This window comes from Planococcus faecalis, from assembly GCF_002009235.1.
Lineage (GTDB): Bacteria > Bacillota > Bacilli > Bacillales_A > Planococcaceae > Planococcus > Planococcus kocurii.
This window is the reverse complement of the sequence record NZ_CP019401.1, coordinates 768,187-825,857: the sequence shown is the minus strand read 5'-3', so window position 1 is coordinate 825,857 and position 57,671 is coordinate 768,187. Positions and strand designations below refer to the sequence as shown.

At 40.6% G+C, this 57,671-nt stretch carries 53 protein-coding genes (1 of these 53 running past the window's edge); 17 read left to right on the top strand and 36 right to left on the bottom strand.

Going from position 1 to position 57,671, the window contains the following annotated elements; genetic code table 11:
• Window positions 1-211, bottom strand: partial view of an NADP-specific glutamate dehydrogenase gene (gdhA, locus tag AJGP001_RS04100; protein WP_071154520.1) — the 5' end (the start) only. The gene continues 1,178 nt to the left of window position 1, outside the view; only the first 211 of its 1,389 coding nucleotides appear in the window; the start codon lies at window positions 209-211; the stop codon falls past the left edge of the window.
• A gap of 369 nt (window positions 212-580) precedes the next feature.
• Here gdhA and AJGP001_RS04095 point away from each other — a divergent pair, with 369 nt between their 5' ends.
• Complete coding sequence (locus tag AJGP001_RS04095) at window positions 581-1,660, top strand: S-layer homology domain-containing protein (RefSeq protein WP_071154521.1); 1,080 nt, start codon at window positions 581-583, stop codon at window positions 1,658-1,660.
• 235 nt (window positions 1,661-1,895) lie between these two features.
• On the opposite strand, the gene AJGP001_RS04090 is transcribed toward AJGP001_RS04095, so the two are convergent.
• Both AJGP001_RS04090 and AJGP001_RS04085 read right to left on the bottom strand, forming a co-directional pair.
• Window positions 1,896-3,259 (bottom strand): IS1182 family transposase gene (locus tag AJGP001_RS04090; RefSeq protein ID WP_425439670.1). Its coding sequence is split into 2 segments (ribosomal slippage): window positions 1,896-2,687 and window positions 2,690-3,259, totalling 1,362 coding nucleotides; the frame shifts between segments, so codons are not numbered across the junction.
• A 144-nt stretch (window positions 3,260-3,403) separates the two neighbouring features.
• Window positions 3,404-3,904: a pyridoxamine 5'-phosphate oxidase family protein gene (locus tag AJGP001_RS04085; RefSeq protein ID WP_071154522.1), complete on the bottom strand. Its 501-nt coding sequence runs from the start codon at window positions 3,902-3,904 to the stop codon at window positions 3,404-3,406.
• Window positions 3,905-4,225: 321 nt separating this feature from the next.
• Between AJGP001_RS04085 and AJGP001_RS04080 the strand changes: the two genes are divergently transcribed.
• From AJGP001_RS04080 to AJGP001_RS04065, 4 genes are all read left to right on the top strand, one after another.
• Entirely contained in the window at window positions 4,226-5,539 is a 1,314-nt protein-coding gene (locus tag AJGP001_RS04080) for a sigma 54-interacting transcriptional regulator (protein WP_071154523.1), read from the top strand.
• A 12-nt stretch (window positions 5,540-5,551) separates the two neighbouring features.
• Window positions 5,552-6,916, top strand: a complete 1,365-nt coding sequence (locus tag AJGP001_RS04075; protein ID WP_071154524.1) for a YjiH family protein — start codon at window positions 5,552-5,554, stop codon at window positions 6,914-6,916.
• A 378-nt stretch (window positions 6,917-7,294) separates the two neighbouring features.
• Window positions 7,295-7,624, top strand: coding sequence for a PadR family transcriptional regulator (locus AJGP001_RS04070; RefSeq protein WP_071154525.1), 330 nt, complete (start codon window positions 7,295-7,297; stop codon window positions 7,622-7,624).
• Window positions 7,621-8,802, top strand: a complete 1,182-nt coding sequence (locus AJGP001_RS04065; protein WP_071154526.1) for a DUF2812 domain-containing protein — start codon at window positions 7,621-7,623, stop codon at window positions 8,800-8,802. Before AJGP001_RS04070 ends, AJGP001_RS04065 begins: the two co-directional genes overlap by 4 nt.
• A 112-nt stretch (window positions 8,803-8,914) precedes the next feature.
• On the opposite strand, the gene AJGP001_RS04060 is transcribed toward AJGP001_RS04065, so the two are convergent.
• The 11 genes from AJGP001_RS04060 to AJGP001_RS04010 form a co-directional block, all read right to left on the bottom strand.
• Window positions 8,915-10,225, bottom strand: a complete 1,311-nt coding sequence (locus tag AJGP001_RS04060) for a 2-hydroxycarboxylate transporter family protein (RefSeq protein WP_071154527.1) — start codon at window positions 10,223-10,225, stop codon at window positions 8,915-8,917.
• 200 nt (window positions 10,226-10,425) lie between these two features.
• Window positions 10,426-11,139, bottom strand: coding sequence for a response regulator (locus AJGP001_RS04055; protein WP_078080182.1), 714 nt, complete (start codon window positions 11,137-11,139; stop codon window positions 10,426-10,428).
• Entirely contained in the window at window positions 11,132-12,739 is a 1,608-nt protein-coding gene (gene dcuS, locus AJGP001_RS04050) for a DcuS/MalK family sensor histidine kinase (RefSeq protein ID WP_071154528.1), read from the bottom strand. Before dcuS ends, AJGP001_RS04055 begins: the two co-directional genes overlap by 8 nt.
• Window positions 12,740-13,062: 323 nt before the next feature.
• Entirely contained in the window at window positions 13,063-14,064 is a 1,002-nt protein-coding gene (locus AJGP001_RS04045) for an SPFH domain-containing protein (RefSeq protein WP_071154529.1), read from the bottom strand.
• Window positions 14,065-14,097: 33 nt separating this feature from the next.
• Window positions 14,098-14,883, bottom strand: coding sequence for a TPM domain-containing protein (locus AJGP001_RS04040; RefSeq protein ID WP_071154530.1), 786 nt, complete (start codon window positions 14,881-14,883; stop codon window positions 14,098-14,100).
• Complete coding sequence (locus tag AJGP001_RS04035; RefSeq protein WP_071154531.1) at window positions 14,877-15,905, bottom strand: TFIIB-type zinc ribbon-containing protein; 1,029 nt, start codon at window positions 15,903-15,905, stop codon at window positions 14,877-14,879. Before AJGP001_RS04035 ends, AJGP001_RS04040 begins: the two co-directional genes overlap by 7 nt.
• Window positions 15,906-15,951: 46 nt before the next feature.
• The gene (locus AJGP001_RS04030; protein WP_071154532.1) at window positions 15,952-16,668 is read right to left on the bottom strand and encodes a PspA/IM30 family protein; all 717 of its coding nucleotides are present in this window, start codon (window positions 16,666-16,668) and stop codon (window positions 15,952-15,954) included.
• A gap of 243 nt (window positions 16,669-16,911) precedes the next feature.
• On the bottom strand, window positions 16,912-18,126 hold the full coding sequence (locus AJGP001_RS04025) for an acyl-CoA dehydrogenase family protein (protein ID WP_058386155.1): 1,215 nt from the start codon (window positions 18,124-18,126) through the stop codon (window positions 16,912-16,914).
• A 29-nt stretch (window positions 18,127-18,155) separates the two neighbouring features.
• The gene (locus AJGP001_RS04020; RefSeq protein ID WP_143039559.1) at window positions 18,156-19,304 is read right to left on the bottom strand and encodes a CaiB/BaiF CoA transferase family protein; all 1,149 of its coding nucleotides are present in this window, start codon (window positions 19,302-19,304) and stop codon (window positions 18,156-18,158) included.
• Window positions 19,305-19,587: 283 nt separating this feature from the next.
• Window positions 19,588-19,800 carry a hypothetical protein gene (locus AJGP001_RS04015; RefSeq protein ID WP_058386157.1) on the bottom strand — a complete coding sequence of 71 codons (213 nt, stop codon included), beginning with the start codon at window positions 19,798-19,800 and terminating at the stop codon, window positions 19,588-19,590.
• 112 nt (window positions 19,801-19,912) lie between these two features.
• Window positions 19,913-20,236 carry a DUF3870 domain-containing protein gene (locus AJGP001_RS04010; RefSeq protein WP_071154534.1) on the bottom strand — a complete coding sequence of 108 codons (324 nt, stop codon included), beginning with the start codon at window positions 20,234-20,236 and terminating at the stop codon, window positions 19,913-19,915.
• Window positions 20,237-20,417: 181 nt separating this feature from the next.
• Here AJGP001_RS04010 and AJGP001_RS04005 point away from each other — a divergent pair, with 181 nt between their 5' ends.
• The 5 genes from AJGP001_RS04005 (at window position 20,418) to AJGP001_RS03985 (ending at window position 24,497) form a co-directional block, all read left to right on the top strand.
• Window positions 20,418-21,911 (top strand): MDR family MFS transporter, encoded by a 1,494-nt coding sequence (locus tag AJGP001_RS04005; RefSeq protein WP_071154535.1) that lies wholly within the window; start codon window positions 20,418-20,420, stop codon window positions 21,909-21,911.
• Between the two features lie 178 nt (window positions 21,912-22,089).
• Window positions 22,090-22,464, top strand: coding sequence for a GntR family transcriptional regulator (locus AJGP001_RS04000; protein WP_049694831.1), 375 nt, complete (start codon window positions 22,090-22,092; stop codon window positions 22,462-22,464).
• Complete coding sequence (locus AJGP001_RS03995) at window positions 22,464-23,336, top strand: ABC transporter ATP-binding protein (protein ID WP_078080181.1); 873 nt, start codon at window positions 22,464-22,466, stop codon at window positions 23,334-23,336. The genes AJGP001_RS04000 and AJGP001_RS03995 overlap by 1 nt, the downstream gene beginning before the upstream one ends.
• A 1-nt stretch (window position 23,337) precedes the next feature.
• Window positions 23,338-24,048, top strand: a complete 711-nt coding sequence (locus tag AJGP001_RS03990) for a hypothetical protein (protein WP_071154536.1) — start codon at window positions 23,338-23,340, stop codon at window positions 24,046-24,048.
• A gap of 59 nt (window positions 24,049-24,107) precedes the next feature.
• Complete coding sequence (locus AJGP001_RS03985; RefSeq protein WP_078080180.1) at window positions 24,108-24,497, top strand: hypothetical protein; 390 nt, start codon at window positions 24,108-24,110, stop codon at window positions 24,495-24,497.
• 57 nt (window positions 24,498-24,554) lie between these two features.
• Here the strand turns inward: AJGP001_RS03985 and AJGP001_RS03980 are convergent, their stop codons facing one another.
• From AJGP001_RS03980 to efeO, 4 genes are all read right to left on the bottom strand, one after another.
• Window positions 24,555-24,977, bottom strand: a complete 423-nt coding sequence (locus tag AJGP001_RS03980) for a YybH family protein (protein ID WP_071154537.1) — start codon at window positions 24,975-24,977, stop codon at window positions 24,555-24,557.
• A 158-nt stretch (window positions 24,978-25,135) separates the two neighbouring features.
• Window positions 25,136-26,890 carry an FTR1 family iron permease gene (locus AJGP001_RS03975; RefSeq protein WP_078080179.1) on the bottom strand — a complete coding sequence of 585 codons (1,755 nt, stop codon included), beginning with the start codon at window positions 26,888-26,890 and terminating at the stop codon, window positions 25,136-25,138.
• Entirely contained in the window at window positions 26,865-28,139 is a 1,275-nt protein-coding gene (gene efeB / locus AJGP001_RS03970) for an iron uptake transporter deferrochelatase/peroxidase subunit (RefSeq protein ID WP_078080178.1), read from the bottom strand. Before efeB ends, AJGP001_RS03975 begins: the two co-directional genes overlap by 26 nt.
• A 5-nt stretch (window positions 28,140-28,144) precedes the next feature.
• Window positions 28,145-28,990, bottom strand: a complete 846-nt coding sequence (efeO, locus tag AJGP001_RS03965) for an iron uptake system protein EfeO (RefSeq protein ID WP_071154538.1) — start codon at window positions 28,988-28,990, stop codon at window positions 28,145-28,147.
• Window positions 28,991-29,222: 232 nt separating this feature from the next.
• Here efeO and AJGP001_RS03960 point away from each other — a divergent pair, with 232 nt between their 5' ends.
• Window positions 29,223-29,786, top strand: a complete 564-nt coding sequence (locus AJGP001_RS03960; protein ID WP_071154539.1) for a DUF4256 domain-containing protein — start codon at window positions 29,223-29,225, stop codon at window positions 29,784-29,786.
• 62 nt (window positions 29,787-29,848) lie between these two features.
• Here AJGP001_RS03960 and ltaS read toward each other — a convergent pair whose 3' ends face one another.
• The 11 genes from ltaS to AJGP001_RS03905 form a co-directional block, all read right to left on the bottom strand.
• Window positions 29,849-31,801 carry a lipoteichoic acid synthase gene (ltaS, locus tag AJGP001_RS03955; protein WP_071154540.1) on the bottom strand — a complete coding sequence of 651 codons (1,953 nt, stop codon included), beginning with the start codon at window positions 31,799-31,801 and terminating at the stop codon, window positions 29,849-29,851.
• Between the two features lie 259 nt (window positions 31,802-32,060).
• Window positions 32,061-32,822 carry a hypothetical protein gene (locus AJGP001_RS03950; RefSeq protein ID WP_071154541.1) on the bottom strand — a complete coding sequence of 254 codons (762 nt, stop codon included), beginning with the start codon at window positions 32,820-32,822 and terminating at the stop codon, window positions 32,061-32,063.
• Between the two features lie 4 nt (window positions 32,823-32,826).
• The gene (locus tag AJGP001_RS03945) at window positions 32,827-36,663 is read right to left on the bottom strand and encodes an AAA domain-containing protein (RefSeq protein ID WP_078080177.1); all 3,837 of its coding nucleotides are present in this window, start codon (window positions 36,661-36,663) and stop codon (window positions 32,827-32,829) included.
• Window positions 36,664-36,965: 302 nt separating this feature from the next.
• Complete coding sequence (locus AJGP001_RS03940; protein WP_071154542.1) at window positions 36,966-37,544, bottom strand: PepSY domain-containing protein; 579 nt, start codon at window positions 37,542-37,544, stop codon at window positions 36,966-36,968.
• A 183-nt stretch (window positions 37,545-37,727) separates the two neighbouring features.
• Complete coding sequence (locus AJGP001_RS03935; protein WP_071154543.1) at window positions 37,728-38,945, bottom strand: M20 metallopeptidase family protein; 1,218 nt, start codon at window positions 38,943-38,945, stop codon at window positions 37,728-37,730.
• A 33-nt stretch (window positions 38,946-38,978) separates the two neighbouring features.
• Entirely contained in the window at window positions 38,979-40,394 is a 1,416-nt protein-coding gene (locus AJGP001_RS03930) for a YfcC family protein (RefSeq protein ID WP_071154544.1), read from the bottom strand.
• A gap of 168 nt (window positions 40,395-40,562) precedes the next feature.
• Window positions 40,563-41,870 carry a hypothetical protein gene (locus tag AJGP001_RS03925; RefSeq protein WP_078080176.1) on the bottom strand — a complete coding sequence of 436 codons (1,308 nt, stop codon included), beginning with the start codon at window positions 41,868-41,870 and terminating at the stop codon, window positions 40,563-40,565.
• Window positions 41,871-42,429: 559 nt separating this feature from the next.
• On the bottom strand, window positions 42,430-42,984 hold the full coding sequence (locus tag AJGP001_RS03920) for a restriction endonuclease (RefSeq protein ID WP_071154545.1): 555 nt from the start codon (window positions 42,982-42,984) through the stop codon (window positions 42,430-42,432).
• Window positions 42,985-43,220: 236 nt separating this feature from the next.
• Window positions 43,221-43,574 (bottom strand): helix-turn-helix domain-containing protein, encoded by a 354-nt coding sequence (locus AJGP001_RS03915; RefSeq protein ID WP_071154546.1) that lies wholly within the window; start codon window positions 43,572-43,574, stop codon window positions 43,221-43,223.
• 215 nt (window positions 43,575-43,789) lie between these two features.
• Window positions 43,790-45,139, bottom strand: a complete 1,350-nt coding sequence (locus AJGP001_RS03910; RefSeq protein ID WP_071154547.1) for a GntP family permease — start codon at window positions 45,137-45,139, stop codon at window positions 43,790-43,792.
• A gap of 1 nt (window position 45,140) precedes the next feature.
• Window positions 45,141-46,283: a glycerate kinase gene (locus tag AJGP001_RS03905; RefSeq protein WP_078080175.1), complete on the bottom strand. Its 1,143-nt coding sequence runs from the start codon at window positions 46,281-46,283 to the stop codon at window positions 45,141-45,143.
• Window positions 46,284-46,416: 133 nt separating this feature from the next.
• Between AJGP001_RS03905 and AJGP001_RS03900 the strand changes: the two genes are divergently transcribed.
• Complete coding sequence (locus AJGP001_RS03900) at window positions 46,417-47,493, top strand: CdaR family transcriptional regulator (RefSeq protein ID WP_071154548.1); 1,077 nt, start codon at window positions 46,417-46,419, stop codon at window positions 47,491-47,493.
• A 125-nt stretch (window positions 47,494-47,618) separates the two neighbouring features.
• Here the strand turns inward: AJGP001_RS03900 and AJGP001_RS17465 are convergent, their stop codons facing one another.
• The gene (locus AJGP001_RS17465) at window positions 47,619-47,762 is read right to left on the bottom strand and encodes a hypothetical protein (protein ID WP_169835259.1); all 144 of its coding nucleotides are present in this window, start codon (window positions 47,760-47,762) and stop codon (window positions 47,619-47,621) included.
• Between the two features lie 115 nt (window positions 47,763-47,877).
• Window positions 47,878-48,657 carry an aspartate dehydrogenase gene (gene nadX, locus AJGP001_RS03895; RefSeq protein WP_071154549.1) on the bottom strand — a complete coding sequence of 260 codons (780 nt, stop codon included), beginning with the start codon at window positions 48,655-48,657 and terminating at the stop codon, window positions 47,878-47,880.
• A gap of 174 nt (window positions 48,658-48,831) precedes the next feature.
• Here nadX and AJGP001_RS03890 point away from each other — a divergent pair, with 174 nt between their 5' ends.
• Window positions 48,832-49,578 (top strand): SDR family NAD(P)-dependent oxidoreductase, encoded by a 747-nt coding sequence (locus AJGP001_RS03890; protein ID WP_058386190.1) that lies wholly within the window; start codon window positions 48,832-48,834, stop codon window positions 49,576-49,578.
• Between the two features lie 57 nt (window positions 49,579-49,635).
• Here the strand turns inward: AJGP001_RS03890 and AJGP001_RS03885 are convergent, their stop codons facing one another.
• Window positions 49,636-50,619 carry a bile acid:sodium symporter family protein gene (locus tag AJGP001_RS03885; protein WP_071154550.1) on the bottom strand — a complete coding sequence of 328 codons (984 nt, stop codon included), beginning with the start codon at window positions 50,617-50,619 and terminating at the stop codon, window positions 49,636-49,638.
• Window positions 50,620-52,020 carry an FAD-binding oxidoreductase gene (locus tag AJGP001_RS03880; protein WP_078080174.1) on the bottom strand — a complete coding sequence of 467 codons (1,401 nt, stop codon included), beginning with the start codon at window positions 52,018-52,020 and terminating at the stop codon, window positions 50,620-50,622. It abuts the gene before it with no gap.
• A gap of 153 nt (window positions 52,021-52,173) precedes the next feature.
• On the opposite strand from AJGP001_RS03880, the gene AJGP001_RS03875 reads away from it, so the two are divergent.
• Window positions 52,174-52,869, top strand: coding sequence for a FadR/GntR family transcriptional regulator (locus AJGP001_RS03875; RefSeq protein ID WP_078080173.1), 696 nt, complete (start codon window positions 52,174-52,176; stop codon window positions 52,867-52,869).
• Between the two features lie 171 nt (window positions 52,870-53,040).
• Here the strand turns inward: AJGP001_RS03875 and AJGP001_RS03870 are convergent, their stop codons facing one another.
• Together AJGP001_RS03870 and AJGP001_RS03865 are read right to left on the bottom strand one after the other, a co-directional pair.
• Window positions 53,041-53,223, bottom strand: coding sequence for a hypothetical protein (locus tag AJGP001_RS03870; RefSeq protein ID WP_071154551.1), 183 nt, complete (start codon window positions 53,221-53,223; stop codon window positions 53,041-53,043).
• Window positions 53,224-53,265: 42 nt separating this feature from the next.
• Window positions 53,266-54,771 (bottom strand): phytoene desaturase family protein, encoded by a 1,506-nt coding sequence (locus AJGP001_RS03865; RefSeq protein ID WP_071154552.1) that lies wholly within the window; start codon window positions 54,769-54,771, stop codon window positions 53,266-53,268.
• Between the two features lie 316 nt (window positions 54,772-55,087).
• On the opposite strand from AJGP001_RS03865, the gene AJGP001_RS03860 reads away from it, so the two are divergent.
• Window positions 55,088-55,759, top strand: coding sequence for a hypothetical protein (locus AJGP001_RS03860; protein ID WP_058386195.1), 672 nt, complete (start codon window positions 55,088-55,090; stop codon window positions 55,757-55,759).
• Window positions 55,760-56,003: 244 nt separating this feature from the next.
• Window positions 56,004-56,828: an STAS domain-containing protein gene (locus tag AJGP001_RS03855; protein ID WP_071154553.1), complete on the top strand. Its 825-nt coding sequence runs from the start codon at window positions 56,004-56,006 to the stop codon at window positions 56,826-56,828.
• 160 nt (window positions 56,829-56,988) lie between these two features.
• Here the strand turns inward: AJGP001_RS03855 and AJGP001_RS03850 are convergent, their stop codons facing one another.
• Window positions 56,989-57,228 carry an SHOCT domain-containing protein gene (locus tag AJGP001_RS03850; RefSeq protein WP_058386197.1) on the bottom strand — a complete coding sequence of 80 codons (240 nt, stop codon included), beginning with the start codon at window positions 57,226-57,228 and terminating at the stop codon, window positions 56,989-56,991.
• Between the two features lie 301 nt (window positions 57,229-57,529).
• Between AJGP001_RS03850 and AJGP001_RS17690 the strand changes: the two genes are divergently transcribed.
• Window positions 57,530-57,655: a hypothetical protein gene (locus AJGP001_RS17690; RefSeq protein ID WP_256204432.1), complete on the top strand. Its 126-nt coding sequence runs from the start codon at window positions 57,530-57,532 to the stop codon at window positions 57,653-57,655.
• Window positions 57,656-57,671 lie beyond the last annotated feature (16 nt).

Here is a 57,671-nt window from a genome sequence, read left to right as displayed (position 1 = left end):
GCTCTGAAATGCGTTCAAGAATTCCTTGTTCAACATATTCAGGATGTTGTTCGAAGACCGGCTGCAACGTATCGAACACTTCCCAAGTTGCTTGTAAAAATTCAGATTCTCCTGGATTTCGATCTCGAACTTTTTTATGTATACCTTGTATATATTCATAAGATGATTGCTGCTTAATTGGATTTTCCTGCCGTATAAATGTCAATTGCATTCAATCTCCTTTTTAAAAACAGCAACTAACTGTATAATTATTCGCTATTTTTAATATTTTCCTTTCATTATACAAACAGTTTTAAGCTAGCGCAAATCAATATTTTACTATAGTAGCTAATTAATTGGTGCCTCATCGGTCAAGTCAAAAAAGAGAGCGCTATCATTCGCATTAATTCCACGTTTTTTTTTTATATCGCACAAAAATATTTTTGAAAATAAAAATTGTTCTCTTTAAAATTTCTGTTTTTTAACTGTGTTTTAGTATTATTCAGCAAAACGGGTATACCTTAAACAAAGCTGTGTTGCTCCGGATGATGACCACTTTCGATGCATGAGTCGGTGAATACGTACAAAAGGAGTGAGCGTGTTGAAGAAATTATCAATAAGTGCTTGTTTAGTCTTAATGCTGTCCTTGGCAATTCCTGTTCAAGCTGCTTCCGATTTAGCGACGTCTCATTTGTTTTATGAAGAAATCAGTTACTTAGTAGATCGCGATGTCTTAAGCGGTTATCCTGATGGTACGATGCGTCCCGATACAGGGGTAACACGTGCAGAAGCTGTTATTATGATGGGCCGCTTGAAAGGATTTGATCGTACACAACGGAATACAGGATTTTCAGACGTCCCTTCTTCTCACAAAGCCAGTGGTTACATTGCAGCAGCTGCAGAAGCGAAGTTGATCAAAGGTTATCCAGACGGCAGCTACCGTCCGAACAACACCATCACACGTGCCGAAATGGCGTTTATTTTGTCTCGATTGTATATTGTTCCGTTCCGCGCAGATATTAGCTTTACCGACGTTTCACGTAATATGAAGGTATACGAACCTATACAGAAAATATTAGCAGCTAACATTACCATCGGTTACCCAGATAATACCTTCCGTCCAAACGATACAGTCACGCGTGGCCAATTTGCTGCATTTTTGGCGCGGGGACTCGAACCGAAGTTTAAAAATGACGCAACGATCAAACAGTCTTATTTAAGAGACAAAACAAAAACCTATGTGTACGATACAGAATTTGGTGTCGAACGTCACGTTTATAATTATGTGCCTTCCCGAAATGGGTTAGCGATGGGTTATATTTGGAGCATTAACACGAAAGATGACATTCTCATAACAGATTCAGTGGAATTCGAGACCTCTACTCACTATACATTTGGCATGCCTTATTCGGAGTCCTATACCGAGCTTGAGTACCCTGTTAAAATCGGACAAAATTGGTATATGAACACGATGTACGCGGCTCCACGCGAAGTCACCAACATCGGGGTTACAGTCAAAACACCTTATCGAACGTTCACAAACGCAGTGGAAGTAACGGTTGCGGCTAATTCTGAGCTTTTGGAAAAAGGTCATATCTACTATATGGTGGAAGGTTTTGGAGAAGTAAAATCGGTGGACTTGGACGGCACCATAACAAAAGAATTGATTGCGATTGAATGAAAATCGGACATTCAAAACGCCAACTGCTCGCTTTGCGTTGATTAATTGCACGGAGCTCAGGACGGAAAAACGACAATCTCTCTAAAGAAGAGCCCACGCTAAAAACAGAAGTTCTTTAAAGTCATAAAAGCTCGCAGACAACTAGTTGTCTGCGAGCTTCAGCTTGTTGAGAAACTAAGGTTTTATCGATTATCTTCTCAGTGGATTGGTCAAGAAACAAAAGAACGTGAAGTTTTTAGACCCTTCTGCTTAGCAGAAGGGTCATTTTTTTGATGTTTTGCACTGCGGCTGTCAGATAAGCCTGTTCTTGGACAGACTTGCGCCCTCGTCGCCTTGCGTAACGGAAACTATGGAGTTCTTTCGCATCGGCGAAACTCCGTTCGATGGTCTGGCTTCGTAACTTGTATAGCTTTTTTCCGCTGGGGGTGCGCTTGTTGGCGCGCACCTTTTCTTTTTCGTCTTCCCAGATGTGTCGGAAAATCGAGCGCTGCTTGCTTTTCGCGGAAAAACAATCCGAGCGCAGTGGACAATGTTCACAATCCTCCGGCCGGCTTTTGTACTGCCGATATCCCTCTCGATCTGTGGTGGCGTAGGACAACTTACAGCCCATGGGGCAAGCATACGCATCCAGTGAAGGGACATACGTAAATAACCGTTTCGGCACTTTCGGGTTACCGCCTTTGAAACGGCGGTAGCCCATGACCACAAACGTTCCGGCTTCGTTTAACGTTTTACAGATGTGGCCGGTAAAATAGCCGGCATCCAAGGCGACGGCTTCCACCGGAAAAGCAAACTTCTTCTTTTGTACAGCGAGCCGGTCCAAATAAGGAACGGCGTCGTGCATATTGCCGGCCGTGATATAGGTATCCGTGATGAAATTGTATTTGGCATCCACCGTTCGGTGGTCGAGATAGAAAAAACCTTGAGGTTTCTGGTTTCGCATGAGGAACCCACTATCTGGATCGGTCACGCTTTCGCGGGTCATCGCCGGTTTGGTTTTGGCAACGGGCCGAATCACCTTCGGCTTCAGCGCTTTTTTCCATGGGCCTCCCGGTCAGCTACGACCGCTTCTTCCAATTCCCCCAGGTAGCTCACCACTTTTTCGGCCTTTGCTTTTCGGATAAACTTGTTCTTATTGGCATTGGCTTTGATATGCGTGGAATCGGACAGAAGCACGCGGCCACTCACCATGCCGTGGGCTTTTGCCTGACGAACCGTTTCGTCGAAGATTTCTTCAAAGACCGAGGTGTCTTCAAATCGGCCCTTCCGATTGAAACTGATGGTGGAGTGATCTGGAATCCGGTCGACGAGAGAATAGCCCAAAAACCATCGGTAAGCAATGTTATCCCGAATCTCTTTTTCCAGTTGGCGTTCTGAACGAACGCCATAAAAATAGCCGATGAAAATCATTTTGAATAAGGTAATGGGCGGAATGGCGGGACGGCCGTTATCCGGACAATAATAAGGGGAAGCAATCCGTTCAATAAAAGAAAAATCAATGAGGGCATCAACGGTACGAAGAAAATGGTCGTATGGCACGAGTTCATCAATTGAGACGGTGACCTGTTCATGACGGTGATTTTTGACGGGACCAATCATGGGACTTCGCTCCTTCTTTTTCTTTCAGTTTACATCAAAAAAGTATCGAAATAAACAAAAAAAGACTGTCGAGAGGGTTTCTCGACAGCCTGAAGCTCGCAGACAACTAGTTGTCTGCGAGCTTTTTTATAGCTGTATGTTTTCTTATTTAAAATCCACTGTATCATTTATTTCTTTACGGTCTTTTTCTATGTCCTTATTGGTCAATTTCTTCACAAACGTTTTAACGGACTTTACCGTATTGCCAGAGTCCCAATACTCAGCCGAATCAGCATCAACGCGAATCAACACGACATTCGGATCGTCATAAGTAGTATCCAGCATCTTATCAAAAATCGGATTCCAGTATTCCTTTTTCTTCGCTGCATCTTCAATAAACTCAGCAGTTCCGCTAATAGATACATAAGATTTCCCTGCATAGGCTAAATTGATGGTTGGATTGCTAATGATTTCATCGTATTTTTCCGTATCTTTCATTGTGAGGAACCACAAATTACCATCAAATTCTACTTCCTGTGTTTGCATAGGACGCGAAATAATTTTGTTATCAGTAGAAATGGTTGTGAACATCGCTACCTTAATATCCTTAATCAAGTCATTAACTGTTTTAATGGCCTGTAGATCGTTTGTTGTCTCGTTCACCATATTATTTATTCCTCCTACATTAAGTTGAATTAAAGTTAGATGGTTATACTTCTAGATTTCCCTGTATTCGGTTCTCTAAACGTCATTGCCTTTTCCGTAAGTATTCTAGTATGTAGAAAAACTAAAAATAAATTTATAAAAATACCCATTCACTTATAAGAATTCCTCTCACTTGTTTCGTCAAACTATCAATACCAATATGGTTATCTCTTATAAAATCAACAACTAACTAAAACTATTTAAAAGTATTTTATTTTTCTCTTGTAATTTGATTATTCAATAATGTATAGTCTATACAGGAATGAATAAAGGAGGACAGTCATGAATACTTTATTTCTGCTTCCCAATACGAACGAAGAAATTATCAACACTTATGATGAAGACATTATTGTTACTACACGAGAAGGTCGTATTATCAAAGCTTCTACTTGCAGTGGTGAGCAATATGGAGTACCTGCTGAAGAACTACTTGGAAAATCGGTCTATGATTTAGAAGCAGCTGGAATCTTCTCTCCTGCCATTACGCCACTCGTTTTAAAGCAAAAGAAAAAAGTTGTTTTGCTCCAAAATACACCTTCTGGGAAAAAGGTCTTGATCACTGGCATTCCACTTTTTAATGATAATGGCGATGTAGAGTTTGTCGTCAGTTATTCTTACGATATGTCACAGTTGATGGTTATGAAGGAATATTTAGAGAATCTGGAATCGGAAATGTCCAAGGTAAAAGGGGAACTGGCTCATCTACGAAACCAACAGCTTCATGTTGAAGGCTATGTCATGGAAAGTCCTTCTTCTAAACGTGCACTCCAAACAGCCATCAAAATGGCGCAACTTGAAGTTCCGGTTGTTATTTACGGTGAACCTGGCACCGGTAAAACATCATTAGCTAAGTTTATCCATGCACAAAGCGATCGACGTGAAGAAGCATTTATCGAAGTCCATTGCAGCGCTATCCCCGAATCGGTGTTTGAAATCAGTTTTACCGGACTTGACGGAGAAGGCTACATAAACTTAGCTGCTCGAGGCACGCTTGTGCTCAATGAAGTGGAACAGCTCTCAGCTGCTTCTCAGGCCACCCTGTTTAACGTTTTGCAGCAGCCACACGAGGCACGCATAATTGCCATCAGCACGGTTTCAATTGAAGAGGCCGTCATTGCTGGGAACTTCCGTGAAGACTTGTTTTACTTTTTGCATTTAGCTTCGATTGAATTAAAAGCGCTAAGAGAACGTCCAGATGATTTAGATCAGTTTATCCATCGCGTTCTTGAAGAACTCAATATCAACTACAAAAATCGAAAAACGATTTCTGATGACTTCTACTTTCATGCGCTACAACTTTCTTGGAAAGGCAATTTCCGAGAGTTGCGCAATGTACTAGAACGTAGCTTTATCGAAAGTGAATCTGCACTGATTACGCTCGATGACCTCCCGATTACTTATCAGCCAGATTCCAGTGAACGTATCGGCTTTGAACTTGATGGCCAGACGCTTCCACATATTTTAGAATCTGTCGAAAAGAAAGTGTTACTAAATGCACAAAAACGCTACAGAACAACGACTGAAATGGCTCATATTCTCGGCATTAGCCAGCCTTCGGTTGTTCGTAAACTAAAAAAATACACAAACATCACTTAAGGAGGAACTTATATGACATTGCTTCAAAGCGAAAAAAAGAAAATTGAATCTGTCGACACATGGAAATTCTTAATTCCTTCTATTATAGGTGCGCTATTATTCTTATGCCCTATCTCTTACAATGATGAAATCACGATTGGTGTCGGTATTTTGGCATCTTTCCTCTTAACAACATTCGGTGATATAATTCCTGCATTTATTGTTTTTTTACTTGGTTTTTCCGCACTTGCTAGCGTACTTGCAACGATTACAAAACCTGCTTTCGTTCAAAATTCACCTTTTTTACGCACTACGTTTATTAATGGACCATTTGGTTTAATCGTTCGTGTTCTTGCTTTTGCATTTGGCTTTATGACTTTTTATGAAATTGGCCCTGAAATCATTTCTTCAAGAGCTACGGGAGGCGTTGTGCTTTATGACTTAGCCCCTGTCCTACTCACCTGGTTTTTGTTTGCTGGAATTTTATTGCCGTTACTAGTTGAATTTGGCTTAATGGAATTTGTCGGTACCTTGCTCAACAAATTCATGAGACCTGTCTTCACCTTGCCTGGCCGTTCCTCAATCGATGCGATGGCATCATGGATGGGCGCTGCACCTGTTGGAGTTTTGGTAACAATGAAGCAATACGATGAAGGCAATTATACCGGACGTGAAGCTTCGGTCATTGCCACTACGTTTTCAATCGCTTCTGTGGCGTTTAGTTTAGTAGTTGCCAATGTCGTCGGCATCGGACATTTGTTCTTTCCTTTTTACCTAGCTGTATCGGTTGCTTGTTTAGTAGCTGCCATCATTATGCCGCGCATCCCACCTTTATCTCGTAAAAAAGACGACTATTATGCGCCAGTTGGCAAACAAATTGACGATACCATTCCTGAAGGTGCACCGCTTTTACAATGGGGTTTTGACGAAGCTCGTCGTAAAGCAAGCAGCGCGGCAAGCCCGAAAAAACTTGCACAAATCGGCATTGAGACGGTACTGGATATATGGCTAGCGCTAATCCCACTCGTTATTGCTCTTGGTACTGTGGCATTGATCGTCGCAGAATACACACCATTATTCAAAATCATTTCTTATCCACTGATTCCCGTACTGACCTTATTCGGCTTACCCGAAGCCGCCGAAGCCGCTCCTACGTTCTTAGTTGGATTCGCAGATATGTTCTTGCCTGCTGTACTAGGTGCAGGTATCGAGAGTGAATTGACTCGCTTTGTGCTAGCTGGTGTTTCGTTAACGCAAATCATCTATATGTCTGAAATCGGCATTTTGATTTTACGTTCGAACATCCCAGTAAAATTCTGGGAACTGGCTGTAATTTTCGTATTACGTACCATCATCACTTTACCAATTCTTGTGTTGTTCGGTCATTTGTTTGTTTAATAAAAAAGCGCTACTCCTAGGAATGTACATTCCTAGGAGTAGCGCTTTTTTACTCACTTTGCCCAATGATGAAAGAAGAAATAAGACAAGATGAGCACAATGACAATGATGGAAAGGATGAGCATGGGCACAAAACCAAAGGTAGCTTCCATTAGAACTCCTCCTCCTTTTCCCTTTAGCATACTCTCTTTTATTTGAGAATGATACAAAATAAGACTGATTTTTCAGTTTAATTAAAAAGTATAAACCATAATTTTTATTCTGTATTTTTACTATTCTTTTCTCAGTTTCTGAGGAGTACTTTATACATAAAATAATAGCCTTATATGTCACGACGTGATATAGTCGAAATGTGACATATGAGAAAGAGGGTTTCTTATGGATATTCAAAAAATGTTAAAAAAATATGTACCTATGACTGAGACCGCTTTTTATATTCTATTGTCTTTAACTGAACCTCGACATGGCTACGGCATTGTTAAACACGTAGAAGAAATTACAACAAGTCGACTGCGTCTTGGATCAGGTACTGTATATGGAACCTTGACAAAGATGCAAAAAGATGGAGTGATCGTCGTTTTTGCGGATGAACAGCGAAAAATTGTTTACGAAATCACTGATACTGGAAAACAACTCATACACGAAGAAATAAGAAGACTGAAAGAGTTACATCAAAATGCACTGACTTTTGAGGAGGATTTCCAATGAAGAAAATGTACAATCCTTTCTGGAGCTACGATGTTATTAAAACAGAGCAATGGCTATCAAAAATGGCACATAGCGGACTAACCTTTGCAGAATTGAATCGCTGGACGCGCTGCTTCTACTTTACTGAGACCCCCACAAATTCACGAATTTATCGAATTGCTTATGACAAATTAAAATCGCCTATCCTTCCAAAAACGCTGCAAGTTGAGGGTTGGAAAGCTATTGCCACTAAAGGGAAATGGCAAGTCACAACAAATAATCGACCTGAACAAACGATTAGAAACTTTCCAACTCGAGATGGTGTTATTAAACACAACCAAACGATTACGTATCTTTTTTATGGACTTTTGTTTTATTTAATAAGTGTACTAATTGCACCCATTTCTTTAGCTTTTTCCTACTTGTTCACGGATGAATCGATTGTTGTAGAAGAAAGCCCTTATTGGATTGTGACGTATTTGTTCTTTGCATTAGCTATTGGTTTAGTTTTGCTAGGCATTTATTCAATTATTAAAATTACGAAAACGAATAATATCCTTAAAAATTCACAAGTTATTAGAGCTACTACTCAACTAAATAATGGCATTGATACGCAAGCAGAAAAGCATTTGAAACGCTCAGGACGCTGGGTGACAAAAATTCGATTAGGCTGGATGTATTCTCCTGATAAACTCGAAAAATGGCTAGAGTCGATGGAACAGCAGGGACTTAATTTATATCGCGTCAGTAAAATTGGAACTGTTTTTCATTTTACGAAAGGCCAGCCTCGCTATATCGCTTACCGAGTCGACTATCAAAGACAACCGCCTGCAGGCTATTTTTCGATTCATAGAGAAGCCGGCTGGCGTGATTGTTTTGTCTCCTATTCTAATTTAGAAAACTGGACTATTTGGAGCCAGGAGTACAAAGAAAATCAACAGCGACCACAGCTATATAGCGATTATTTCACTCGGATCAAACAAGCTAAAAAAATAGTTTTTACTTATACAGCCTTCTTTTTACCTTTTACACTTTTGTATCTTTACTTCCTAGTTAACAACTTGAATAGACAAACGGAGCTATCTCAATGGTTATCATGGGGAACTTTCGTATTTATGCTATGCATCACTATTTACGGATCCTTGTTAGTCAAACTATGGACGTATTACATCCGATTGAAAAAGCAAGCTACTACTTGAAACAGTTGAATTGGGAACATGTTTATTCTCTAATCAATAGCGCAACATTCAAGGAAATACTACAAGAGAATCAAAAATCCACTCACACTATTAGCTGTGAGTGGATTTTCTTCTATAGGAAAAACGGAATAAATACGCTAGCTAATAGTAAAATCAGCGCACCCCCAAGACGAGAGGAAATCTGTGCAAATGGCATTAATTCCATTCTTCTTGCCGCAGATAGTACAGCGACGTCACCCGTACCGCCCATGTTCGCCATGCAAAGACCAGCTGTAATGGCCGCTTCAATTGGATAGAAGCCCATAAATTTCCCGATAATGCCTGAACCGATAACCGCTCCTATAACTACTGCCAGAACGATCAGAACATATTCTACACTTAATGCATTTAAAACAGCCGCTAAATCTGTATAAGCGACACCAATACCAATCAACAGAGCATTGGTCCAGTTTCTAGCGACAAATTCGTACCACTGACTTGCTCCTTCAACGATAATTTCCGGCATAACATTCGCCACTTTTAGACCTGCCACCAAAATAATCATAATTGCGTATGGATGCAAAGGGATAAAGTCGCCTAAAAGATTTCCTAACATGTAAAAGGAGACTGCAGCCAAGACACCGATACCCATTTTGGACAGGTTATATTGTGGTACTTCTTTTTTCTCATAATGAAATCCTCTGATTAATTGTCCATTACCTGTCAAACTCGGGTATTTCTTACCAACAATGTTCAATACACTCGCAAGAATGATCGCAAAAACGTTACCAAGTGCCAATGCCGGCACCAGAATTGATAAGTAATAACCAGGCTCGTTTCCAAGCATCTCGGAGTAAACCTGTGACATCGGCACGGCACCTGCACCCATGCCTCCTCCCATAATTGGCATGGCTATGACCAGTACAGCATCTTGTATACTAAATCCGAGTAACATGCCGACAAGCGCTGCGAGTAAGACTGCACCTGCAACTGCTGCGAGTAGCGGCAAAGCGTAACGAACACCCGCTTTCACCAGTACTTTCGACTCCATCCCCAGAATACTTCCAGTAATCAAAGCCGCTATATAAAAGTTCAGGAAGTCTCCGTCTTTCATAAATTCCGTAATGAGCGTAGTAGTGGTTTCCGGCATTAACCCGCTATAGACCATATAAGCTGAACCAAATATGGCTACAATTGCACCGCCACCTAAGAACGTTCGAACAATTGGCGTATGGTCTCCAATCCAGCCAAGTAGTTCCCCTAGGACCATGATGATCAATAGCGCTCCAATCATACCTGCTGGCAAGTTATCTGTATACATAGCGTAAAGAGCAATTGCCGCAAAAACTCCAAACCACAAAATTGGGATATTAAAAATTGATAGCGTTCCTAAGCTTTTTTTCATCGGCAAATCGGCTGGAACTGTTCGTTTACTTTCTTCCATTTCTATCAGCTCCATTCTATGTTCTTTTGTTATTCACCCAACTTTTTAGCTTTTCATTGTTTTTCTTAATAACTGATAAACGCATAAGGGTAAGCGCTTTCAACTGTTAATTCTTATCTTAATTAAATAGTCAGAAAACAAATACCTTATAAAACTATTGAAGTTATTGTAATTAAAAAAAGTAGCCAAATTGGCTACTTTTACAAATAAGGTGTTACACTATTTCGATTTGATTTTTTTACTACGTATCGGTAAATTGGTCGGCCGATTCCATAAACAAGATTTTCTTCAAGAAAATCAATTTGGGTCAAGAATTTTAAATATTTTCTTACCGATACTCTTGAGATATGGCTAATTTCTGCGACATCTTCTGTAGAAAACGTTTCTGACTCTACTTGAAGTATTACTTCAACAACTTTTTTTAACGTCGTTCTTGTCATTCCTTTTGGTATTGTTGCGAATTTCCCCGATTTTTGAGTATCGTTGTTTTTCTGTAGCATTTGATCAAGTTCCTGCTGACTTACTTTATCTCTGTTATCCAGTCCAAAATAATGACTTTTGTATTGCAAAAGCGCTTCTTGAAAGCGACTAAATTCAAAAGGCTTTATTAAGTAATCGATAGCACCAAGTCTGAGTGCTTGTTGAACTTGACTGATGTTAGAAGCTGCGGTGATGAACACAACATCTAAATCCTTTTTTCCTTCGCGAAGCTGTCTTAAAAAATCTAATCCGTTCATTCCTGGCATATGAATATCGAGCAGCAGCAAGTCCACTTCTACTGCTGCTAACATTTCAATCGCCTCCTTCGTATCTGCTGCATGGCCAATCACCGTAAAGCCTTCTACTTTTGCAACGTATTGGCGGTTTAGTTCTGCCACCATGGGGTCATCTTCTATGATCATGACGTTAATCATTACACTCACCTCCTGCTTCATATGGAACGATAATTGAAAATACAGCTCCGTCTCGTTCTGACATAATATCGATTGAACCTTCCAGTTTTTCAACACTATTTTTCGTAAGATAAAGACCGAATCCCCGATTTTCTCCTTTTTTAGAAGAGACACCTTTCGAAAAAATAGTCTCTTCCCTGTTTCGTGGAATCCCAGGACCTGAATCCGCTACGGTCATCTCTAGCAAATTATCAATATAAGAAAGCTCCATGGTGATGAGCTTTCGTTCACTTTCCATCACACTGTCAATTGCATTGTCGACGATATTTCCAAGAATAGTAATGATTTCATGTGTAACAGCTGGATCTTCTGGGCATGGAATTTCCGTTTCACATTGAATGGTAAGTTCGACATGCGCTTCTCTTGCATAACTGATCTTCCCAATGATAAATCCTGAAAGAACAGGATCTTTAATATAGTGTGTGACAGCAGCGACTTCATGAGCCTGATGATCAGTTAGTTTGGAAATAAATTGCTTTACTTGTTCATATTCTTCAAGTTTTATCATACCCAGTAACACATGCAACTGATTCATAAATTCATGTGATTGTGCCCTTAAAGTATCTGCATATAGTCGGACACCTGTCAGCTGTTCCGCCAATAAATTTACTTCTGTTTTGTCTCGAAATGTGGCAATTGCTCCTATCACTTGGTCATTCACTACTAACGGTATGCGGTTTGAAATTACAGAGATACCATTAAACTTTTGCTCTTGATCCAAATCTGGCTGTTTTTGATTTAGTATTTGTTCTAACATAGCACCCGGTAAAAATTCGTTACTATCCATACCAATCGGTTCCTCGTCCATTAATCCCGCCTCATAAAAAAGCCGTCTTGCCGACTTATTGACTAAGACGATTTTCGAATCTGCATCAATCGCTATAATCCCTTCGTAAACTGATTCCAGCATCTGATTTCGCTCTTCGTGAATGCGTGCAATTGCATATGGTTCCAATCCAAACAAACTTTTCTTGATATACCAAGCAAGCCAGAAAGCACCAATAATTCCAATCAGCAAGCCGACAGCCGAGCCCATCAAAATCTTGATTTGATTTTGCCAAATAGCCGATTGGACTTCTTCTAGTGAAATTCCAACTGCTACAGCGCCGATTTGTTTTCCTTTTGTATCCATGATAGGTGTGAATGAACGTAGAGATTTGCCAAGTGTACCTTCTGAGCGCGACGTATAATCCTCACCTACAAGCACCTGTTTCTCATCTCCACCCATAAAAAACTTTCCAATCTGTTGTGAATCAGGGTGTGATTTTCGTATTCCTTCCATATCCATAACGACAATAAACAGTACATCTGTGGCTTTTTGAATGGTCGTTGCATAATCTTGAATCTCTGTTTCCATTTCAGTAGACAATAAGCCGTTGCGTATAACTTGAGATTCCGCAACTATACGCGAAATGTTGACAGCTTTTTCTTCTAATTGATTTTCTATACTTTCGCTTGTTGTCTCGGTAATAAGGAGAATAGTAATCATCAACGAAATCAGTACCACTAGACAGATAAAGAAGATGATGATGGAACTCAGTTTAAAGCGTGGTAAAGTCATTAGTTACCGCTCCGTTCTAGTTTTATTGACTATGTAAGTTCCATATTTTTCTTTTATAGACTGTTTTTCGCGCTTTAAGCCAAGCGTGATTTGGAGAGGTCCAGTTTTTTGACTTTCTTAAAAAACAATTAAAACTGACTTGGCAGTTGTACATTCCATATTTCTATGATTTCAAGATCCCAGAAATATTCGTAACAGTCTCGACTTACTCTTTTGCTATTTTACTATATAAGTAGAATAGCAGTTCAGCTTTTTTACCGCTTTTACACCAACAGAAAAACCCACTGCTAGGATTTCTGATATCCTAGCAGTGGGTTTTTTGTTTATGAAACTAGCTTTTGCCCGCAATTCGGACAGAACTTGGCCCCTTCGTTTTTCTGGCCGCAGTTCGGACAGAATTTTGGTGCTGGCTTATCGTTAGCACCTGATTGTGTTGCTGAATCCATAGAACCTGTACCCGCTGTATTTTGCTGCTTTCTGGACTCTTGTTCTTTCTGACCGTCCATCATTTCTTTGGCAATGTTCATTCCCATCATCATACCTGCCATGTCAGAGGCTGCATTGGACCCAGATGACTTGCCCATGGCATCGGCCACTGAAATCTGTTGGTATTTGGCGACGTCCCCGACCATTCCGTGTGATGCGCTTTTGTTAATCATATCCTGAATTTCCTTCGGATAATTAAAGCTCATCACTTGGAAGCCTGTCACTTTTAAGCCATCTTCCATCAATTGCATATTCAAATCGTCTTGAATGCCTTGTCCAATTTCATGCGCATTGGCTTGCAAATTGAACATGTCCTTGCCTTCTTTACTAATCCATCTCATCAAGAGTTGATCCAAAATCGCCGTAATCCGGATTTTCACATCGTCAACGATGTAGCTATCTCGAACGCCTGCAATTTTATCGATCAAGCCGATATAATCGCTTACTGTAAACTGGAACGTTCCATTTGCACGAATTGGCATACCGCCTGGCAACTGTGGGGATGGGATATTAATTGGATTTTGCGTCCCCCATCGAACCGTAAATTCTTTTGTATTGACGAACAATACCTCTACACGCATACCGCTATTAAAGCCAAAACGAAAGCCTTTTAAGGTCGACAAAAATGGCACGATTTGTGATTCGATATCGTACTCGCCTTCCTCTTCAAAAATCCCTTCGATTTTGCCATTATTCATAAAGACGGCATCCTGACCTGGACGAATAATTAACTTACTCCCTTTTTTCACTTCATTATTCGTCCACTTCCAGAAAATCTGATCTTCCCTAAATTCTTCCCATTCCACTACATCTGAAAATTGATTGCCAAAAAAACCCATTCTTCGTTTCTCCTCCTTTTCTATCATCTGTTTTTAAAATTTACGACCGCCTCCACTGAAAGAAGCGCCGCCTCCCGTACTTCCGCCCCCACCAAAGCCTCCGCCGCTTCCACTGTTAGCCTTCGGAACTTTACGACGGGAAACGGTTTTATTGCGAAATTGGTCACGCGTACCGGTCACTTTTGTATGATCCCCATCAAAATAAGTACTAGCAGTCGTTGTTACACGTCCACCAGAATTGTATAACATGAATCCGACAACACCTGTCGCCAGTAACAACGCAATTAGCAGCTGAAACCAGCTTTTAAGAAGAATGTTTTCCGGATTGACACCTGGTCGATATTCCATATAGCGGCTTGATGTAGTGACGGTCTCCTGAAAAGCATCTGCATAGTCGCCGTTTTGCATTTCGGGAACAATTCGATCTAGTACCAAATCGACCCGCTTATTATCTAGTGATGTTTCTGCCGTACCAAAGCCCGCTAAGTAAACATCGCGTGTGGCAATGTTCATCGTCAGCAGCACCGCATTTTTTTGATTGTTTTCTACAGACCATGCATCATAAAAATCACCCATGTCCTCCATAATCGACAACGATTTTTCATCTACCAAAGTTAAGAACAGGAAGTCCGTATCTTGCTCATCACTGTATTTTGTTGCCACAGCTTCTAATTCTGCGATTTCTGATTCACTAAGCAAATTAGCGTTATCGTAAACATGTTGATCCACTGCAGCAAATGCAGTGACTCCAGTTATAGTCACCAGTATTAGCAATAAGTAAAGAGTTTTAAGCCATGTACCTTGAAAAGCCTTCACCATAGAACACCTCCTACAGCGAACGCAACCACTTTCATGACTGCAAAAACGGAAGCCGCAATACCGGTAAACCAAGCTGCAACTTTAAATCCACTAATTGGCGGTTTACCGACTACCTTACCGGTTTGACCGTTCATCGCAAAAGTATGTTCCTTATTGTCGAAATCATAATAAACCATCCACACAGGAAACAACGTATAGTAGACGTTTTTCTTATTCGTCAGAATTTGCTTATGGGTATAGCTGACAGTCGAATAGCCTGAAATGGTGCTGCCTATGTACGAATCGATATAAGGGACGATCTTCGACTCGATCCGTGAGTACAGCGCTTCTTCGTCATAATCGTATTTTTCGGCAAGAAAGCCTGCCAAATAAGGCATCTTGAAATCTTTCAATTCTTCGTAATTATAAGGTTCCAGCTTGTCCATCAATTCGTCGTCCATTTTTTCCGAGGCATCTGCTGGAACTTTTAAATAGCTAAGGTCTATTTCTCTACGAATATCATAAAAATCAGTCTCTGTGTAGATCGTATCGCCCGACGTATAGCTATGCACTCTAGTCGCAAGCGCTGCCACATCCGCTGTGCCATCAATGTCGTACAGCCAGAACGGCACATACATACCGGTCATTTTTTTAATGCGGTCACCACTGGTAAAACCTCTTGGTGTCAATCGCCCATTATTCGTCCATTTTCGAAATGCAGCGACAGCTTCATCTTTGCTAATCGTAAAAGGAATTACTTTGGCCGGAGCCAGGTCACCTGTTAATCTGTCTGCAAGTAACACGGGTGCTCCACAAAAACTGCAATGTGTCGCAGTAGTTTGTGCTTCGGTCAAAATAACGGCGCCGCAGTTTTCACAGTGATATTCTTTCGCTTCTTGTGGATCAAATTTTCGTAAGATATTGGTTTCAGGAAACGTCTCAATGTTGTCCTGCCTGCCACAGTTCGAACAAGACAGGTGCCCTGACTCACTATCAAACGCCATGTCTGAACCACAGTTCGGACATTTATACTGAATGACCATCTTTTACGCCCCTTTCAACTTAAAGGAACTTCTTACACTGCACATATCATTCATTTTTGCCCAACTGACTTTTCAATGCTTCTAGTTCATCGTCTACATTAATGCCTGCTTTTAGCGATTCCAATTCATCGTCGACAGATGTGTCGCTATCGTATTTCGAAGCCAAATCTTTAATATCTGTTTCCGATCCTTTGTTGAGTTCGGTCATAGCAATGGCTTCGTCAAGTTCTTGGTTGATCTTCTGCTCCATTTTATCAAAAGCAGAAATCCGCTCGCCTGCACCGTCTACTGAAGAAGCAAAATCATTCATGCGTTTTTGTGTCTTTGCAACTGCAGCTTTGCCTTTTAGCTCTGAACGGCGAGATTCAAGTTCTCCAATGTCCGACTCTAACTTGTCATGCATTTGGCGCATTTGTTGTGTATTGGCCGCTGCGAGTTCAACGGCTGTTCCTTTGTCTGTTACTCTTTCAGAAAGCTCTGCTTTTCGTTGCAAAAACTTCCGCGCATCGTCTTCATTGCCTGCTTCTAAAGCTTTTACGGCATAGCGCTGCATGTCGTCAATCTCTTGTTCAACCTCTGACAGTTCGCGGCGTTCGCGTTTTTCAGCTGCCATAATTGCGGCTGTTTCCGATTTCACTTTTCCTAAATCACTGTTCAAATCACGTAAATACTGATCAATCATTTTCTCAGGATCTTCTGCTTTGTCTAGTAAAGCGTTAATATTACTCGTCATAATATCTTTAAAACGTTTTAAAATTTCCATCATCATTCTCCTCTTTGTATAGTTTTTCTTTACTTCCAATATTCACTGTAGCTATAGCGATGAAAAAACTTCTCCATTCTAGTATAACGCATTAATCGACTCATTTAATCTGTAACGAAAGAGAATTCAGTCTTTTCTATTTTTCAAAACTAAACCAACCTGATGAAAAGAAAAAAAGCTGGTAACCCCTTTGCAAAACTTGACTGCCATTCGCTCAGGGGCTTCCAACTTTAAAACAAATCCTTAGCGGCTAGTTGTCGGATCGGCTTGATGCTCCCAAGCAGGTAAAGTTTTCGACAACGCCTTATCTTCTTTATAACCTAAAGCATATTCTGCTTGCATGATTGTATGAATTTCTCGTGTTCCTTCGTAAATAACAGGTGCTTTGGAATTGCGCAAATAACGGCTGACTGGATATTCATCGGAATAACCATAAGCTCCATGTATTTGGAAAGCATCGTCCGCTGCTTGATTGGCAAAATCACAAGCCTGCCATTTTGCTAAAGACGTTTCACGTGTATTGCGTTTTCCTGTATTTTTTAATTCACCTGCACGGTAAACGAGCAAACGGCTCATCTGGAATCCTGCTTCCATTTTTGCAATCATTTGTTGAACCAACTGATGTCTACCGATTTCTTTACCGAATGTCTGACGCTCGTGACAATAACTCACACTTGCCTCAAGACATGCCATAATTTGCCCAACTGCTCCAGCGGCAACCGTAAATCGACCGTTATCTAGTGCCGACATCGCAATTTTAAATCCTTCGCCTTCTTGCCCTAACAAATTTTCTTTCGGTACTTTAACATCCTCAAAAAACAGTTCTCCTGTATTTCCTGCTCGTATGCCATGTTTTCCTTTAATTGCCTTCGAGGAAAATCCTGGCCACGTACGTTCGACAATAAAGGCAGAAATCGCTCCATGCTTTTGTGATTGGTCGCCCGTGTAAGCAAAGACGAGAAAATAATCTGCCACATCACATAAAGAAATCCACGTTTTCTGGCCGTTTAACACGTAATGATCGCCTTGTTTCACAGCAGTCGATTTCATAGCTGCAACATCCGATCCGGCTTCTGGTTCCGTCAATCCAAAAGCACCCATCTTTTCCCCTTTTGCTTGTGGGATTAAGTACTGCTGCTTTTGTTGTTCTGTTCCCCATTGAAGAATGGTTAAGCTATTTAATCCCGTATGGACAGAAACGGCAGTACGGAAAGCCGTGTCTCCACGTTCAAGTTCTTCGCAAACGATTGCTAGCGAATTGTAATCCATGCCACTGCCTCCGTATGCTTCGGGAATACAGACACCCATCAATCCAAGCTTTGCCAATTTTTCATAAATCGCTGGATCTGATTTACCTGCTCGGTCCCAGTCTTCAATAAATGGCATGATTTCTTTGTCGACAAAGTTTCGTGTCGTGCTGCGCAACATGTCTTGTTCTTCTGTGAATGAAAAATTCATCGTCAATCTCCCCTTACTAATAAAGTGAATTACGTAATAGAATATTGCCCTAAAATCTCTTCATTATGTTCTCCCACATTTGGCGGATGACGTTCCATTTTGACCGGTGTCCGCGACAACTTTAGCGGACTGCCTATCAATTTAATTTTTCCAGCTGTCGGATGATTTTGTTCAATGAACATATCACGTGCTTGAAGCTGTGGATCATGGATCATTTCCGCTATCGTCTGAATGGGTCCGGCTGGGATGTTATTTTTTATGCATATAGCCTGCCAATACACTGTTTTTTGTGTCAACAAAGCTTCCTGCAATAATGGCACAAGGCTGTCACGGTTCTTTACTCGTTTCGGGTTGCTGTCGTAACGTTCGTCCACTGCGTACTGGGGTTTCCCTAAAACCGTACACAGTGCCTGAAATTGCTGATCTGTGCCAACAGCAATAACCATTTCTCCATCAGCTGTTCGGAATGTCTGATAAGGAACGATGTTGGCATGCGCATTGCCTAGAGCTGTTGGTATGTGTTCGTCCATTAAATAATTGCTACCGATGTTCACTAACGCACTAACCGCTGTATCATACAAAGAGATATCTAGCTTTTGTCCTTTTCCTGAGTGAACGCGCTCGAGCACTGCCGCCTGTATGCCAATACAGGCATACAATCCAGTCAGTATGTCGACAATCGCAACGCCTGATTTTTGAGGCCCTGACTCATTCGTACCCGTTATGCTCATAAGTCCGCTCATCGCTTGGATAATGAAATCATAACCTGGTAAATGTCGGTTAGGTCCTGTTTCGCCAAAACCCGTGATCGAACAGAATACGATAGCTGGATTAATAAGCGATAATGTCTCATAACCCAGTCCCAAGCGTTCCATCGTACCGGTCTTGAAATTACTAACGACCACGTCACTTTCTGCTACAAGATTTTTAATAGTAGCGACACCTTCTGCTGTTTTCAAATCAACAGTAATGGCTTTTTTGTTGCGATTGACGCTCAGGTAATAAGCACTGACCCCTTTTTGAAAAGGAGGACCCCATTTACGGGTTTCATCGCTGCCACCGGGCGCTTCCACTTTGATTACTTCTGCCCCGAGATCTCCTAAAATCATCGTGCAATAAGGACCAGCCAGAACGCGTGATAAATCGAGTATCTTCATGCCTGCCAATGCTCCTGCCACGTTCACCTCTCCTTTCCCTGCAACTGCCATGCAAAAAAGCCAGCCAAAAAAGACAACAGCAAAACTGCTTGTCTGAATGGACTGGCTTTTATCTACGTATGAAACTCCTGAAAAGAAATTTCAGCAGACTAGGCAGCATAATTTTTTTCGTATCGTACAGATCGTGCGAGATAAACGCTGTAACGTTTTAACACGACTCTTAGTATCACTGTAATACAGAACACAGGGTTTGTAAATCGAAAAGAGTGTTTAATCTGACTATTCATCACTTTCTCCAGACTAACTAAATAGTCCGGTTTTCTCCATTTCGTTTATGGGGCGCCTCTTTAGAATAATCTTTCGCTTTCTCCATTTCATCTGTAGCGTCTTCGTAATTAGTCGCCTCACTGTCGCTGTCGAAAGCTTCTTTTGTTTTCTTGACGGCTTTATCAATTACCGATTGTGAAGGAGCCGATTGTTGTTCAGGAGTTTTTCCTGCTGTGCCTTTTCTCGCCATTCTAATCACTCCGATTCCAAAGATTTACTTGTTGTATACCCAACAAAACTGAAGCTAACCTCTTTATTGCTGCTTCTGCTAAGATTCAGTTTTTGATAGTTTACTGTTATTTTTAAGATGACCGGGAGCTTCCTTTATAGCTTTCATAATGCTTAAAAAGGTCTTTCAATGCAGAAGCCAAAGCATTTCCTGCTTTTCCAAGATAATGAGCCTTTATATCTGCTAATGGTTTTTCAATACCGTCTTGCAAACTATAGCCTCTCAGTAACTGTTGGACAAACTCTTGGCCGTGAGCTGTTGCCAATGTGCAGCTTGCCGATACAATCACACTGTAATTCTTATCAATTTCTGCAGTAATGGTCAACGTTTCATATATATTTTGAGCGGCCATCCCCGCTGGAAGTCTAGCATGACCCGCGATAAAAAGAGTATTCATTCGATATCTTCTCCTTTTAGTTTAACTTTACCATACTGTCTCTATGATATTGAAAAAGAGCAATAACTCAAAAAAACTTTCTTTATTGTTAAAATCGTGCATTCGAATTTGGTTTTTTTTGTACAGAGGACTATGATATGAATATCTTTTACATACTCTAAAAGAATGGCGGGTGGAAATCATGAACAATACAGGTCAGAGTAATATTAAAGTGGTCATCGGTGGATTATTGCTAGCGATTTTAGTCGCAGCCATGGACAATACGATTGTCACCACTGCCCTTCCTTCTATTGTCGGGGAGCTTGGCGGTGTCGATAAATTTGTCTGGGTAACTTCTGCATATCTAGTTGCACAAATGGCAGGTATGCCTATTTTCGGTAAATTATCCGATATGTATGGTCGCAAACGATTTTTTATGTTCGGGCTACTTGTTTTTATGATTGGTTCAATGTTATGTGGCACCGCCGATACCATTAACGAATTGATTATTTTCCGTGCGATTCAAGGAATCGGTGGCGGAGCGTTAATGCCAATTGCGTTTACGATTATGTTTGATATCGTACCGTTAAAAGATCGCGGGAAAATGAGCGGCATGTTCGGTGCAGTTTTCGGCATCTCCAGTGTATTTGGTCCTCTTCTTGGTGCTTACATTACAGAATACATTAACTGGACGTGGGTATTTTATATTAACATCCCACTTGGCTTGATTGCCTTTATCATGGTCGCCTTTTTCTATAAAGAGTCACTCGAGCGCTCTAAAGGGAAAATTGACTGGCTAGGTGCTGCTACATTAGTTGGCGCGGTCGTTTCTTTAATGTTCGCAGTTGAACTAGGTGGTAAAGAATTCGCTTGGATGTCCCTTCAAAGCTTTGCCTTGTTTGCAAGTTTTGTCATACTCACGATTGTTTTTGTTATCGCTGAGCGTCGTGCTGTAGAACCCGTTATCGACTTTAGCATGTTTAAAGAGCGATTGTTTGCGACGAGTGGGCTAATTTCCATTTTTAGTGGTGCTGCTTTTATCACAGCTTCTGTTTATATTCCTTTTTATATTCAAGGTGTGCAAGGTGGCGATGCGACGAATGCCGGATTCGTGCTCTTGCCGATGATGGTTGGATCGGTTGTCAGTGCCTCTATTGGCGGTGCATTAATGACGAGATTCACATATCGTTCTTTCTTAGTTCCCACTCTTGCTTTGTTGACAATTGGAATGATTTTGTTAGCGACACTGTCTGTTGATACACCACGATTTATGGTTGTCGTGTTTATGATTTTGGTAGGACTTGGCATTGGGGCTTCGTTTTCCGTCATCCCTTCAGCTGCGATTCATCCATTTTCTATTCGTAAACGAGGAGCTGCAACATCTACAGTGAGCTTTTTGCGTACATTCGGAATGACCATCGGGATCACTGTTTTTGGAATTATTCAAAGCCACTTATTCAGTCGGAACTTAACAAAGCAGTTTGGAACTGAAGCTGCTCGTTTTTCAGGAGATTCTCGTGCTCTACTATCTCCCGAAGCGCGTGCAAATATCCCTACTGACATAACAGATCAATTGATAAGTGCATTATCTTCTTCAATTTCGAGCACATTCTTCTGGGCGATTGTTCCCGCTTTCTTAGCGCTATTAACTGCCTTTCTGATGAGTAAAGAAAAACTTGGAGATAAAATCGAATAACTATTCCACACCCATCATGCGTATCATATCCCGTTTTAAGTAGTCTTTACGCGCTGCTTAAAACGTTTTTTATTGAAAAAACTTTCATTGTTAATTGACAACTAACTCATTACGATATATGGTTATATACATAAGTATACAACCATATATCCTAACACGATCATAGGAGGTGTTTTTAATGAACAATGCGTTTGATTCGAGCAAGCCGATTTTTTTGCAAATTCGTACATTAATTGAAGATCAGATTGTCAATGATCAGCTTCAAGAAGGTGATCAAGCACCATCGACCAATCAACTTGTTAATTTTTACAAAATTAATCATGCGACCATTTCGAAAGGGATTAACCAGTTAGTAGATGAAAAAATCTTGTTTAAGAAAAGAGGGATTGGCATGTTTGTAGCAGAAGGGGCAAAACAAACATTAATAAGACAACGTAAAAAAGCATTTGTTGATAATTACGTCAAAAGCCTTGTTCAAGAAGCGCAAAAACTAGGAATTACAGAAACAGAAGTCATTGAATTGATCAAAAACACGAAAGGAAGTGAAATCTGATGGCCGCTGAGGTGAATCTAAGTAATGTCACAGTAACATTCGGAAAGTTTGAAGCGTTAAAGAATATTTCATTGACACTTGAGCCCGGGAAAATCCACGGACTGATCGGTCGCAATGGTGCTGGAAAGACCACTCTTCTTTCTTTGGTTGCGGCTTTCCGTGAGCCAACACAAGGTCAAGTAGAAATTGATGGCGAACCTGTCTTTGAAAATCCTAACAAGATGCAGCAAATTGCTTTTCTTTACGAAAAAAATTACAGCGAAGAAGATGATAAGATTCCGGTTATACTAGAGTTTTCTAAACGGTATCGCCCGAATTACGATGAAAAGTATGCTAATTATTTATTGCAACGCTTCCATCTACCACTAGACAAACCGATTAGTAAATTATCAAAAGGAATGCAGTCGGCTCTCACTGTGGTCATCGGCTTGGCTAGTCGTTCGCCATTAACCATTTTCGATGAAGTATATCTCGGAATGGACGCCCCTACTCGTGAAATTTTTTATCAGGAAATCTTAGCAGACCAAGAGACGCATCCTCGAACCTTTATTCTTTCTACTCACTTGATTTCAGAAATGGAGTATCTTTTTGATCAAATTGTCATTCTCGATCAAGGTCGTCTAATACTGAATGATGATTATGAAAGCATTTCTGCTCAAGGCGTTTCTATTACAGGAGCAACCGATCAAGTCGATGCCTTTGTCTCAGACAGAAAAATACTAAACGAGCAAAAACTAGGCACTACGAAATCTGTCATGTTCTACGGAACAATTTCAGAACAAGAACGACTTACTGCTCAAAAACAAGGCCTTGAAGTTGGTCCTTTGTCATTGCAAGATCTATTTATTCATCTAACAGAGGAGGTGCGTTGACGTGACGCAAGTCAAACTCTACTCAAAAGTCGCAGTCGACCTTTTTTACGAACAGGTTAAATGGAGTATTTGGTTTTTCTTCTTTGTTACGGCTGCTCATGTTATTGGATTGGTTATTGCATCAAAAAATAATGCCAGTATTCAAGGGTTTTTCGCCTTTTCAACCTATTCTGTTGCTATTTTTATGTTGGTGTGCGGAATTATCGCAGCATATAGTTTTTTAGGCTATTATGTTCAACAAGGCATTACTCGTAAGGACTTGTATGCCGGAACGGTTATTTCCACATTTTTCTTGGCGCTGGCTGTTACTCTTATTCCACTTGCGCTTAACGGCATTGAGCATTTAATTTCCACTTTTGTGACACTGCCTATTGATGCAAACACTTATATGATATTCGATCTAGCGACAGGTTGGTTTTCAGCATCAGGTATGTTCTTCTTAGATATCTTTACGTTTTACCTGATTGGCTGGCTGATCGGCATTGGTTATTACCGTTTCGGATGGCTTATTGGTTTTGGCTTTATTGCAATTGCGATGGGAGCTCTCAGTCTAAATAGTTTTTTTTGGACCGGCAGTTCGATGATTCCATGGATTCCCTTTATTTCTATAGAAGTTAGCATTACACTAGCAACAGTGGGATCATTGATGCTAATCACACTACTGCTAGTAGCTATCAGATTGCTGACAAAACGCATTCCGATAAAAATGTGAAAAAAACGTTTTGCTTTTCTGCATCTCGATTTACTCAACTACCTTATGGAGGTCATATCTTGGAAAAAACATGGAGTCTTCGTTTAATACGCTTTTCAGCAGTTTTTGGATTGTTTGGTACGTTTCTTGGTTCGCAAATGGCAGGTGAAATGGATTATGCCCTACGTCCAATTCACGCACACATCCTGCTCGTTGGCTGGCTTTCAGTCTTTGCTTGGGGGATCTTTTACCGCGTCTATACCATCCGTTTCAAAAAGTTAGTTGCGATTCACAGTGTACTCGCGATGGTTGGAGCTTTCACGCTTACTGGGGGTATGTGGCTATACACTATCAACCCATTTAATTGGAATGAAACCTTGGTCATGATTTTATTCATCGTAGGTGGCAGTTTGTTGTTGCTCGCATTTTTGCTGTTCTTAATCATTACCTTTTTAACAGAAAAAGAATAGAAAGCAAAAACCCCTGGCAGAAAAGCACGTTTTTCTGCCAGGGGTTTTATTTTTAGATTATCCAAAAATCGCTTTCCCACTTTCCATGTCAATCGGCAGCGACGAATGTTCATGAACAATACGCCAAGAATCGTCTATTTTTTCCATAACAAAAGTAAACCGATTGCTCATCTTTCTCAATTCCTTACCTGTCTGGTCTAAAGCTGCAAAGCTAACAGAGCCATGAACATAAGCCATTTCTGCATTTTCTTTTCCTGCTTCTTTGTGAATTTCTACCCCAAGCTTCATCTCTTCTTCAGCCAATCTACGAAACCATTCTATCACCATCGTACTCCACTGCTCTATTCCATGGTATTCCCACTCTTCCCAGCAATCAAAAACATGAACATTTGGTGCATAGCTTAAAAGGAATTTCTCCACATCTTGCTCGTAAACAGCATCCCGGTAGTTTTGAAGTACATCTTGAACATCAGTGAACATAAAGCTCCTCCTCTAGTTCGTTTTCTATTCGTTTTCTAGTTAGTATCTTTCGCTAAATTCAGTAAGATGTCCTGCATGGATCAGTTTACTTTGCGTAAAATCATCTTTTCAAACACAAAAAACCCACGAACTTCCTTAGAGGAATTTCGTGGGTGTAATCACCCTTCTACTGCTACATTGCTAGTTTTAGCTGCGTTCTTTTTATAAAGTATGGTCGCTACAATCAGTATGACCAATATCAACTGACCGCTCAGCGTTTCTACAGATGGATAAAATCCGATGACATTAATGACAGGCAAATCAGCAAGAATATGAGTTGGCAACACATTGGTTAATTGCAAGGTATGAATACTCGCGCCAATAATTTTAAATGCTAACAGGTAAATGAAGACAGTTGCTACACCAAAAAATAAGTGCATCGGTATCTTTTTACTGGCTTTTGCAAAAAAGAAAGCTGCTGCTACTAGTATCAGTAGCGCAAGGACGATTCCCAAACTAAAATCGAAGGTCGACATTTTCGGTGCAATGCCCATATAAAACACGACCGTTTCTGCCCCTTCTCTAAATACCGTCAAAAAACTCAAGACCGTCATGGCCAAAACGCTTTGTGTGGATAACGCTTGGTTCATTTGTTTTGCAATGTATTGATTCCATGCAGTGACAGTTGATTTGCTGTGAAGCCATACACCAACACCTAGCATCATCGCTGCCGCAAGTAGGCCAATATAGCCTTCCATTACTTCGCGACTGGCATCAATGGTTCCGGACTGAAGCAGCGTAGACATCAATACTGCAGCAAGGATACTCACCGCAATACCCGCTGCCGCTCCGATATAGACATAATGCTGCATATGTTGCTGACCCGCTTTTTTCAAGAACGCAATCAACGCAGAAATAATGAGCAACGCTTCTAATCCTTCACGTAACAAGATCAAGGCAGAGTCCCAAAAACTGTATTCCGTATCTTGTTGGATAAAATTGATTTGTTGTTTTAAAGAAGCAATCTTCTCAACAACTGCAGAAACTTGTACTTCGTCACGAGTCAAATCACTCACAAGAAGAGGGAGTTCCGCTTCAATTTCGCTGTACAAGCCGGCGTTTTTTGTGCGAATTTCGCCTTCGACACTTGGCCAAATTGTGATGAATTTCTTCAACGCCTCTGCAGCTTGGTCAAACTCTTTTTCTTCAATTGAAGCTTCACTTTTTTCTAACAAGCCAATCAAAGTTGCTAAAGAATAAGTAGTCGTTGCAGTTGATTCTTTTATTTTTCCAGCAGCAAAATTTTGAATCGTTTGATCAAGTGCTTCAACCTGCTCACTAAATGCCGCAACATCAAGACTATCTTCAGCTAAAGAAATCCGCATAAAGGACATTTGTGTTTCTACTTGCCCATAGGCTGCAATGCTCTGCTCTTGAACAACTCGCTCATTTTTCGACCAAACCCCCAGAAAAACTGAATACGCATCTTGAATTTCTTGTGTGTTTCCAGAATCGACTGCTGTTTTTAAGTCAACGACAAATGGCTCTGTTGCTTGCAAAAAATCCTCTCGTCCCGCTTTTTCGTCAACGGGGTTTTCAGCTTTTTCGTAGGCGGTCAGTGCTTTTGATAGTCCGGTTAATGCAGTTAATCGCTCTTCACTGGTTGTTGCAACCAAAGCTTTTTCAAGCGAGTTCGTTACTGCTTGGGATTCCTCCCCTTCCGTAACGCTTAGCTGTTGCCATTCTTTTTGAAAATCTTCAATGGCCTCAACAGCTTTTACATCATCATCATTTTGAGTGCTCATAATCGCGTCGGTAATCGAAACATAGAAAAGACCAAAAGATTGTTCGGCAGAAGCATGATTATGAGCCGGAACCAATAGTAATACAATCGCTAGTAGAAGAATTTTAAAGTACGTTAAAAAGTTTCTCACCAATATAGCTCCCTTTTTGTATACCAGGGAAGCAAGCGAAAATACCGCTACCTCGATGGGTAATATATTCATTCAGTTTATCCGCACGTCCTAATGCATTTTGAATATTGATAAACTGCTTTGGATTTTTCTGAAACGAAATGAATAATAAGCCTGCATCATATGCGCCTGTTTCATCGATCAATCCACTGGAATAAGAAAAGCCTCTTCTCAAAATCCGATCTTTCACTTTCCGCGCAAGTGCCATATGTGAGTCGGCTGGAATATGCGGATTGCCACTAGCATCTTTCGCATTTAAATCGACTTCGTCAAATTCTTTCTTTTTACCAATTGGAGCGCCGCTGTCACGATGTCTTCCAAAAGTTGCTTCTTGTCCTTGCAATGAAGTTCGATCCCATGTCTCTAAATGCATCTGAATTTTGCGGACGACTAAATAAGTTCCGTTAGTCATCCAGCCTGTTGATTCATTAGGTTGAACCCATACAACTTCCTTCATATCAACAGCGCTTTTCGGACTTGGGTTGACGGTTCCATCTTTAAAGGCAAATAAATTTCGGGGCGTTTCTTTTTTATCTTTTACTTTAGGTGTCGATGTAAATCCTGTCTGTGTCCATTTTAATGTCACTTTTCCTGTAGCAGCACGCACTAAATTACGGACGGCATGAAACGCGACTTGTGGATCATCAGCGCATGCTTGTATACAAATATCCCCGCCTGCAAATTTATCGTCAATTTGGTCTTTAGGAAAATGAGGCAGCTCAGTCAATTCAGTTGGTCTCTTAGATCCAAGACCAAGCTTGTTGTTGTCGAATAACGATGGGCCAACGCCAAACGTAACGGTTAAGTTAGCAGCATCTAACTCCGCTGATTCACCGGTGTCTTTCGGTGGCGTAAATACCCCTTGAGAACTTTCTTCCAATCGTTCTCCGTTCATTAAACGTACGGCCAGAGGAGTCCACATCTTAAACAAGTCCTGTAACTCACTTTGTGACTCCACCAATACATTCAACGAAGCAAAGTAAATGTGCGTGGTGGTATCAGTTGTTATGCCTGACTGATGTTTTCCGTAAAACAAAACTTTGTTTTCAGCCGTTTGATCGTCATCAAGAATGTCAAAGCCAAAAGCTTTTGCCATGCCACCCATTCCAGAAGCAAGCACAGCAGCTCCTGCTGCACTTGCTCCTGTGATTTTCAGCATATGGCGTCTTGAAATTTTCTTTTCCAACCATTTTTCGTCTTTTTCAGTCATTACATTCACTCCATTATGATACCCATCCGACTAAGTGGTTCACCTAACTGGTTTACTGCTTCTGCTAATTGTTTCGTGTCTTCAGAAGTCAATTCCTCGTAAGAAACAAAACCATCTTCACCCGTTGCGTGTTTGTCTAATAGCCCATATAAAGCATCGAATTTTGCTTGCAAGTCTTCCGTAAGTGCCGCATCTTTCTTTTCGATTTCAGGTTCTAAAATGTGGAAGATCTTTTCTGCACCTTCGACATTTGCTTGAAAGTCATATAAGTCGGTATGAGAGAATATTTCTTCTTCGCCAGTAATTTTCGAAGTAGATACTTCATTCAACAAATCGACTGCGCCTGTCATCATTAAGTCTGGCGTCACTTCTACCGTTTCGACTCGAGCACGAAGTTCTTTCGTATCGACCAATAATTGATCCGCTACTTCTTCATAACCTTCTGTTGTATTTTCTACCCATAGGCCGTACTCAATTTTGTGGTAACCTGACCAGTCTTCTTCACCTTGACCGGCCTCTTCGATATCTGCAAGTCGAGCATCAATACGGGGATCTAAATCGCCAAAGCTTTCTGCAATTGGTTCCGATCGCTCGAAATACATACGTGCTTGTGGATAAATCGCTTTCGCAGTTTCAATATCCCCGCTTTTCACAGCTTCTGTAAATTTTTCTGTTTCTACTACAAATTGGTTCATTTGCTCAATCGCAAATTGTTTATAGGCATCTACTTCATTTTGTAAATCGATCGTTTCTGCAGCTACTTCAGGCTGTGAACTCGCTTCTTTTTCTGCACATCCTGCTAATGCAGCACTTATTAATATGGAAGATAGTAAAAATGGAGCTTTTTTCATGTATATCCCTCTTTCATCTTTTGTTTCTAATTAATAATGATAATCGTTATCAATGAAAAGTCAATGGGATTTGAATGGATATTAGTGACAGAGCAACAACTCTTACAAAAAAATATTATAACCCCTCTTTTCTCTCCTTACATAAGAGTGCCAGTTGCTTAGCTATTCAAAACCGTGCATAATTTAATAAAAGTCAGTTTGTAGAACGTCGAGAACGACAGGAGGAAAGCGCATGGCTAAGAAAAACGCATTAACAGCTGAACAGCGAGAAGAACTACTCGGTACGCTGAAAATCCGTTTCGAAGAAAATATCCAGCGTCACGACTGGATGCAGTGGGACGAAATCCAGAAAAAGTTGGAGACCCAGCCTGACAAGCTTTGGTCACTGCACGAAATGGAGCGAACTGGCGGAGAACCAGACGTCCTAGAGTTTGATGAGACAACAAGCAATTATGTCTTTTACGACTGTTCACCAGAAAGCCCGAGTGGTCGCCGAAGTATTTGCTATGATCAAAAGGCATTGGACGCTAGAAAGAAAAACAAACCTGACAACAATGCTCTGTCCATGGCTACTGCTATGGGTATTGAACTGCTGTCTGAAGATCAATACCGGGTATTGCAAAAACACGGTAGCTTTGATTTGAAAACATCAAGCTGGGTTCTGACACCTAAAGAAATCCGCGATCTCGGCGGCGCTCTGTTCTGTGATTTCCGCTATGGACAAGTCTTTTTGTACCATAACGGTGCGGACTCGTATTACGGAGCAAGAGGATTTAGAGGGTTTTTGAGAGTTTAACTAAATGCAAAAAGCATCCTAAAGACGGTGTAATCCGTCTTTAGGATGCTTTTTTGTTATCGTTACTCAGCTTCTTCTACTTTATCATTTTGATAGTTATAGTCAGCCGGATCAATTGGTGTAAATCCGTCAGGTGTGTAGAACCTCAGCAAGTCACTAGTAACTAATTGATCAGATAATTCCAGTTCGTAATTAGATTGTTGTTGGAATTTCTCTGCTTGCTCGAGTTGTGTATCTTCTAACGGCAATCCCGTTTTAGGGTTGTAATATTTTTCGCCGATTGAATAGATTTCAGGACTGACGTAATCGCCATTTCTAAATGTCACCAGTTCCTCGTGGTCTTCAGATAGTAAATCTGCACCAAAGTGAATGTAATTTTCTGTTTCAACGCCAAGCATGTGCATAACAGTCGGCAGAAGATCGATTTGTCCACCATAAGTATGGTCAACGCCGCCTTTCATACCTGGTACATGAATGAATAGTGGCACGCGCTGAAGATTAGCATTTTCAACTGGTGTAATTTCTTTTGATAGAATTTGTTCCATTGCTTGATTGTGATTATCGGAAATCCCGTAATGGTCACCGTACAAGACAACCATCGTGTTATCATCCAAACCAGACTCTTCTAGTTGCGTGAAAAACTGCTCGATTGCTTCATCTGCATAACGAGCCGTTTGGAAATAATTATCAACACTTGGATCGCCCGTTGTAGCTTTTCCAATTGTCGTCAAATCCTGATTGATGTGATAAGGGAAATGATGCGACACTGTCATTAATTTCGTGTAAAAAGGTTCTGGCAAGGTTTCTAATAGTTCACCTGATTGCTCAAAAAATGGCTTATCCATAACGCCGTATTCTGCCATGTCTTCTTCAGTCAAATTGGTATACGATTCGATGTCGAAGAAATGATCATAACCAAAGGATTTATAAATTTCCGAACGATTCCAAAACGTTCCGTTATTGCCATGGAACACAGCTGATGTATAACCTTTATCCTTCAATATTGCCGGAGCTGCTTGGTACGTATTCTGGCCTTTTGTTATAAATGCCGAGCCTTTTGGTAACCCATACAAAGAGTTTTCAAGCATGAATTCTGCATCTGATGTTTTACCTTGAGCTGTTTGATGGAAGAAATTATCGAAATACAATGTGTTTTGATCACCGATCAGTGAATTCAAGAACGGCGTCACTTCTTCCCCGTCCAGTTCATAGTCCAGCAAGAAGGTTTGGAACGATTCAAGATGTAGGTAAACAACGTTCATGTCTTCAGCAGCACCAAAATAGTCTTCGTTGGGCTTTGCGTAATTCGATTTTGTATAATTTAATACTTCAGTTTTATCATCGCTATCAGCAAGAACCCGTTGTGAAGAGGATTTCAAGGTTTCGACCGTGTCATAAAGCGCGTAATTGTACATACCTAAATATTTTACGATATAGCTTCGATCAAATCCACGCGTCAACAACTGTGGGCGATCTTTTTCCGCTAGAGCCAAGTTAAAGAACGAAATGGCTAACGCAATCGTAATAACCGGAAGAATAACTTTCGTCTTAAAATTTCCGGACTCTTTTTTAACTCGATTTGATCCTATAAGAATCGCGAGTACTATTACATCAACAAAGAATAGCACATCGGTTGGCTGGATTAATGTAATAATACTGCCGCCTAAATCACCGAAATTTTGCGTTTGAAACAAAGTTGGCAAGGTTATAAAATCACTAAAGAAACGGAAATACACGACGTTGGCATATAATAACACCGACATTAATGTGTAAATGAGTAGCAGCGACCAGTATTTTCGCGCCCCTTTAAAGAAGAACGACAAACTTAATAGGAGTAACGCGGACCCAAGTGGATTGATAAACAGCAGAAACTCTTGGAGCACTCCGTCAACATCTAGTTTAAATTGCATTTTCTGAGATACATAGGTTTTTATCCAGAGCATAGCGACTGCCAAAACGAACAGAGGCACATACTTGTTAACTATTTTTTTATTTAATGATTTACTCTTTTCCATATTGCACCTTCTCATTATTAGTATTCACAGGGACTTGGGGACGTTTGGTTAAAAATTTGAACCCAATAGCTTAAGTAAATTTCATGTAAAAATTATGACAAACTCTATTTTACTCTAATATACTAGAAAATGACAGCTTGTCGTTCTTTCAGAATATTCATTTAAACCAATAGAAAAAGACATAGTTTCAGTTTCGAAACCATGTCTGCTTTCTTCAACCTATTAAGTTAGTAGACGTCACTGCAGTAGAATTAGTTCCTCAACTTAAAGCTACTTTCTGTTCCTCCATCACTTTGCGCCATTTCACAAGCTCACGTGCTTCAATCTGCTGCTCCAACATTTCATCCCAACCGCCAGTTGCTGTATTCCAGACACGAGCATAAAAAATGTCCTGCTTTTCGTCGTATAATTGAAATTCAATGCACGGGAGATAATCTGTAATTTGTTCGATACATGCTGTAATGCCTGTAACGATTGTTTGGAAACCTGCTTCTTTTAAAGCTGATTTTTTCTCGAAAAGAAGTTGTTGCATGCGTTCTTTATTCAAACTGCCTTTTCCCGGATAGCGATACAACGGTAATGATTCTTCGGCTTCGGGATGTCTATTTTCTTCTGCTAACTTGTAGTTGTCGTGACTAGCACTATAGGCAATTACGGTTTCGTCACCTGCATTTTCTTCATCAAAAATACCTTGACTAAGATAATCATAGCCTTTGGTCGTTAACTTATAACCCGGCTTTTCTAGTTGGATCAATCCGGTCCGTTGCATTTTATCAATCAAGTCACGAATAAACAATTCTTCTACAAACAGCATTTCAGCCAAAGTCGCAGCTCGGCGAATATCCGCTTCTTGAAACGATAACAGCAGCATTTTCATTAAAATGTCCATCTTTAATCGCTTAACTTGGCTAAAGCTGACTTCGTATAATACACTTGGCAACTTCCATAGCTGTTCGTTGACGACGGTGACCTCTGGATTTTCTGCTACAGTTGATCGTAGCTCTTTTATCAATTCGTCCACATCGTCACCCCTTGCTGCTTTCTAAGGTCTTTAAGCCATCTGTCTTTTTCACGACTGCTAATACATGCTTGTACATTTTTTTGGTTTCTGTTTGCTTGGCCCGTTCTGTAAACATCTGAGAACTACCGACAAGTACCAGTAATTCTTTGGCACGTGACAATGCGACGTTCAATCGCCGATAGTCTTTCGCAAAGCCAATATCGCCATGCTTGTTTTGGTTGTTGCGCACCATACTTAGTACGATGATGTCTCTTTCACTTCCTTGGAAACGGTCGACTGTGCCTGTTCGAACCGTTAAATGTGGCAACTGTAGCTCTTGGTCAATCATTCGCTGAAGTCGTTTTACTTGTTCCCCGTAAAAACTAATGACGCCAATACTTTTTTGTTGGTCTAGAGCGATTCGTCCAGCTTGTTTCGCTTCACCAGCTGCTTTATTCAATTCTACCAATAACGAACGGATTTCCTGAATTTCCGCTGCGTTGTACAAGCTCTTGCCTCCGTTCATGCGTTCTTCAAAATATGCCGATTCGTTTGGCAAATCAAGCCACATCAGATGATTGCTACGCTTCACGGTGGTTGATTCGAGTAAATGGTCACGCTCTTTGTCAGAATCCTCAATGCCACATTGCAGCTGGTCGTTTTCTAACTGGTAAAATGGCGAAATGGTTTCCATAATGTCTTCGTGCATTCGGTACTGAATGGCCAACATCGTTTTATTGGCTGCTGGTAGATTTTTATACAATCGTTCAAACAACGATTCCTCAAGTAACTTCTCAAGCTCTTTCTTTTCTTCAAAACCGTTGTCTTCATCAATCATTTCTTGAAGCGTTTCCTCTAATGTGTCATTGCCAAGAAGTGGTGGCAATTGATGATGGTCACCGACTAAAATAATCTTTTGGCCTTTGAGCATGGGCAGTAATAATTCGGGCGGCGTGGCTTTGGATACTTCATCAATGATAACGACATCAAACTCGGGATAGTTGTCGATAAAATCTTTGCGTGCCGAAGCAACACAAGTCGTACCAATAACGTTGGCATGCTTAATATACATTTTTCGGATTTCGTCCAAATCGTGCTCGCTCGCTCCTACTAGTAAATCCAGCCATTTTTTCTGTACCGATTGAAGCAGCGGTAAATTTTTCATTTCTTGCTTGAGCGATTCTTTTGTAAAGGACAAACTAGCTAGTTCTTTTGCCGTTCTTTCATAATCCTGTTCTGGATTTAAAGCTAGGACTTCACTCAAAGAATGCAACTCTTGTTCGTAGCTGGTTGCAACTGTTTTTAGTTGTTGGATTTCGACATCTACTTTGCCAATCTGGGCTTCTTTTTCTGCTAGTAAAGTTAGCTGTTGCGTGCGCTTAGCTTTATCGTTCTCAATTCTTTGTTGCGCTTGTTCCACTAAAGCTTGTTCTTTTTGCAACTCCACAAGTTCTGTTTTGTGTTGACGAATCGCGGCTTCTACATCAGCTGGCAAGTCCGCTGAGTTGGGCATTTGGCGGTAACGTTGTTCAAGCGGCGCTAGATCTTCTTCTAGCTTTTCTTGTTTTTCTAACCATTTTTCGTCCCACACACGATATTGTTCTTGCTGTTTTTTTAGTTCTTCGCATAATGCCTTTTTCAAGTCATCGAAAGCTCGCTTAGATTCAGCTGCATAGACGTCGACCGGTTTAAATTTTGCGCCTCTTCTCCACAAATTATGTTGCCGTCTGTACAACCCAATTAACGCTTTTTGTAAAATGGTCGGATCGTTGCGTTGTGTACTTTTCAAAACCGCTCTCAGCTTCTCTAAATACTCATCAATTTCAGCTGAACTATACGTTTCTGTTTTCAACAATGCTTGCTTTTTTAACTTATCTACAGAAATATCAACAGAAGTCAGTAGGTTTTCAATATACGTAATGGCGTTAGATACCAGCACGTTGTATTCGTTAAGCTTAGTCCAATCTGCCATATTTTCACGGTTGGCTTCTAGCCGATTCACTAAATAAGTAATAGCAGATGTTTCTTCAATTCGTTGAACTTTCATTACCTGAAGCAAGTCATCCATTTTTTTAATGCTATCCATATTCTCAACAGCTATTGCCTTTTGTTCAATAATCTCTGCCATTTGATCACGCTTTTCGGTAATCACTGCAATTTCTTGTCTTTTTACGACTAAGTCTTGTTCCAGTCTTTTCAAACCGAGTGCACGTTCAAGCAACTGTATAGTTTGTTGAATATGCTGTTCTTGCTGAAGTCTTTTGTCGCTGTCATGATGATCAGTAAATGCTGTGTCTCGGTGAATAGATGCATTAATTTTCTCGACAACTTGCGTTATCTCCTGGCTTTCAGAGGTCGTCTTGTCTTTTTGAAGTTCGAGAGCGTCTACCTTTTTTTGTTCACTATCAAGCAGTTGCTGAATTTTTTGTTGTTTAACTTGCGCTGCCTTTTTCTCTTCGACGGCTGTTGCCAAACTTTCATATAGCGGCTGCAACTTCTCAGTAGCTTGTTGGTTACTCGTTAGTTCACTTTCAAGCTGTGGTTTACGTTTTTCACGCATTTCGTATTGAGCCGTAATTTCTTTTAAGGTATGGTCTTTCCAATACTGACCGACATTTTCCTCAATAAATTTCTTGCCTTCTTCTTCGATGCTTTCCGTTCGTCCGACACGCAAAATCCGAATATCTTTGTTGGCCAGTAGCCTTCCAAGTGCGTTATCAACAGCTAAATTCGACTGCGAAGCGACAAGTGTTCGCAGTCCCTTTTTAGCATTTTGCAAGCAAATTTCCGAAATAACTGTAGTTTTCCCGGTACCCGGCGGACCTTGAATAACGTATAAGTCTTTCGCCGCCATTGCTCCCGACACCGCTCGTTGTTGGAACTCATTGAGTCGGTTATGGAAAGTTAAACGCTCTAAAGGTTGAAGTGGTTGGACTGGAGGCTTTTCTTCAAACAAGATTCGGTCTAGATTTGGATTTACCGCGAGACCTTTTTCAAGATTCGCAAATCCTTGCCGCAACCTTCTGATTTGGCTCAAGGCTGCGAAATTGCTGAAAACCACTTCTTTCTTATCGAGTGTTAACCCTTTTTCCCGTAGTTGCTTGACGATATAGCTTTGCAATTCTACTTCCACTGTTCGATTTGCCGCTTTAATAACCGTTCCAACATCCCCTGTAATTCCAGTGAGGCGCACTGTCAGGTTTTTCACCTGTTTCCATTGCGTCTCTTTTAACTGACAGCCTTTTAACGTAATACGGCTAAAATCATGGCTAAATGACAAGTTAGAAAAAGAAGTCTTCACGTCTGGTATGTCCATGCCACGCTCTTGAATTTTCAAATAGCCTTCCCAACTACCAATCCGTTTTTTAACATAATCTGAACTTTCTTTGGCTGGCGTCAACCGTTTGATCATATTGATCAAAGGCACTGACGCCGGTTCACGCGTTTTTTCAAACGTCAAGTTTGCCTCTCGTTGCCAATTAGTTCCGAGCGCCTGGTAGGATTTCCGTTGCGTCAAGTTAGTGATGAGCAAATGATGATTGGTAAAGACCCCGTGCAAAACAATCGAGGCTTCTGCTTTTTTGCCAGTCAATCGTGCGTTCTCCGACCTGTCCAAAATCAACGCAACCGAAAGCTCGCCATCCGCATTGGAAGGATAACGCTCGATAAACACCTTAAAGGCTTTGTCCGCAACAAAAAATGAGCGTTCGCTGATACCGAACACGCCCATTTTTTCCGCTGCCGTCTTAGTTAGTCGTACCGAAGTTTTATATGTTGCTGTCTGTGCATTCGTCATGTAATCACCTGTTCTTTGGAGCTGAAGAAATTTCAAATCGACGTATTTCGCCTGATCTGTTTTCATCTAATCATATCATCTATTTGAGCTTATGCGTTTTTTTAGTTGTGAATTTTACTAGACGCCTGAGATTTATTAACGAACAAACGGAGAATTTTTAATTACTCTCAGCTTAGCTTTAAATGACATCCGGTTATGTTTAGTAGAAGAAATAGCATATTTGAAGATCCAGCAATCAAGAAGAAACAGATACTCTTCCGTGTAAATTTTAATACTTACGTACACTCTTTCAAACACAAATGCCCCTTCAAAAATGAAGGGGGCATTTAATCGTTTTATTTATTTTCTTACTCACATGGACGGATCAATTAAATCGTACCGTTATACACCAATCCACCATTGTTCACATCAATAATTTTAAGGTGCTGATCGTATTTCACAAAAATGGTTTTGTATTGTTTTTTTCCATCTTCGCTCACTAAGAACATAATGCGATTTCCTTGATTGTCAGTAGATAAGTGGAAAGTTAGTCCATCTGTGTTCACTTGATCAACAATCATGCCGTACTCCTCAAAAGAAGCTACATCAGCTGGCTCATTTGGATAATGACCATTATCTGAAGGATTGTCTTCCTCTTCTTCTTGCTCCACATTACCTGCATGTTGATCTAAGATTTCACCTTTTACTGCATCAACGTTAAATTCATACTCACTCGTATTGCTTGCGATTTCAATTTCATAATAATTGCCATCTTCTTCAAAAGAAAGTTCGACTTCTTGAACAGTTCCTTCTGTATGATCAAATGCAATTTCAAGTGCTCTTTCTGCAGTAATTCCAGGTTGACCTACCGAATTACTGTCATTGGACGCTGCAAAAGCTGCTACTCCACCAAGACTCCCTACAACAACCGTACCTACTACTGTTCCAATCATAACTTTGTTTTTCAAAATTATTCCTCCTCTACTTGTTTTACACATTAAGCATAATCTTTGAAAATGAGCTGAGAATGAGAAGAACATTAAAATTTGATGAGAACTATCTATATGTTTACATAAAGTATTTATTAAGTTCCACTAATCTTTTCACAATAAAAACCCTTACGCCAAATATGCTAGCGTAAGGATTTCTCATTATAAAAGTACCGAATTTTTTTTCAATTCCTTCTTTATTTCTCCATCTGACAAATAATTCAATGCCCCACCAATAAAAATTTTACCGATATGTTGAATGGACATTTCGTCCACATCAAACTTAGGATGATGGTGAGGATAAACGGCATTTAGTTGAGGATTTCCTCCACCAACCATAAAGTAGGTGCCAGGCACTACTTGTTGATAGAAAGCGAAATCTTCACTGCCTGTCATTTTTTCTGCATCACTAACATTCTCAGTGCCTAATACCCATTTTGCAACTTCGCGAATGCGATCTGTTTCGGTCGCATCATTGAATATCGATGGACAGTCTCGAATGTAGTTGAACTTCACAGTTGCCCCCGCTGCTTCACAAGTAGATGTTGTTACTTGTTGCATAGCTTTTTCAATCACGTCACGCGTCTCTTCGTCAAATGTTCGAACTGTTCCTTTTAACGAAGCTGTATCCGGAATGATATTCGTTACACTCCCACTATGAATAGCTCCTACTGTTAATGCAGCTTGACGCATTGGGCTCACACGGCGGCTAATGATTTGCTGGTAGTTCACGACTAATTGACAAGCTGTAACAAGCGCATCAACCGTCATATGTGGTGATGCACCATGTCCGCCAACACCTTGGACTTCCACGTAAAAATCATCTTGTGCTGAAGACGCATAGCCTTCAATCACTTGCGCGGTACCCACTGGTTCGTGTGACATAACATGAGCGCCATAAACCACATCTACTCCGTCAAGACAGCCGTCTTCTATCATAAATTGTGCACCACCAGGAGTTATTTCTTCAGCAAATTGATGCAAGAACACAATAGTCCCTGGTATCTCTTCTTTGATTTCACTTAACACTTTCGCTACTCCAAGCAGCGTCGCCGTGTGTAGATCATGTCCACACGCGTGCATAGCTCCAGCTACTTGTGATTTGTATTCGACTTGTTTTTCGTCTTGAATTGGCAGTGCATCAAAGTCTGCACGAAGAGCAATTGTTTTTCCCGGTTTCCCACCTTTAAGATACCCGACAACACCCCGTCCACCTACGCCTGTTCGTACATCAAGCCCAAGTTCCGTTAAATATGCCGCTATTTTTTTCGGAGTCTCTACTTCTTCGTTTGATATTTCAGGATTCCTATGCAGTTCTCGTCGAATTTCAACTAACTCTGGATAAAGCTCTTCGTAACGCGTAAACAATTTATCAAGCAACAGATTGTCCTCCTTCTAATTTCAACTCTTCTATTACACCGGCCAGATAAAGAAATGAGCTACAGTTACGAAAATCAGGCTCAATACTGCTTGTACTAAGATTAAAGGCCATACCCATTTAAACCATTTAAGAATTGGTATTCCGGCCATAGCAAGCGCTGCAAACAACAAACCGTTCGTTGGAGAAAACATATTCGTAATGCCATCCCCCATTTGGAAAGCTAAGACCGCAGTTTGACGACTAACGCCAATCAAATCTGAGAGAGGTACCATAATCGGCATACTAAGCGCCGCTTGGCCACTGCCTGAAGCTACTGCAATATTCAACAGCGCTTGTGTAATAAACATTGCCCCAGCACTCAAACTCGCTGGAATAGTAGAGATCAAGCTTGAAATACTATAGAGAATTGTATCAATGATGAAACTTTCTTGAAGAATGACAACGGCAGCATAAGCGAGACCCACAATTAAGGCCCCAGTTGCCATTTCTTCGCAGCCTTTGACAAATGACTTGGTGATTTTGTTGAAGCCCATTCCATAAACAAGACCCATCACTAACGCCATAATAATAAAGAGCGCGGAAATTTCACCAATATACCAGCCAAATTGAATAACGGAATAGGCTAAAACCACAAGTGTCAGACCCAGTACGCTAAGAACTGCAACTTGTCTTTTAGTGATTTTCTCCATCCCCATCATGTTCCGGTCAATTTCACGCGCTTGGTCTACGTCGTAAACAATACTTTTGGTTGGATCTTTTTTCACTTTATTTGCATACAACATGACAAAAATGATCGCTGCAGCCATATAGACGAGCCAAAAACCGACACGTGGCAACATGCCAGAAAATAGTGGTAGTTCAGCTAATCCTTGAGCAACTCCAACAGTGAAGGGGTTCATAAATGCAGCGGTAAATCCAGCCGATACACCAATCAACACCATAGCAAGTCCGACCATTGAGTCATAGCCTAAAATCATAGCAAGTGGCACCATAATCATGACAAATGGAAATGCTTCTTCGAACATTCCAATTGTTGCACCACCTATGCCGAAGAAAATCATTACAATTGGAATCATGATCATTTCTTTTCCTTTTGTCTTCGCAGACAAGCTGGCAAACGCACCTTCGATTGCTTTTGTGTCACGGAACACATGGAATGCACCACCTACAATAAAGATAAAGAAAATAATCGGTGCACTTTGCACCATTCCTTTATGAATGGCTTGGAACACAGTTAAAAATCCTGCCGGGTTTGAATCGATTTGTGCATACGATCCGTCAACAACGATCGTTTGCCCAGCATCGTTTGTTAATCGTTCATATTCACCTGCTGGAACAAAATAAGTCAAAATAGCCATAAACAAAATAACAATGAATAAAATATTAAACGGGTGAATTGCCTCTTTTTTCTTTTTCTCTTTCGTTGTTGCGTCAGTAACGATCGTCATTTTATTAGCTCCTTTTTTAGGGATTACAGATCACTACACTTCATCAATCACTACACTTCCCTCTCTGTCGTTATATAGTCGTTAAATGCTTTTACTAGATTACTATAGAAAGAAAAGTCAGTCAATAGAATTCAGATATATTGCATATCTAAATGAAAAACAAATAAGTTAGTTTAGATTCATTCGATACACCGAACGTGGACGTCCTTTGCTATAAGGCTGTTCTTCTCCAATTTGCAGAGCATAGCCTTCTTCAATTATTTTTTTCATTAGTCGCTCCGCACTGCGTCGACCAATTTCAAGATATTCTGAAAGTTGGACTGTCGTAAATCCTTCGTCATGACGCAATTTTGCAAACTCTTGGAGCTTTGTCACTGTAGCCACACTTAAATGCGTTTTACCTGCCACCTTCAACGTCTCCGTATCTTCAGTTTTGACTTGAAACGTTTTTACTAATTCATTAAGTGGCCCAATAATTTTCTTTTCAGCAGTCATAAAGAAAACACTGTGTTCCAATTTTTTTTGACGAGCATAAAACAATGCAGTCTGCGCATTTTCTTCAGCTTCTTTCGCGGTCATACCTGCGCCACAACCGATATGAATAACCAACTGTTGAACCTCGCTAAAATGGTTCAACAATTTCTGTAATCTTTCACTATACAAGAAAAGTTCCATGCTTCCGATAGTCCCATAAACTATAAATTGTCCCGGTGATTTTTTTTGAATAGGAGACTCCAAATTTCGTGCCAAATACGTTAACATTTGCTCTGCCAAGGCTGCTTGTTCTCCTTCAGTCGTGAGTTCTGCACCAGATAAGGTAACAGAAATAATACCTACTGAGAATTCCATGTTTTTACTAATGGATAATTTCCCACACATGATTGCTTGCTGAAAGGTATCAATAATGGCTTTCCCTGGTACGATGATTGCTGTGGACGAAATACCCATTTTCTGGAGCCTGTCTCTCACGTAATCGATGTTTGTTACCGCATAAGTTGTTTTTCCACTCTCCCATAAATTTTGATGAAATTCGAGAACTGCATTGGGATCGATAGTTACTTGGTTTTCAGTTATTGTTTCTTTTGAATCTAAGACATGCCAATCCGACACATCCATATTCATTTCCTCTGCTACTTGATGTAAATGATGCTCATTATGGATATCTATTGATAATCCTTTTAGTCCTTCTTTTCGATTGAGCAACAAGTACAGTAAAGTGTGCGTTAATGTATATTCATCTGATGGAATAAATACCGAGGGTAAATTTCGAGCTTTAGTACATGCTTTTGACAGAAAGTAAGGAAGCGGACCAGCGAACATAATGACGTCACATTCACGAATTTTCTTAACAATTGCTAGACTTTCCAAAGGATTGTCGTATGTATAATAAGTAACTCGACTAGTCGGAACTTCATTCTCAAATTTCTTAATCTCTTCAGCAAATTTTTTTGAACTTACGACTGCAATCCGGATCATTAAACATCCTCCTTTCTTTAGGAGCAACTATTTTATAAAATGGTAAAGACATATATCCTTGTCATTTATTTTAACAATCATGTATTCGATTTTTTAGAAAAAGAATTTTCCAATGCTGAAATGTATGTATTATATCACTAGCGCTCGATTAAAATAGTTGGGAATCACTACTTTTACTCGATTCAGAATGAAACCTACATTTGATATTCACATCATCATTATTTAATAAAAAACTACCCCTTAGGAGATAAATCCCTTCGGAGTAGCTATTTACATTGCACAAATTTTACAGACTAGTAAACCTTAAATCTATCGTAAATGTTCTTAATAACTCAGCACTTTGCGTTCAGCTGCTACTTTTTTCGAACGGAACCAAGCTACAACAAGCGCAGCGATCAAGACAAATCCTAAATAACCCATAACCGGATAAACTGTGCTGACCAAAGTGACGAAGCCAACAAAACTCGAGGCAAATGCTGCAACGCCGAAAATGCCAACAGATACTTTGAATTTTGCTGTATCTGGTTTTACGAATCGCGCTATAAAGGAAATCTCTTGTCTATCCTACCTTCTTTGCCAATAGAATCTCTACCAATTCATCGCGATTTACTAATTTCACTTTATTGCTTCGCGCTAGTTCCGCTGCCGCTTTTGTGAAAAAACTATTGGTAACCACCCATGCTTCATTTGCTCCGTAATGCAGTTTTGCTGCAGAAATTTCTTGCACGGCTTTGATGCCAACATTACTTTTATATCGCTTTGCCTGCACAGCAATTTTTTGCGGTCCTTTTTCCAAAATAAGGTCTGCCCCGTAATCGCCCGTATAAGGCGTTTTACGAACTGCATATCCTTCAGCCTTGTAACGGAGACGCAGAAACTCTTCGAATTCTGCCCCCGACATTGCATCCACTTGCAAAATACCTGATTCATTTAATTTCTTCTGCTTATTGTTTTGGAGGGTCTTTACGATTGCTAGCATGCCAACAAAGCCGACAGCCAATACAGCGACCGTTGCTGTGAGTGACTGTGTGTAAACAAATGTGATTGCGCTACTAAGCATTAAAACTGCCATTAGCAGTTCTGATAGATTATCTTTCTTTTTCTTTCTGGCCATGGGAAACTTCCTTTTTTAAAAATAAAATTTTATTTCTAGTTTCTATTCATAAGTTTGTTTAAAAAAGAGTAGTTCAACTCAATAAACTAGGACAGTGAAGAAATCACTCCAATGTGTAGTGACTGCGACATAACATTTCCTATATGTCTCTTCTCTTTAACGACATTAAATTACTCTCTATCAACTATGCAATGAGTTTCATTATAATTTGAACGTTTTCTTATTACTTCAATCATTCAATTCAAATCAAACTTCTGCTTCAACCTTTTCACAATGTCTGCTTCTTTGCTTTGAATAAATTGGTTACCTAATTGTTTCACTAGGACATTAATCTCTTTGGTCATTTCTTTCTTCATTAACAATTGGTTAATTATTTGACCATTAGCTGCAAACTCTCTACCAACTAAATCGTCTAAAGAAATACTATATAAATCAGCTAGTTTGATCATTAATCTCAGAGGTGGTTCTATAGTACCCATCTCAAATTTCCCATAAACTGCTTTAGTAATCTTTAAATGCTCTGCAACGATTTGATGTGACAATTTGTTCTGTAAGCGAAGTGATTTTAGGTTCTCAGTTAGTTTTGTCATCGGTTTGCTCCTTGAATTTTTTTGTGATGTAGTTAAAAATCGCCTTTCTAATTAATAAGACCTAACTAATGATTCAATAGTATCACATCAAGCATCTATTACTAACTAAATTTTTACTGATTTTGTAAATATTATTCTCTTTAAAAATGCCTCACCCTGGATATGCATTCCAGGGTGAGGCATTTTTCATTTATACAGTTATTTGTACTACCCCATCAAACTAAAATTGTCCACAAGATCATCGTGAAGACAATCGTTGTTACACCTTGCAACAAAGTTGCCATTGTTTGCGCTTTGTAGGCTTCTGTTACTTTCATGCCTGTAAACTGTGTGATAACCCAGAAAAAGCTATCGTTAACATGACTCACTGTCATTGCGCCTGCCCCAATCGCCATTACGACAAGCGCTAGTGGTACTGCGCCTTCGATGCCGAGCGTTGGCAAGAGCGGTGCCATCAATGTTGACGTGATAACCAGTGCTGCTGTTGACGAACCTTGAGCGGTTTTTAATGCCGCTGCAATAATGAATGGAATGAGTAAGAACAACGAGCCACCAGCAAGTGCTGTCATGTCCATTCCCGCTATCAAATCTGCCACACCTGAATTGCTAATAACTCGTCCGAATGCGCCACCTGCTCCAGTAATTAATAGAATAGGTGCTGCACCGACGATTCCTTCGCCAATCCAACCAGATAAGGTTTCTTCGTTCCATTTTGGCAGTAATAAGAACGCCGCTAAGACACCAAATAATAGCGCCACTGTTGGTGATCCTAAAAATTTCAATAAGCTTGTCAGCCCACCATCACCACCAAGAATACCGGCAACAGACCCTGCTCCGATCAATACCAATGGTAGAACAATCGGCAAGAAGGCTTTAAATGTAGAAGGCATTTTCCCAAATGATTTAATGACTTCTTCGTAGCTCAATTCGCCGTCTTCTAAAGTATCATCAGGCACTTCGATTTTTGCAGCGACTTTAATAGCCCAAAGATACCCGACAACTGCTGCTGGAATTGCGACGACTAAACCGATTAAGATAATTGTCCCTAAGTAATTTTCAGCGCCTAAGTTACCAGCTGCAGCAATTGGTCCTGGTGTTGGCGGTACCAAAGTATGGGTTGCGTATAAACCAGTTGCGAGCGCCACTGACATCGAAGCCATGGATACTTTCGCACGTCTTGCTAAGGCTTTTCGTAAACTCGATAAAATAATAAATCCAGAATCACAAAACACAGGAATTGATACGATAAAGCCAATAATCGACATCGCTAGTTGCGGTCGCTTTTCACCAATCAAACGCAATACCACTTCTGCCATCCGGTAAGCTGCACCGGATTTCTCTAAAATAACACCGATAATTGTTCCGGCAACAATGACAATCCCAATATTGGTCATCAACCCGCCAAAGCCTTCGTTAACGTTCAGTACAACGTCAGCTAGCGGCATACCGGACGCGATGCCCATAAAAAATGCGCCGATTAATAACGATAAGAACGGATGAACTTTGAATACAGCAGTTAACAACACAACCAAGATGACACTTAACGCAATAATGAAAAACAACATGTTAACACCCCTTTTCGTTTTCTATATAGTTTTTAACGACTGTTTTGGTTTTTATTTTTAATTGGTTATAGGCATCGGCTACCGCTCGTTCTGCCGATACGGTGTCACTGACAATCGAATGAATTTCGGTGAAATAAGGCTCTAGTAACTCTGTACTTTCCGGTTCAACCATCCCCGAAATTAAAATCACTGGAGTCCCCGTTCTTTTTGCAGCTTCAGCAATCCCTAAAGGAGTTTTTCCCGATAAAGTTTGACTATCACTTTTCCCTTCTCCGGTCACAATCAAATCGACCGTTTCCACATGATTTTGAAATGCAATCGCTTCTAGTACTACGTCAACACCACGCTGCATATTACCTGCAAAAAACGCTTGCATCGCGCCACCAGCACCACCTGCTGCACCGGCACCTTTTTTATGATGAAGTGCCGTTCCAGTAAGTCGCTCGACAACATCTCCAAAATTTTGTAGATTGCTATCGAGTTGCTCGACTGCTTCTGGAGACGCTCCTTTTTGTGGACCGAATACTGCAGAAGCTCCTTGTTCACCGATTAAGACATTCTCTACGTCGCAGGCAATTAGAAACGTACTTTCCGCAATGCGCGGATCAAAATGACTACGATCAATTTCAGCAAGTTCACCGAGTGCGCTCCCGCCCCTTTTTAAACGTTGCCCACTGTGGTCTAGAAAAGTCATACCAAGAGCTTCTAGCATTCCTGCTCCTCCGTCATTGGTAGCACTACCGCCAAGTCCGATGATAAAGCTTCGGAAACCAGCATCTAAAGCGTGACAGATCAATTCTCCTGTCCCGAATGACGAAGTCTTGAACGGATTTCGTTGCTCTATTTTCAACAAGGTCAGTCCAGAAGCTTCTGCAATTTCGATAACGCATGTTTGATCGTCACCAAGAATTCCGTAACGAGCGGTAATTCTACGGCCAAGCGGATCCTCGACGTCGTGCGTGATCAACTTGCCACCTGTCGCTTCAACCATGGCCGTCATCGTTCCTTCCCCGCCGTCTGCTGCCGGTAGCAAGACGACTTCTATCTCACGACCCAGTTCCTGTATGGCTTCTGCCATTGCTTGTGCGGCTGTTGTAGCAGACAAACTGCCTTTAAATGAATCGGGTGCTACTATAATTTTCAATCCCTAAAACCTCCTTACCCTATTAGTAAAGCGCTTACATAAAATTATAATGAAAAAGAAGCCAATATACATTATACTGACGGTATGGATTTTTGACGAAATATTTAGAATATATATACACAGAGGAGTATTTATGATTACAAAACAGCTGGCGGAGGAAATTGTAGAACAAACCATGATCCGATTAAACCGCAACTTAAACGTTATGGATACCAACGGCATGATTTTGGCTTCAGGAGAAACCGAGCGGATTGAAAAAATTCATGAGGCCGCAGCTCAAGTCGCTAAAAGCGGTGAGACCTTGTGGATTAAAGAAACGGATTTAGCAGCTTGGCATGGCGTCAAACCCGGCGTCAACTTACCGATTTATTTTCAAGAAAAACTTGTTGGGGTCATCGGGATTACAGGTAACCCAGAAGAGCTCAAAGAAATCTCGACACTCGTTCAATTGACGACAGAAATGATGGTCCATCAATCACTGATTACCTCTCATATTGAATGGAATCGTAAGCGCAATGAATTGATTTTTGATGAACTGACAAGTGGCAATCCTTTGTCTGCCGCTGTCCATGAACGGATTTCGCAAATGAGACTCGACCAAAACACGTCATTTATCACGCTATTAATTGAAATAAAAAAATCTCCTTCACTTTCTCGTAGAATTATCGAACAGCTCGAAAGCCATTTCGATGGTCAAACGATTGTTACGGGTCACTCGCAACTAAACGAAATCTTCCTATTGATGAAGAACGATGAACCGGCAAAACTTCAACAAAAATTAACTACCCTGCTCCAAATACTGCAAAAAACGGCACTCGTTAGAATGGGTGTCGGCGTAACAGTCAGTAGCATTCTGGATACCCGAACTTCTTATCTCGCGGCAAAAAACGCATTGGATTTCGGAAAGCCTGATCAGTCGCTCGTTTATTTTGAAGACGTGGAATTGATAGCGTTATTAAAGCATAATCCACATGTCGAGCTCGAAAATTTTACCAATAGAATACTAGCAGATTTGAACGATTCCTTATGCCAAACACTGGTTATGTACTTTATGTGCAACAAAAACAGCGCAGAAACCGCTGACTGCTTAAAAGTTCATCGTCATACTTTGAGTTACCGGCTAAAAAAAATCTATGATGCAACCGGATTAGATCCGACTAATTTTCAAGACGCAGTTGTACTACATTTGGCACTGACGTTGCGGGATTGAGTTGTCTTAAAATACTTTGCGACTTTCTTTCATATAAAAAAACTCCAGCCACCTGCTTGAACAAGGTTTCTGGAGTCTTCTATACGCCAACTGCATAGACAGTTTCATTTGCTCAACAAAACGATTCAAGATTTTTTCTCCAAATCATCCATTCTCTTTTCCAGTTTGGTTAGTTTACTCGTTGCTGTAGTACTTAAAATAAATCCAATCAGACCAAAAGAGAATCCTATCATTCCAAAAGTAAATCCCAAAATTGCAAAAGACTCCAAAGTAATCCCCCTTAACTTTTGTATTCTTGAGTCACTATCTCCAATTATGTTTTATTCGCAACACATTTGTTGATTACAAAAAGAGCAAATTAGAACATCGATCGTTTTGTCGAAATCAATTCCCAATCCGTAACGCCTTGTCTTTGTTCTGCAATACTGCCACAATACTCAATGCTGCAAGAAGACTGGTCTTCGGATTGTTTGGCATCGGATTATTTTCTACTTTTAGTTCCATGCGTCCAAAATCCCCTAACGCTTCAATGGTGTGGGTATTTCGTACAACGTTCGGATCGACGATAACCCGTACGATGGTTTTCTCAACGCCAATTCCAGCAAGTGCCAGCGTCATTGCGACATTAACATTTTTCGGGAATTTCTCGACAGCTTGATAAGCAGAGCCTTCGAATATCACTTTCTCTTCACTGGCTTTGATACCAAGAGATGCTGGTGATTTTCGTGTCGTGATTCGAACTTGGTTTAAGCCTCCAGTTGCTTTAGCCGATTGCAATACGTCTAATCCGCCAATTGCGCCAGATGGCAAGAAAACTTGCGTGCCTACAGACTCAGCTAATCGATCCACTTCCTCTAAAAAATCGCTGTCTTTGAACACACCCATACTACTAACAACAAGGTCTTTCTTATAAGTCACTACTTCTTTTGCATATAGACCCGCCACTTCTATCGTCGCTGCCTCTACTACGATATCGAGTGGTGTTTCTAAAAATTCGTGAATGTCTGTATGAAAGTCCACACCAAATTGCTCGCTCAAGTGTGAACCTACTTCTTGATTGCGGCCAAAAATGGCTATGATTTTCCCTTCGATCATCTGATTACTGTTTACCTGTTCTAGTAGAAATGCCGCAATGTTACCTGTTCCAATAATTCCGATTTTCATAATTGTCCTCCTCACTTTAAACTCACATTTTATGGTATTGCATAAAGTGTAAGCTATTATCAGTCTATTTTACAAATTTCAGAAAAAATCTATTCCACTATTTCTTGATTAAGATCAATCACGATAGGGAAAAGAATACTTATAACAGGTATTTACAGCATAGGAGGAAATTTAATGAGTAAAACAGCAATTATTACAGGTGGCGGTAGTGGATTAGGACAATCTGCAGCTTTTTATTTAGCCGAAGAAGGCGTCAATATTTCAGTTGTCGATATTAGCGAAGAAAGTGGCAACGAAACAGTCGCCAAACTTAAAGAAATAGGCGTTGATGCGATTTTCATTAAAGCGGACGTCTCTAAAGCGGAAGAAGTCAAAAACTACGTAGACAAAACACTCGAGCATTTCGGCTCGATTGACTATTTTTTCAATAACGCTGGGATTTCTGGTAGTGGTAAGAAATTCCTTGAAACCGACATCAAAGAAATTGAACAAATTGTAGGCATCAATATGCTTGGCGCTTTGTACGGCTTACGTTATGTCGCTGAAGTTATGGTGAAAAACGGTGGCGGCTCAATTGTCAATACCGCTTCAAGTGCTGGCGTCATTGGCCAAGCTTCTGTCGTGACTTACGGTGCAACTAAGCATGGCATTGTGGGTATGACCAAAAGCCTTGTTGCCGAGTACGCTAAAGACGGTCTTCGCGTAAATGCCATTGCACCTGGACCTATTCAAACACCAATGGTTAAAAAGTTCTTTGAAGACAATCCAGACATGAAAGAAAGTGCCGAGTCTGGAATTCCGCAAAAACGTCTTGGTAAACCAGAAGATGTTGCAGAACTGGTGACCTTCTTATTAACAAAAGCCGATTACATTAACGGTGACACCATCCGTATTGATGGTGGATTCACGAATACAAAATAAACGAAACAAAACCCGTAGTCAGCTTTTCGACTACGGGTTTTGTGTTGGTCGTTAAAGTTACACACTATCTGCTTTAACTTCAGGTACTCGTTTTACGTTGACTAGCTTTTCCTTTTGCGAAGGATTCTTCGACCAAATTGTGGCCAAAATCGGACCAGAGATATTATGCCAAATTGCGCCCCAAACACTTGGTAACGCAGCAAGCGGCCCAAAGTGAGCCGTGGCTAACGCGACTCCTAAACCAGAGTTTTGCATACCGACTTCCAGTGAAATAGCACGACGATCCACTTCGTCGAGCCCCATCGCCATTGCCGTTACATAACCAAGCATTAAGCCAAAGCTATTGTGTAAAAAGACTGCTAAGAAAACAACAAATCCTGAACTGACGACATTTTCTGCATTAGCTGCTGTAACAGCCGACACAATAATCAAGATCGCGGCAACTGAAATAAGGGGAATCACTGAAATTGTTTGTTTGACCACTTTTGGCATTAGCTTTTGAACCAATAGACCAAGTACAATCGGCACGATGATCACTTGAATGATGGACACAAACATAGATACTGGATTTACAGGAAGCCATTGTCCCGCTAACAGGAGTAACAATAAGGGTGTCATAATCGGTGCCATTAAGGTCGATAACGAGGTCATAGCAACAGACAATGCCAAATTTCCTTTTGCCAAATACACCATAACGTTCGACGCGGTTCCTCCTGGTACGCAACCTAACAAAACAAGTCCAGCTGCTAATTCAGCAGGCAAATTTAGTAGATACGCGATACCAAATGCAGCGAACGGCATAACCAAAAATTGTGCAGCCACCCCAACGAAAACTGGACGCGGACTTTTCGCAATAATTTTAAAGTCTACAGGCTTTAACGTTAATCCCATACCAAACATCACGACACCTAGAAGAATCGTAATGTAACTGCCTAAGCCCACAAACACAGACGGAAACAAAAAGGCAACGAGTGCAATCAAAATGACCCAAACCGCAAAGTATTTTCCCGCAATGTTACTCAATCCATTGAGAACTTTCATTTACTCAACTCCCTTTTTTACTGATTTAATATTCTTGCCAGGATTTAATAAATTGCTTGGATCCAGTACTGCTTTTATTTTCTCCATCACATCTAGCGCATGTCCGTGTTCTTGTTGCTGGTATTTCTGCTTCCCAATACCAACCCCATGTTCACCGGTTGATGTACCACCTCTTGCTAGTGCGTACAACACAATGCGTTCATTGAATTCCTGTGCTTTTGCTATTTCTTCTGGATTATTCATATCCATCATGATAAGTGCGTGGAAGTTGCCGTCACCGACATGTCCGACGATGCCACCAGGCAATCCCAGTTCCATCAAATTTTCACGGGCATGTCCCACAGCTCCTGCTAGTTCAGAAATGGGCAGACAAACATCTGTGACCATCATCTTTTTGCCAGGATAACCGTGAATGTAGGCATACGCCAATGTATGTCGTGCTTCCCACAGAAGATTTCGTGCGGCCGTATCCGTTTCAAATGCGACTTCTTCGCAGGCATGCCCTTGAACAATTTCTTGCATAAATTCTACATCTTGTTTTAACCCTGCTTCATTGCCGTGAAACTCTAAAAACAGTGTAGGTTTTTCCGCGTAAGCGGTATCATTGTATTTGTTGACTTGCTGCATTGATTGCTCGTCGACTAGTTCAACGCGCGCAATTGGAATGCCCGCCTGTAAAATCGATACGACCGCTTCAACAGCGTCTTTTACAGTTGGGAACGATGCACGAGCCGCTGTGATAAATTCAGGAATGCCGTAAACGCGCAGCGTCATTTCAGTAAAGCAACCGAGCGTTCCTTCAGAACCGACAAACAAACCGTTTAAGTGCAAGCCCGATGAAGATTTGGCGGCTTTATTGCCTGTATGTATAACAGTTCCGTCTGCTAACACCACTTCCAAATCACGTACTTGGTCGCGCATCACGCCGTATTTCACAGAAGTTGTGCCACTGGCATTTGTCGCAGCCATGCCTCCAAGTGTTGCATCTGCTCCAGGATCTACGGTAAAAAACAAACCATGCTTCTTTAATTCCTTATTGAGCTGCGACCGTGTCACTCCTGGTTGTACAGTCACCAGAAAGTCCTCTTCAGACACTGCTAACACGCGATTCATCAATGAGAAATCAATGGTGATTCCGCCGTTCTCTGGAATTACATGTCCTTCTAAACTGGAACCGAGACCAAATGGCACTACTGGAATTTGGTATTGTGCAGATATTTTCATGATTTCAGAAACTTGTTCTGTTGTTTCTGGAAAAACCACCAGATCGGGTAATTTCATTTGATGATAAGACTCATCTTGCCCATGAAGTTCTTTAATGGTTTCGTTCATGCTGATTTGCTCAGCTGTTAAATGTTCTTTTAAGTGATCGAGGATGGCTTCTTGATTTGCAATTGTCATAGCTGTTCGCTCCCTTGCGTTTAAAATTGGTCCAACCAATTAACCCAATTATACATAATAATCTGAAAAGTACAACGTTTTCTTTAAGCTATTGCAGATTTTATTCTGTATACTAAAGTTAACCTTTAAAAATATGCAAGGAGAGCGCTTATTTTGAATCCAAAGAAAAAAACTTATGAACTAATCGTGGAACAAATCAATCTTCTCTGCTTAGAACAAAATCTGCAGCCAGGCGATCGTCTGCCTTCCGAACGGGACCTTGCGAGTTTGTTTGGCGTCAGTAGAAATTCCATTAGGGAAGCTTTGAAAGATTTGGAAAGGAAAGAATTCATCGAAATACGGCAAGGTGGTGGGAGTTTTCTGTCAACGACCAAACGCGACCTCCTTGGCAATGAACTTCGAACGCATATTGACAAAGCAAAAGCGATTTTGATTGATGAAATGCTTGAGCTGCGACGTGCATTTGAAGTCGAAGCCGCTTTTTTAGCAGCCCAACGAGCCAGTCCTAAAAACCTAGAAGCGATCCAAAACGTCCTTATCCAAATGGCTAATGCAAAAAGTGACCCCGAAAAAGGAGTACAAGCAGATTTAGACTTTCACTTACAAGTTGCCTATGCCACGAAAAACCAATTATTGATTGATTTAATGGCGACGTTAGCCTTGCGAATAGAAGAAAACATCCGAGAAACACGCAAACACCGCTTTACCGATTCCAATCGCCAACAAGAGACACTTAATGAACACCAGGAAATATACGATGCTATCGCAGACAAAAATAGTGACTTGGCCAAACACCTCATGAGCCAACACATCTCACGTATTCGCTCTGAATTGCACAGCTCTTCTTAAATTTTGAAGCTCTTTACCGACGAAAAAGCCATCTTTGATTTTTTCAAAGATGGCTTTTTTGCTATTCATATTTTAATAAAAAACTATATAAGTTGAATAAAAGAAAGCGACTTTTCTGCACCACCTTGGGCATGACTCCCGCAAGAAGTCAGGCAAAGTTCACCTGTCTCCTTACTTCGCCCAGGCTGTTGACGCGCCGGCGCTAAATAACTGGTTAAGTAAGAAGAGAGTGTCTGTTTTTCCATTAGCAACGGGTACCGCTACGTCCTGATGCGCCAGTTGCACGACCCATATCCTGTGGTCCGAATCGAAAATTGCACCGCTCAAATCATCCATAAAACTCATCATCTTCACCGAGTCACCTCTTTTCGGATTATGCCTATAAATATAGCGTTTCTATTTCTTCTCTGCTTGATCACGTCTAACAATCTTATCACTCACTTGTTGACCACTGAGCGTTACCATGGGCATTCCGCCACCTGGATTTACTGTGCCCCCGACAAAGTAAAGATTGTCGTACAGTTCGCTTTGTTTCTTGTGCTTAAAGCCACCATTTTTCTTTTTATCAGAAACCGTTCCGTAAATGGCACCTCGGTCTGAACCATACACGCGTTCGATATCGTGTGGTGTCCAGACGTCGCGTGTCACAATATTTTCCCGCAGCCCGTCTAAGCCCATGCGTTCTAATTTATCAAGCACAAGTTCTTCAAAATCCGCGTATTGCTCAGGTGTAAATGGATTGTCTTGGATATACGGAATGTGTGGCAAAATCTTAATGTTCTCATGTCCTTCTGGTGCTTGAGATGGATCGGTTTTATTCACATTCACTAAATAGATGGTTGGATCATCTGGCAACTCGTGTTTCTCAAACACTTTCTCCATTTGTTCATGCAGGTTCTCAGAAAAGAAGAAATTATGATGATTTAGCAAGGGATACGTTTTCTTGACCCCCAGATGCAGCACAAGACCAGAACTTGCAGGTTCGTACTTTTTCTTCAAATCCGCAACAAACGCTTCGTCTGCGGCGACCATTTTTTTATAAAACGGAATAACTTCCATATTAGATACGTAATAATCTGCAGTTTCGAATGAGCCATCTTCCAGTTCAACACCGACAATTTTGTCATCTTCTCTAGTCAATGCACGAATCACACCCATGCCTGTATGGAGTCGGACGCCTGCTTCTTCTGCAAGTTTTGTTAAGCCTTCCGCCAATTTATGCGTACCGCCTTTCACATACCAGCACCCTTGCGCGTGTTGCATGTAAATCATCATGTTGAGAACGGCAGGTGCACTGTAAGGAGAAGAACCCACGTATTTAACGTAATACGACAGCATGTCGCGTAGATGTGGGTTACTAATGCGTTTCGAAATCGCACTATACATGGTTGACGTTAAATCGAATCCAGTCAACGTCGCAATGATGCCATTTTGCGCCACCGCTTCTTGGGGTGACTCAAAGCCTTCTTTTAAATAACTACGCTCTGTCGTTTTATAAATCTTTTGTGCGTATTTCAACAATGCGTAATACTCTTTCATGTCTTTGTGAGAAAGTGCAGGATTTGTTCGTTCCATTAAATCAAGATCATGGTACAAATCCAGTACGGTACCATCTGGAAAGAACGAACGCCATTCCCGCTCAAGGCGTTCAATGGGCACATAATCCTCCATCCGCTTGCCGCTCCCTTGGAACAGTTTATCAAAAATATGCGGCATCGTTAAAATAGACGGGCCGAGGTCAAAACCAAATCCGTCTTGCTCGAGACGATTTACTTTCCCGCCGATGTGATCGTTTTTTTCATATAAAGAAACCGCGTAACCTTTTTGTGCAAGTGAAATAGCAGCAGACAAGCCGCCAAGGCCTCCCCCAATTACGATTACCGATTTTTGTGAATGATTCATACAGGTACCGCCCTTCTTGTCTCATCTATACTTTTGGAGAATCTGTTAACTTGTAAAAATATTGTTATCGTCCTTACAATTCCCTACCTGTTGATTTTAAAAACTTTCATTATATAATTTTTGTATAATTTTTATACACACTTTATTATAGAAGCAGAATTATCAGAATGTCTATCCTAAACCACTGCCTAGGACACCTGTATCTCCAAACACCAAATGACTCCCACTGAATTATGAATTTTCAAAGAAACCGGCTTTTTTCAGTGTAACTTTTCTTCTACTAAAGCGCCTAACAAGCTAAAGGAGATGAAATCATTTGAAAAGAACATTTCTATTCTTTATGAGCATCGTTATGTTGTCCGGCTGCTCGATCCCTCGTGGGTGTCCTCCTAACACAATCGTTGAATGGGTCGACTTGGTTAAAATCAACGATATTCAATATCATGCATTAGATGCCACCAATTATACGGTTGAAGAGAAAGATTTAGGGGAAATTATTGGTGAAGTTAAATACGAGATGGCCGATCAAGCATGCTTAAATCATCAAATAAAAAATGGAGATGCTGCTTTTTTATCTGTTGGCACTACATTATATGAATTTAATGGATACAAAAGTGATTTCCGAATAATTGCCGATGGAATCGTTTACGAAGTTCAAGAAAATGATAAAGCCAAAACAATCGGTGAACTTTATGATATAGAAGGAAAGGTAGAAGGAATGAGTGTTAGAAGTTCTTACGATGGCAGTCATGTCATGGATTTGAAGGAGGAGCATTGGACAAAATTTATTAATGAATTTTTGACGCTAGATTTCGTAGGGTTTGATAATGTATACAAGAAAATCGAAGATGAAGAAGGAACGTTTCTCGATATTCACCTTAAAGATGGCTCTTCTGTGCGAATCCTTTATTGGACAGATGCGAATGTGTTAAATCTAGGAGCCGTTGGCAATGACACATTAAAAAACATTATTAGTTTATACAAATAAACGTAATATGCATATTGACGCTGCGTTCCTAGGATTGTCAAATTCTTCGGATGGTTTGTTGCGTCAATTTATCTACTACAATGCTCTTCCCCTTTTCTAAATACGCAGTTTTTACTCAGAATTACAGACGAAATCAGAAATCCCCGTTCTCCTAACACCACTTCACAAAAAAAAATCGTTAATGATATACTTTAAAGAGACACTCGATTTACTCATTAAAATTCACTCTAAAGGAGAAAAAGGAATGGTCAAGCCGTTACAAAAATCAGAAGAAATCAAAGCTTTTTTCTTGAAGCATCAAGAAGCGTTTGAAGAAAAATTGTCAGAGGAAGCCGTTAACGTAAAAAACAAAATGGATGAAATCTTAACGGTTGGCAATATTGATCTTGTTACAAACGCGCATGCAGTTGTTGGCTACATCATTGATGGACAAGAAGAAGACCTCCGGTTATTTGCTAAACAAGAAGGCATTGCATGGGCTACACACTCTATTGAACTTTCCTTCAAATTGGAATGGATTCAAGCCATTCGTCGTACCTTGTGGATCTTCCTTCAACAATACAACGAGGCTACTGACAATGGAAGTACATTTGATTTTTTTGCTATGGAAAAAGATATTAACTCACGCGTTGATGTGTTCTTAAATACGTTCTTTATCAGTTATTCAACTTATAAAGATTCGTTGATTAAAGCACACCGACAGTTGGTTGAAAACTTGTCTGTGCCAATCATTCCCATCAATTCATATGTCTCCATTCTTCCGTTAATCGGTTCGGTTGATTTGTTCCGTACATCGATTCTTGAAGAAAAAGTATTAAACGAAGTCGGTATCTCTCGTATCGATACATTGATTTTAGATTTGTCTGGAATAGCCGATATGGAAACCGAAGTCATTTATCACATTATGAAAATTATCGATGGTACAGCGTTAATGGGCTGCAACACAATAATTACCGGTTTACGTGCAGAAGTTGTCCGCAAAATGATTCACTTAGACTTGTCTTTTGACCCAAAAACGAAAACACTGGGTACGTTGCAGCAAGCGCTTAAAACATATTTGGTCGTATGAAAACATAAAGTTATGCCTATAGAAAAACCGTGATTGGGCCAGACCCAAATCGCGGTTTTTTGCTTTATCTTCTCTATGTTACAAAACTGTACAGCTTGAAATTGCGTCTTGCACGGATGTATTTTACATGCGCGCTTTTTCAGCATCTCATTAGTCTTTTTTATAACAGCGTCTTTTTAATTTCTTCAAATTCTTCGGTCGTTATTTCACCTTTAGCCAGTCTAGTTCTAGCTATTTCCAGTGCGTCTGTCTTAGTACCTTGCTGCGAGTTAGTAAAACCATTGTTGTTTTTATTTTTCGTAAAGTAATAAACAGCAACGCCGATGATAACCAATAATGCGAGTATCATCCAAATTCCACCTCCCATTCCCCAACCCATTCCCCATCCTGGTCCCATCATTTCTTTCTGCCTCCTTTTTAAAATCCTTGTATCTGTCTACAATTTAAATGTACGCGCTATACATGCAGAAAGCGTGGAGTCAGTTCAATTCATCAAAATGATATGAACCTTTATAAACAAAGCTTCATATCATTTTAGCCAGCTAGTAAAAAGATTTCTAAAGGTTTTTATCATGGTTGAAAAATTATACCAAGCCTATGAACAAAAAAGCTTCGGAGGAATTTGTATGTTAATCGAATCTTTGATCGTGGCAAGAAGCGTTTTGATGATTTAAAAAGCCTTAGCAGGTGACATATCTGAAGTGAACGTATTTGTCATCTCAAGTTCACCTGATAAGGTCATTTCGCGCGACTACGCAAAACAAGCGGAAGTCGGACTTATCGCATGTGGAGTCCAAGGATTAAATGCTGTTGAGCGCTATACATAGACAAAAGAGTAAAAAA

Excerpts from the sequence above, each read along its gene's own strand:
- AJGP001_RS04015 (WP_058386157.1), bottom strand. The coding sequence starts at position 19,800 with ATGGCGAGAAAAGGCACAGCAGGAAAAACTCCTGAACAACAATCGGCT.
- AJGP001_RS04025 (WP_058386155.1), bottom strand. The coding sequence starts at position 18,126 with ATGAATTTTTCATTCACAGAAGAACAAGACATGTTGCGCAGCACGACA.
- AJGP001_RS03855 (WP_071154553.1), top strand. The coding sequence starts at position 56,004 with ATGGTCAAGCCGTTACAAAAATCAGAAGAAATCAAAGCTTTTTTCTTG.
- AJGP001_RS04045 (WP_071154529.1), bottom strand. The coding sequence starts at position 14,064 with ATGGGTTTTTTTGGCAATCAATTTTCAGATGTAGTGGAATGGGAAGAA.
- nadX (WP_071154549.1), bottom strand. The coding sequence starts at position 48,657 with ATGAAAATCGGAATTATTGGAACAGGTAACATTGCGGCATTTCTACTA.
- efeB (WP_078080178.1), bottom strand. The coding sequence starts at position 28,139 with ATGACTGAAAAAGACGAAAAATGGTTGGAAAAGAAAATTTCAAGACGC.
- AJGP001_RS04070 (WP_071154525.1), top strand. The coding sequence starts at position 7,295 with ATGGATATTCAAAAAATGTTAAAAAAATATGTACCTATGACTGAGACC.
- AJGP001_RS03925 (WP_078080176.1), bottom strand. The coding sequence starts at position 41,870 with ATGATCCGGATTGCAGTCGTAAGTTCAAAAAAATTTGCTGAAGAGATT.
- AJGP001_RS04085 (WP_071154522.1), bottom strand. The coding sequence starts at position 3,904 with ATGGTGAACGAGACAACAAACGATCTACAGGCCATTAAAACAGTTAAT.
- AJGP001_RS04055 (WP_078080182.1), bottom strand. The coding sequence starts at position 11,139 with ATGATTAACGTCATGATCATAGAAGATGACCCCATGGTGGCAGAACTA.
- AJGP001_RS04075 (WP_071154524.1), top strand. The coding sequence starts at position 5,552 with ATGACATTGCTTCAAAGCGAAAAAAAGAAAATTGAATCTGTCGACACA.
- AJGP001_RS04040 (WP_071154530.1), bottom strand. The coding sequence starts at position 14,883 with ATGGTGAAGGCTTTTCAAGGTACATGGCTTAAAACTCTTTACTTATTG.
- dcuS (WP_071154528.1), bottom strand. The coding sequence starts at position 12,739 with ATGACTTTACCACGCTTTAAACTGAGTTCCATCATCATCTTCTTTATC.
- AJGP001_RS04065 (WP_071154526.1), top strand. The coding sequence starts at position 7,621 with ATGAAGAAAATGTACAATCCTTTCTGGAGCTACGATGTTATTAAAACA.
- AJGP001_RS03900 (WP_071154548.1), top strand. The coding sequence starts at position 46,417 with ATGATTACAAAACAGCTGGCGGAGGAAATTGTAGAACAAACCATGATC.
- AJGP001_RS03850 (WP_058386197.1), bottom strand. The coding sequence starts at position 57,228 with ATGATGGGACCAGGATGGGGAATGGGTTGGGGAATGGGAGGTGGAATT.
- AJGP001_RS04035 (WP_071154531.1), bottom strand. The coding sequence starts at position 15,905 with ATGGTCATTCAGTATAAATGTCCGAACTGTGGTTCAGACATGGCGTTT.
- ltaS (WP_071154540.1), bottom strand. The coding sequence starts at position 31,801 with ATGGAAAAGAGTAAATCATTAAATAAAAAAATAGTTAACAAGTATGTG.
- AJGP001_RS03920 (WP_071154545.1), bottom strand. The coding sequence starts at position 42,984 with ATGGCCAGAAAGAAAAAGAAAGATAATCTATCAGAACTGCTAATGGCA.
- AJGP001_RS03915 (WP_071154546.1), bottom strand. The coding sequence starts at position 43,574 with ATGACAAAACTAACTGAGAACCTAAAATCACTTCGCTTACAGAACAAA.
- AJGP001_RS03995 (WP_078080181.1), top strand. The coding sequence starts at position 22,464 with ATGGCCGCTGAGGTGAATCTAAGTAATGTCACAGTAACATTCGGAAAG.
- AJGP001_RS03885 (WP_071154550.1), bottom strand. The coding sequence starts at position 50,619 with ATGAAAGTTCTCAATGGATTGAGTAACATTGCGGGAAAATACTTTGCG.
- AJGP001_RS04000 (WP_049694831.1), top strand. The coding sequence starts at position 22,090 with ATGAACAATGCGTTTGATTCGAGCAAGCCGATTTTTTTGCAAATTCGT.
- AJGP001_RS04060 (WP_071154527.1), bottom strand. The coding sequence starts at position 10,225 with ATGGAAGAAAGTAAACGAACAGTTCCAGCCGATTTGCCGATGAAAAAA.
- AJGP001_RS03890 (WP_058386190.1), top strand. The coding sequence starts at position 48,832 with ATGAGTAAAACAGCAATTATTACAGGTGGCGGTAGTGGATTAGGACAA.
- AJGP001_RS04080 (WP_071154523.1), top strand. The coding sequence starts at position 4,226 with ATGAATACTTTATTTCTGCTTCCCAATACGAACGAAGAAATTATCAAC.
- AJGP001_RS03880 (WP_078080174.1), bottom strand. The coding sequence starts at position 52,020 with ATGACAATTGCAAATCAAGAAGCCATCCTCGATCACTTAAAAGAACAT.
- AJGP001_RS03910 (WP_071154547.1), bottom strand. The coding sequence starts at position 45,139 with ATGTTGTTTTTCATTATTGCGTTAAGTGTCATCTTGGTTGTGTTGTTA.
- AJGP001_RS04010 (WP_071154534.1), bottom strand. The coding sequence starts at position 20,236 with ATGAATACTCTTTTTATCGCGGGTCATGCTAGACTTCCAGCGGGGATG.
- AJGP001_RS04030 (WP_071154532.1), bottom strand. The coding sequence starts at position 16,668 with ATGGAAATTTTAAAACGTTTTAAAGATATTATGACGAGTAATATTAAC.
- AJGP001_RS03865 (WP_071154552.1), bottom strand. The coding sequence starts at position 54,771 with ATGAATCATTCACAAAAATCGGTAATCGTAATTGGGGGAGGCCTTGGC.
- AJGP001_RS03960 (WP_071154539.1), top strand. The coding sequence starts at position 29,223 with ATGGCTAAGAAAAACGCATTAACAGCTGAACAGCGAGAAGAACTACTC.
- AJGP001_RS03930 (WP_071154544.1), bottom strand. The coding sequence starts at position 40,394 with ATGACGATCGTTACTGACGCAACAACGAAAGAGAAAAAGAAAAAAGAG.
- AJGP001_RS03980 (WP_071154537.1), bottom strand. The coding sequence starts at position 24,977 with ATGTTCACTGATGTTCAAGATGTACTTCAAAACTACCGGGATGCTGTT.
- AJGP001_RS03945 (WP_078080177.1), bottom strand. The coding sequence starts at position 36,663 with ATGAAAACAGATCAGGCGAAATACGTCGATTTGAAATTTCTTCAGCTC.
- efeO (WP_071154538.1), bottom strand. The coding sequence starts at position 28,990 with ATGAAAAAAGCTCCATTTTTACTATCTTCCATATTAATAAGTGCTGCA.
- AJGP001_RS04005 (WP_071154535.1), top strand. The coding sequence starts at position 20,418 with ATGAACAATACAGGTCAGAGTAATATTAAAGTGGTCATCGGTGGATTA.